The organism is Streptomyces qinglanensis (genome assembly GCF_900111245.1).
Taxonomy (GTDB): Bacteria; Actinomycetota; Actinomycetes; order Streptomycetales; family Streptomycetaceae; genus Streptomyces; species Streptomyces qinglanensis.
Genome location: NZ_FOGO01000005.1, coordinates 226,469 through 283,455 on the forward strand (window position 1 = coordinate 226,469; position 56,987 = coordinate 283,455).

Sequence of the window (56,987 nt, forward strand, 5' to 3'; positions counted from 1 at the left end):
CCTGCAGCGCAACGGACGGACGGCGAACGTCGATCTCGCCGAAGCCGTGCGCCTCTCCCCCTCGTCCTGCCTGCGGCGCACCAGGACGCTGGAGGCCGACGGCATCATCTCCGGCTACCGCGCCGAACTGGACCGCGAACGCGTCGGCTTGGGCCTGACGGCGTTCGTGGCGCTCACAGTCGAGCAGCACTCCCGGGCGACTTCCCGCTTGATCGAGGAGGCGCTGATCGCGATTCCCGCGGTCGTCGCCTGCCATGTGGTCTCGGGAGAGGCCGACTTCCTCGTCGAGGTGGCCGTCCCGGACCTGGCCGCCTACGAGTTGGTGCTGCTCGACGAGATCCTCGCGATCGGTCCGGTTCGCGACGCCCGGAGCACCTTCGCCATTCGCACGGTGGTCAACCGCGGCCCCCTGCCAGTGGACCACTGGCCGTCCCGACGTTGAACTGTCCCTCGGAGGTCGAGCCGTCCGGAGACCGACCGGGCGGCTGGAATCCGCCCGCTCAGTCGGCGCCGATGCGATTCCAGAACTGGTGTGTGAGCCCGCTTGCCGAGGTCGCCGATTCGACGGTGAAGCGGTCCTCGACTCCGGCGAGCCCGTCCCACATCGAGACCCCGGCGCCGAGGACGACGGGCACGGTGACCAGGTGCAGGAAGTCGATGAGATCGGCTGCCAGGAACTGCCGGACGGTGGTGGGGCCGCCGCCGATCCGGATGTCCCGGTCGCCGGCAAGGTCCTGGGCGCAGGCGAGGGCGTCCTCGGGCGTGGCGTCGAGAAAGTGGAAACTCGTCCCGTTCTCGAAGGAGATGGGGGCACGCCGGTGGTGGGTGAGCACCACCACGGGTGTACGGAAGGGGGGTGCGTCGCCCCACCAGCCTCGCCAGTCCTCGTCGGCCCACTCGCCGGTCTGCGGGCCGAACTTGCCCCGGCCCATGATCTCCGCCCCGATCCCCTGGCCCCAGGTGCTCGTGAGAGCGCGGTCGAGGGTGATCGGGGCGTCCACGGCGTCCACACCGTGGATGAACCGCCCGTCGAAGCGCGCGAACAGTGCTCCGGCCTCCCCGATGGGCTTGTCGAGCGTGATCGTCTCACCTGCACTGTAGCCGTCGAGCGAGACGTTGAAGTTGTGCACGCGGACCCTGGCCATGCGACCCCCCGAAAGGTGCTTGCGAAATGCAATCGGACGAGGGGAGCCTATGATGAAGGGGTTGCATATCGCAATCACTCAGGAGGTGCATGTTGCGCGAGAAGCCGCGTTCGGGGTGCGCGATCAACGCCGCGCTGGAGGTCCTGGGAGACCCCTGGACACTGATCGTGCTGCGTGACGTGATCTTCGGTGGACGCCGGCACTTCCGGGATCTGCAACTCCGGAACGAGGAGGGGATCGCGTCCAACATCCTCGCCGGCCGCCTGCGCAAGCTCGTCGAGACGGGACTGCTCACCCGTGACGACGCCACGCGTGGCCAGAAAGCGGCCTACACCCTCACCGAAGCCGGCATCCAGACCCTCCCGGTGATGGCCGCGCTCGGCGCATGGGGGGTACAGCACCGGCCCACGACCCCGGAGCTCGCGGTGCGCGCCCGCATTCTCGCGGAAGGTTCCCCGGAACTCGTGGACGACCTCATGGACGAACTGCGCGAGACCCACCTCGGCATCGCCCGTGAGAACCCGAAGAGCCCCAGCGTCTCCGAACGGATGCGACAGGCGTACGAAGCCGTGCGGTCACGGGAGTCACAGGCCGGCTGACCGCCCCCGCAGATCTCTCGAACCGACTCACCACTGTAGACACCTGATGCACTCTGCGTAGGCAGGTTCGCGCCGAGAGGGGGTGACGGGGACGCTCCGCAACGCTGTGATGAGAAGCCGCAGGGGCGCGGCGGGTGACCGCTGGCCTACGGGCGCCAATGGGTTCACGCTGGAGATGAAGGGAGGCTGTCATGTCGGCAACTCCGCACGTCGACGACCAGCTCGTCAGGGAATTGATCGGCGACGCGGTCGCCGCCCCCTCCATGCACAATGCCCAGCCATGGCGCTTCGTCTACCACCGCAGCACGCGTGTGGTCGAGCTCTTCGCGGACAGGCTGCGGGCCATGCCGACGGCGGATCCGCAGGGCAGGGCACTGCACATCGGATGCGGTGCGGCGCTGCTCAACCTCCGGGTCTCCGCATGGCACGCGGGGCTGCGGCCGGTGGCGACCGTGCACAGCGCGGCCGACACCGCCGAGCCGCTGGCCACGGTGCGCCTGGAACGGGCCGCCCCGCACGAGATCGACTACGACCTGGCCGGACTCCACGGCGCCGTCTCCACGCGTCACACCAGCCGCTACCCCTATGCCGAGACGCCTCTCCCCGGCCCGCTGCGACAGCGCCTGGCCGACCAGGCGAGGAGCGAGGGCGCGATGCTGAGTTTCCCCTCCGGCTGGCATCTGGAACTGGTACTCGACGTGATCGAGGACGCCGAGTCGGAGTCGGGCTTCACCGGTGACCCCGACGAGCAGAAGTGGGTGCGCACCGGCGCCGACGCCTCGGACACCACGCGGGACGGGATCCCGGAGTACAGCCTCGGCGCACGCAAGCGAGAGGGCAGGGCGCCGGTCCGGGACTTCGCGCGCGGCCACGCCGAGACCGACCGAGGGTCGGCGGCCTTCGAGCGGATGCCGCAGCTCGCGGTCGTCTCCACCCGGGAGGACAGGCCGCTGGACTGGGTGGCCGCCGGGCAGGCCATGGAGCGGGTGCTGCTGCTGGCCACGCGGGAAGGCGTGGCCAGTTCGTTCGCCACCCAGGCCCTGGAGCGGCAGGAACTGCGCTGGCTGCTGCGGGATCCGGTCGCGGGTGCGGGGCCGGTCCAGATGATCATGCGGCTGGGGTACGGGCCGATGGGTGCGCACACTCCCCGGCGTTCCGTCCAGGATGTCCTGGACACGGCTCCCTGAGTGATCCGAGGGAGGTGGCCATGAGCACCATGAGGACCCCGGTCGATCCGGCTGCGCGTTCCGGGCGCACGGCGCAGCAGCCTGCGCCGCGCACCGTCGGTGACGTGATGACGCACACGGTCGTCGCCGTGGGAAGCACTGCGGGCTTCAAGCAGATCGTCAGGACACTGCGCGAGTGGCGGGTCGGTGCCGTGCCCGTGCTCGAAGGCGACGGCCGGGTCATCGGCGTGGTCTCCGAAGGTGACCTGCTTCCCGCACCTGACGACGCGGCAGGCGTCCGTCCGGCTCGGGGAGCGGACGCCGCGGTGCACGGCGAGGCGGACCGGCAACACGGTTCGGCGGCGGATCTGATGACGAGCCCGGCGGTGACCGTGCGGAGCGGTACCCGGGTGCGCGAGGCCGCCCGCACCATGGCGGCCAAGAAGCTGAAGAGTCTCCCGGTGATCGACGGGGACGGCCGGTTGATCGGGATTGTGAGCCGCGCGGACGTGCTCAGCGTCTACCTCCGTTCCGACGAACAGCTCGCGCACGCGGTGCGCGAGGAGATCCTCACGCCGCTGTCCGGTGCCGTCGGCGAGCTGCGGGCCGAGGTGCACGACGGCGTCGTGACCCTGTCAGGTCGGGCGTCGGATCCCGAACTGGTTCCGCTGGTGGTCCGCACGGTGCTGGCCCTCGAAGGGGTCGTGGACGTGCGGGTCGGCGGTGTCTGAGTCCCGGGCCCCGGTGGCGTGGTGCAAGACCGCGGACGGCCGGGGTTCCTGCCCGCGACGCGGACCGGGTTCCCGCCCCCGGTCCCGGTACGGCGCACCGGTGATCGCCGTGCCCCGGTGACCACGCCCGGTGAGAGCAAGGAGGCCGGAGCAGATGAGGCACAGGACAGTACGCGATCTGATGACCCGCCCCGCGGTGTGCGTCAGCCCCGCTACCGGGCTGAAGGAGACCGCCCGGCTGTTGGCCGAGCACGACATCAGCGCGGTGCCCGTCGTCGACGAGGACGAGAACCCGGTCGGGATGGTCTCGGAGGGCGATCTGGTGCGGGCCCAGGCCGAACTCCCGGAACCGGCCGAGCTGCTTCCCGTCCGGCACGTGCCGCCCGGACGGCGGCGGACCGGAGCGACCGGAGAGGCGGCGGGCGGGAGCGGGGAGCGGCCCGGCACGGCGGGGGCCCTGATGTCGAGCCCGGTCGTTCCCGGGAGACCGGAGTGGTCGCTGGTGGAGGCCGCCCGGACCATGCGCAGCCACGAGGTGAAGCGGCTGCCCGTCGTCGGGGAGACCGGCAGGGTGATCGGCATCATCAGCCGCGCCGATCTGATGGCGGTGTTCCTGCGGAAGGACGACGCCATCGCGGACGAGATCGCCGACGACGTACTGCGCGGGGCGCTCGGGCTCTCGGCCACCCAGATCTCGGTCGCGGTGTCGGAGGGTGTCGTACGGGTGCGGGGGCGGATCGGCGCACACGACTCGCCGGAACTCCTGGAGCGGCTGTGCCGGGCCGTCGACGGGGTGGTCGACGTACGGCTCGAACTCGACGGGCCGGGGCAGGCATCTGCGGCGGCCTGACCGGTGACCGTTCCGGTCCCGGGCGAAGCGGCCTGCCGGACCCCGGGCGCCCCCGCCCGACGGACCGGCGCCGCCCCGTCCCGGCCCGGGGTGACCAGCCCGGGGTGACCAGCCCGGGGTGACCGGCCCGGCGGCCCGCGCCCGGACCACGGACCGGCCTGACCGGCCTGACCGGCCTGACCAACCGGCATCCCTCGTGCGGACCCACGGTCCGCTGCGCCCCGGTCAGGTCCCCGCCCCGGCCATGCCCCTTCCCCATCAGGTCCCCGTCCCGGTCGGGCCCGCCCTCGGGGCCGCCGTCTGCCGCCCTCGCTTCCGGGCGCCGGACTTCGGGGGGAGGCAGACCGCTCACCGATCCGCGGCTCCGCACGGGAAGTCCGGCCCGGCACGCACGGTGCCGTCGTCGGCGACCGTGAGGAGGGCGTAGCCGGGGTGCGCGCGGATCCACCCATGGGCCGCCGCCGGGCCGAGGACCACCGACGCCGTCGCGAACACGTCGGCCCACACCGCGTCGGGCCCGGTCACGGTGGCGGACAGCAGTCCGGCGGCGGGCTCCCCCGTGCGCGGGTCGGTGATGTGCCGGCCGCGCTCGCCGGGGCCGGACGTGGCGACGGCGCAGTCGGCGCCTTCGACGACCGCCAGCAACCGGTCCGGGCGGCGCGGGTCGACGATCCCGGTACGCCGGACCGCACCGGGACGGGCCGCGGGGCCCAGGCGCACGTCGCCGCCGCCGTTCACGCAGGAGCGGGGTGCTCCGGCCCGGCGCAGTGTCCGGTACGCCTCCTCGACGGCCCACCCCTTCACCACGCCGCAGGGGTCGAGGCGGCCGGTGGCCCAGGCGTCGAAGGCACCGCGGGTGGCGCTGTGCGCGCGGTCCGCGAGTTCCAGCATCCGTACGGCCTCGCGCGGCGCCCGGGCCCGGCCGATTTCGCCCCGGTTCATCCTGCTCACGACGCTGTCCGGGCGGAACGGCGAGTAGAGCCGGTCCAGGTGGTGCAGCAGCGCCACCGCCTCGTCGAGGGCGCGGCGGACGCGGGGCCCGGGCGGATGGTCGAGGACGAAGGAGAAGACGGTGCCCATGACCGGCTCGCTGTGCCGGAACGGAGCGGCGGGGCCGATGGGAGCGGAGGGAACGGCCGGCGCTGCGGAAACGGTCCGGGCTGCGGGGTCAGCCATGCGACCGGTCCAGGGCGCTCTGCAGGGACTGGATGTATCCGTCGCTGGTGTAGGTCGCGCCGGACACCGCGTCGATCCGGGCGCTCTGCGCGGCGAGCGCCTCGCGGGTGAGCTGCGGAACGGCCGACGCGGCGATCTCCCGGTCGCGGGCGTTGCCGTCGGGCAGCCGTACGGCCTCGACCCGGGTCAGACGGCCCTTGGCGAGCGTGATCCGCAGTTGCACGGGCCCGTACTCGGTCGGGACGACGTCCCCGGTGAAGACGCCGGTGCGGCCGGCGGCCGGGGCGGTGCCGCCCCCCGAGGGGCGGGCGCGGGGACCGTCCGGCGGCCGGTGGGGCTTGGCGGCCAGCACCGTGACGAGGGCGATGAGGGTGACGGCGGAGGTGATGACGACGCGTCGCACGGTGGTTCCTTTCCCTTTGCAGAGTGACGGCTTGCAAGTGACGGCTTGCAGAGTGACGGCTTGCAAGTGACGGCTCCTGCCGCAGGATGAGAGCTCTGCCTCACAGGGCGAAGGCTTCCTGATGGATACGGCGGGAGGGGACCCCGGCGGCCACGAGAGCGGTCCGGGCGGCCTGGGCCATCCCGGGCGGCCCGCAGACGAAGCAGTCCCGCTCGGCGACGTCCGGCACCAGCGCACGCAGCGCACCCGGTTCCATGGGCAGACGCAGGCCGGGGGGTTCGCTGACCGAGTAGTGCACCCGGGCTCCGCGCACCGCGGCGATGGCGTCGAGTTCCTCGCGCAGCACCAGGTCGTCCGCGGTGCGGGCCCGGAAGAGCAGTACGGGATCGCCCGGCAGCGTCTCGAACAGGGCACGCAGCGGGGCGATTCCGACTCCGCCCGCCAGCAGCAGGCTCTTCCGGGAGCGGGCGCGCGCCGCGGTCATCGCCCCGTAGGGGCCCTCGGCCCACACCCGGGTACCGGGCCGCAGCCGGGCGAGGGCGGCGCTGTGCCCGCCCGCCGCCTTGACCGTGATCCGCATCCCATGCGGTCCGACGGGGGCGGACAGCGAGTAGGGGGTCGAGGTCCACCACAGGCGCCGGTCGAGGAACCGCCAGCGGAAGAACTGCCCCTCCCGCGCCGCCATCTCCCCCAGTCGGCGTCCCGTGAGCCGGACGGAGACGACACCGGGGCCCTCGGGGCGCACCTCGGCGACCCGGAGCCGGTGCCGCAGGCCGAACCGCAGGGGTGCCAGCAGCCGGAACACCACCAGCAGCCCCGCGGCCGTCGCGTAGAGCACGTACCAGGCGGCCTGCGCGGCCGGGTTGCCGGTGAATTCGGCGCCGTTGCTCAACTGGTGGCCGAACGCGAGGAAGATCGCCGCGTAGGTGAGCAGGTGCAGGAAGTACCACGTCTCGTAGCTGAGCCTGCGCCGGGCCGCTCGGGCCGAGAGGACGGCGGTGGCCAGGAACAGCCCGCAGGCGGCGGTGGCCTTGAGCATGTCCGGGTAGTCCAGGACCAGATGGGCGGTCTGCCGCAGTGGCCCGGTTCCTCCGGTGAGCGCGTACCCCTCGGTGATCAGCACGGCGTGCGCCAGGATCAGGGAGATCGTGTAGCGGCCCGCCGCGGCGTGCCAGCGGGCGAGCCGGTCGGTGCCCAGGGTGCGGTCGAGCACGGGTACCCGCGCCATCAGGACGACCAGGACCGCGCACAGGTATCCCGCCAGCAGCCCGGTCAGCCGCCCGGCACCGGTCAGCCAGCCCGCCGCGCCGACCACGGACCCGGTGTCGGCCCACCACAGGGCCACCACACCGGCGGCCCCCAGCCAGCCCGCGACGGACGCGAGGAGAGCGGCCAAGGTGTCGCGGCCGGGCAGGGACAGCCCGGTCCGACCGCGACGCGGCGGGGTGGAGCGCGCAGCGTGGGCTGCCATGCGGGGCCTCCTTGCGGCCGGGACGGCGCACCGGCGGTGCGCGGCGACGGGCCCCACGGTGGCCCCGCTTCTTCAGAGAAGCCTCTGAGGAGGCGTCCCGCTGTGCGGCTCAGAGGGAATTCATAGGCGAGGCGGCCCCACACCGGCGGACGGATCGGCGATCCTGGACACACCATGGACGACTCCGCCTGCACCCCGACCGGACCGCTGCGGCCGGACGGCAGCCCGGCCCGCGTCCTCGTCGTGGACGACGAGGAGGACCTGACGGAGGTCCTGGCCGTCGCCCTGCGCGAGGAGGGCTGGCGGGTGCGGACGGCCCGGACCGGGGCCGCCGCGGTCAGCCGCGCGTCCGAGTTCGAGCCCGACGCCGTCGTGCTGGACTGGATGCTGCCCGACCAGGACGGGCTGGCCGTGCTGCGCACGCTGCGGGCCGCCCGGCCGGAGGTGTGCGTGCTGTTCCTCACGGCGCGGGACGCCGTCGAGGACCGGGTGGCGGGGATCACGGCGGGCGGGGACGACTACGTCACCAAGCCGTTCAGCCTGGAGGAGGTGCTGGCGCGGCTGCGGGGGCTGCTGCGCAGGGCCGGGCCGGCCGCCTCCGCGGAGCCGACCGGCCCCCGGCTGATCGTGGCCGACCTGGTGCTGGACGAGGAGGCGCGCGAGGTGACGCGCGGTGGCACCCCTGTGGACCTCTCCCGCACCGAGTTCGAGCTGCTGCGCTATCTGATGAGCAATCCCCGCCGGGTGCTGTCGAAGGCGCAGATCCTGGACCATGTCTGGTCCTACGACTTCGGCGGGCGCTCGCATGTGGTGGAGCTGTACATCAGCTATCTGCGCAAGAAGATCGACGCGGGCCGGCCGCCGCTGATCCACACGGTGCGCGGTGTCGGCTACGTGCTGCGGCCCGAGGCGAACTGAGGTGCGCCGCCCACGCGCGCCCCGCTCGCTGCGCGGCCGCCTCATCCTCGGCCTGGTGGTGCTGCTGGCGGTGGTCTGCACCTCCGTGGGGGCGGCCACCGTGCTGGCGCTGCGGGGCTTCCTCACGGACCGGCTGGACGAGCAGCTCACCGCCGGGCGCGGCCGGTTCGCCGCCAGCCTGGAGCACGAGCACGCACCCGACGCCGACAACGACGGGGACACCCGGGGGCAGGCGGAGGACACGCTGGGGGCGCGGATCGTCGGCGACCGGGTCGTCGGAGCCGCCGTGGTCAAGGACACCGACGACGACCGCGTCGAGTTGACCCCGGCGGACAGGCGCGCCCTCGTCGCCGTGCCCCGGGACGGCCGGGGGCACACGGTCTCGTTGACGGAGATCGGTGACTACCGCGTGGCGGCCTGGTCCGGGGACGAGCACGACACCCTGCTGACCGGTCTGCCCCTGCACCCGGTCGAGGAGACCCTGCACCGCCTGGAAGCCGTGGAAGCCGGCGTGTTCGGGCTCGCCCTGGCGGCCACCGGCACCGTCGGCGCACTCTGGGTGCGCAGGTCGCTGCTGCCGCTGGAGCGGGTGGCGGACACGGCGGACCGGGTCGCCGAACTGCCGCTGGCGTCCGGGCAGGTGGCCATGCCGCCTCCCGTGCCCCGGGCGGATCCGGCGACCGAGGTGGGGCGGGTGGCGACGGCGATCAACCGGATGCTCGGGCACGTGGGGGACGCGCTGGACCGGCGGCACGCCGTCGAGGAGCGGCTGCGGACCTTCGCCGCCGACGCGGGCCACGAGTTGCGGACCCCGGTGGCGAACGTGCGGGCGCGCGCCGAGCTCGCGCTGCGGCACCCCGGTCCGCTGCCCGGCGACGTCCGCCGTGCGCTGGAGCGGGTGGCTGCCGAGTCCCGCCGGATGAGCGTCCTGGTGGACGAACTGCTGCTGCTGGCGCGGCTGGACGCGGGACGCTCGCTGGAGCGGGAGCCGGTCGACCTGACGCGGCTGCTGCTGGACGCGGCGGAGGACTGCCGGACGCTGTATCCGGAGCACCGTTGGACCCTCGACCTGCCCGCGGCACCGGTCGTCGTGGCCGGTGACGGATTCCGCCTGCAGCAGGTGGTGAGCAATCTGCTCACCAACGCCGGCCGGCACACTCCGCCCGGTACCCGGGTGGCGGTGGTCCTCGGCCGCGAGGCGCAGCAGGCCGTACTGACCGTGACCGACGACGGGCCGGGGATCCCGCGTGAACTCCTCGACCAGGTCTTCCACCGGTTCACCCGGGGCGAGGCGGGGCGCTCGCGGGAACAGGGGTCCACCGGCCTGGGGCTCGCCATCGTCGATGCCGTCGTCTCCGCGCACGGCGGCAGCACCGGCGTGGAGAGCCGTCCGGGGCACACCTGCTTCCGCATCACGCTGCCCGCGGAGTCCCCGGGCCGGCCGGTCGAAGACGACTGACCGCCGGACGCGGAGCTCGTCGGCCGGGACAGGACGACCTGGTCGTACCGGGCCGTCCCGATACCGGGCACCGGCGACTGCGCGCGGCACGGCGACCGGCGCCGCGCCGGGTACTGCCTTCCCGCGGAACGGCACCGGTGGACAGCGCCCGGACCGAGGGCGACGCTGACGCTATGCCCGATTCGCGGCACAGCGGGCACAACGGTCTCGGTGAAAGAGGGTGCGAGATGGGCCCGAGCTTCACGGTGGGCCTCGACGGCTCGCCCGAGAGCACGGCGGCTGCGCGGTGGGCAGCCGGTACCGCGCAGCGCTGGGAGTCGGCGCTGCGCCTGGTGGCGGTCCGGACGGGTCCGGAAGGCGCAAGTGCGGACCGGGAACCGGACGCACAAGCGGGGACAGCACGGGAGCCGGGCGGCCGGGCGGAGGCGGCACCGGAGCAGGACGGGCAGGCGGAGGCGTCGGATGTGCTGCCGACCGTCGCGGCCCAGCTGCGCGCCGAGCATCCGGCCGTGCCGATCAGCACCTCGGCGCTGGAGGGGGCCGCCGCACGGGTCCTGACGGAGCTGTCCGGCGACGCCGAGCTGCTGGTGCTCGGCTCGCGCGGGCTGGGCGCCGTCCACGGCTTCCTGGTCGGCTCGGTGGCCCTCCCCGTGGTCGCCCACACCCGGTGCCCCCTCGTCCTCGTGCGGGACTCCTCGCGTGCGGACGAGAGCGCCGCACGGCGGACCGCCGAGCCCGCGGAGCGGGTCGCCGCGCACCCGGCACCCGGCGTGGTCGCGGGCTTCGACGTGCGGGAGCCGGCCGCGGAACTGCTGGAGTTCGCCTTCGCGGCCGCTCGGAGGTGGGGCGCGCCGCTGACGGTCCTGCACGGGTGGGAGCCGCCGCCCGTCTACGGGGCGCGGCCGCTGCCGCTGGCCGCGACGGCGCTGGAGGACGTGCTGGGCGAACGCGCGGCGCTGCTGAAACAGGCGGTGGAGCCGTGGGCCGAGCGCTACCCCGAGGTGGCGGTGGACGCGCGCGCGGTCCTGGAGCAGCCGGCCGTGCTGCTGACGCGGGCCGCCGCCGAGGCCCGGCTGCTGGTCGTGGGGCGGCGCACCCGCACCGCCCGGCTGGGCACGCACATCGGCCCCGTGACACACGGGGTCATGCACCACGCGTCCGCACCGGTGGCCGTGGTACCGCACCCCTGAGACCGCTGTCCTCGACGTCCGCGGCGCCCGGCCGGAGGCGGTGCGGGGAGGCGGGAGCCGAGCGGTGCCCGCGCGTCAGGGCTCCCGGTCCGTGCCGGGGACCACGGCGACCGGGCAGGGGGCGTGCTGCAGCATCGCGCTGCTGACCGATCCCAGCCGCAGCCCGGGGAAGCCGCCTCTCCCCCGCGAGCCCACGACCAGGAGTCCCGCACCGGCGGCCGCGTCGAGCAGGGTCTGCCGGATGCGCCCGTTCACGCTCCGCCGCTCGACGGTCACCTCCGGACAGCGCTCGGTCCAGCCGGCCAGCGCCTCGGCGAGCAGCCGCTCCTCGCCGTCCCGCAGCTCTTCCACGACCTCCGCGACGGACCTGGTGGGGTCGGTGTGCGGGAGCGTGGGCACGCTCCACTCCGTCCACGCGTGCAGCGCGAGCAGGTCCGTCTCGTGCACGGCCGCCTCCTGGACGGCGAAGGCGGTCGCCGCTTCGGCGGCGGGAGACCCGTCCACCCCGAGCAGCACCGGACCGGCGGGAGCCCCCGGGGAGCGGGCCACCAGCACCGGGGTGCGGGCGACGGCGGTCAGGTGGCGGGTGACCGAGCCGAGCAGTCCGCTCGCGACCCGGCCGTGTCCGCGGCTCCCGACCACCGTCAGGAACGCCTCCGCTGCGAGCGCCGTCAGGTGGGAGCGGGCGTCGTCCGTCGAGAGCGCGGTCTCGATCGCGATGCCCGGTGCGAGGTCCTCGGCCCGGGTCCGCGCTTCGCGCAGGATGCTCTCGCCGCGCTCGCGCAGTGCGTGCGTACCGGTCTCGTGGAGCACCGCGGCCAGGCCCGGTGGCGGCGTCCGGTCCACGGCGTGGGCGATCACCAGCCGCCGGCCGTGCGCCGCGGCTTCCCCGGCGGCCAGTTCCAGCGCCGCTCCGGCCGGCTCGGAACCGTCCGTGCCGACGACGACCGGGGCGCCGTTCACCGCGACGCTCCGCGGCGCGTGTACGGGGTCCGACTGGTCATGCTGGCTCCCTGCTGTCGTGACGCCGGAGGTGCGGCCGGGACGCCGGACGTCCGGCCGGGACACCGGACGTGCGGCACGGAGAGCGGGCTCCCCTCACAGGTCCGGCCCCCCGGCGGCGGGGCCCGGGGAGCACGGCTGCCGCGCCGTACGCGCCGCACTCGGTGACGGCCCGGGTCCCGGGGCGCCGGGCTCCCGCCCGGGAGGGACCGGCACGGAACGCCCGGCTCCTGCACGAAACGCTCCCGTCCGGGCCGACCGGCGGCAACCGGACCGGTGCCTCACCCGCCCCGCCCTCACCCGTACGGGTCAACACCGCGCTGTCCGCCAGCACCCGGGGCGGGCGGTCCGCGCCTGCCGGAGGCCGGCTCCCCGCGTCTTCCCGCGCCGTCCCGCGTGCCGTCTCCGCGGGACGGGGCGACGATGGCGGGGCGGAGGGGAATCGCAGGAACCGCCACCCGCGCGCTTCACGGCGCCGGCCGTTCGTCGTCACGGAGGTCTCCGTGCCCGCAGAGTCCGCAGCCGGCCAGGCAGGCCCCACCACCGCACCCGCGCTCGGCGCCGCCGAGCTGGACGCGCTGGAGGCGCACTGGCGCGCCGCCTGCTATCTGTCCGCCGGACAGCTCTACCTGCGGGCCAATCCGCTGCTGCGCACGCCGCTCGAACCGGCCCACATCAAACCCCGGCTGCTCGGGCACTGGGGGACGTGCCCCGGTCTCAACCTGGTCCACACCCATCTCAACCGGATCATCAGTGCGTGGCGCCGGCCGACGGTCTGCATCTGGGGGCCGGGCCACGGTGCCCCCGCGGTACTGGCGAACTCCTGGCTGGAGGGCAGCTACAGCGAGCTCTATCCCGACGTCACCCGGGACGAGGCGGGCATGGACCGGCTGTTCGCGCAGTTCTCCTCCCCCGGCGGCGTACCCAGCCATGTGGCGCCGCAGACGCCGGGTTCCCTGCACGAAGGGGGCGAACTGGGCTACTCGCTGGCGCACGCCTACGGCGCCGCGCTGGACAACCCGGATCTGCTGGTGGCCTGCGTGATCGGGGACGGCGAGGCCGAGACCGGCCCGCTGGCGGCGTCCTGGCACGGCAACAAGTTCCTCGATCCGCTCCATGACGGCGCCGTGCTGCCGATCCTCCACCTGAACGGCTACAAGATCGCCAATCCGACGGTGTCCGCGCGGATGCCCCGGGAGGAGCTGGACCGACTGCTGCGCGGCTACGGGCACGACCCGCTGTACGTCCGCGGGACGGAACCACGCGACGTGCACGAGGCGATGGCCCGGGCCATGGACACCGCCATGGAGCGCATCGCCGGTATCCAGAACGCCGCGCGGGACGCCGGGCTCGGCGAGCGGCCCCGCTGGCCGGTCATCGTGCTGGAGACCCCCAAGGGCTGGACGGGGCCGGCCACTGTGGACGGCGTGCCGGTGGAGGGGACCTGGCGGTCGCACCAGATCCCCCTGGCGGGGGTGCGGGAGGATCCGGCGCGGCGGCGGGAACTCGCGGAGTGGCTGCTCTCCTACCGGCCCGAGGAACTGTTCGACGAGCGCGGCGCGCCCCGGGACCAGGTGCTGGCGTGCGTGCCGCACGGGGAGCTGCGGCTGGGCGCCTCGCCCTACGCCAACGGCGGTCTGCACACCCGCGAGCTGCCGCTGCCGCGCCTGGAGCGGTTCGCCGTCCCCGTGCCGGGCCCCGGCCGCAGCCGGCACAGTCCGACCGAGGTGCTCGCCGGGTTGCTCGCCGACCTCGTGGCGGCGACCGCCGAGCGCCGCGACTTCCGGGTGGTCGGACCGGACGAGACGGCGTCCAACCGGCTCCAGGAGCTCTACCGGGCGACGGGCAAGACCTGGCAGGAGGCGGTCCTTCCGGTGGACGAGCATCTGGACCGGCACGGGCGGGTGATGGAGGTCCTCTCCGAGCACCTGTGCCAGGGCTGGCTGGAGGGCTACGTCCTGACGGGGCGCCACGGGGTGTTCTCCTGCTACGAGGCCTTCGTCCACATCGTCGACTCCATGGCGGCGCAGCACATCAAGTGGCTGAAGACCGCCGCCGCGCTGCCCTGGCGGCGCCCCGTCCCTTCCCTCAACTACCTGCTCACGTCGCATGTGTGGCGGCAGGACCACAACGGCTTCTCGCACCAGGACCCCGGGTTCGTCGACCACATCCTCAACAAGAGCCCCGATGTGGTGCGGGTCTACCTGCCGCCGGACGCGAACACGCTGCTGTCCGTCTGCGACCACGTGCTGCGCAGCCGCGACTACGTGAACGTCGTCGTGGCCGGGAAGCACCCCTGCTTCGACTGGCTGTCCCTGGAGGAGGCCCGCGCCCACTGCGCCCGCGGCGCGGGCATCTGGAGCTGGGCCGGGTCCGGGGAGACCGGCCGGGAGCCCGACGTGGTGCTGGCCTGCGCGGGCGACGTGCCGACCAGGGAGATCCTGGCCGCCGCCGCGCTGCTGCGGGAGCAGTTGCCCGAACTGGCGGTCCGGGTCGTCAACGTCGTCGACATGACCCGTCTGCTGCCCCGCGAGGAACACCCGCACGGGATGCCGGACCACGAGTTCGACGCGCTCTTCACCCGGGACCGGCCCGTCGTCTTCGCCTACCACGGCTACCCCTGGCTGGTGCACCGGGTGGCCTACCGGCGGGCGGTCCACGACCAGTTGCACGTGCGCGGCTACAAGGAGATGGGCAGCACGACCACGCCCTTCGACATGGTCGTCCGCAACGACATGGACCGCTTCCGGCTCGTCATGGACGTCGTCGACCGCGTTCCGGGGCTGGCGCCCCGGGCCGCCGCGGTGCGCCAGCGGATGGCGGACGCGCGCAGCCGCCACCACGACTGGATCCGGGAGCACGGCGAGGACCTGCCGGAGATCGCCGACTGGGAGTGGCAGCCGTCGTCTCCGGGACCGTCCGGGGAGTCCGGACGGCAGCGGACCGATGCGGCGGGAGGCTCCGCATGAACGAGGTCGTGGTCGGGGTGGACGGCTCGGAGGAGAGCACGCGGGCCGCCCGGTGGGCGGGGCGCGAGGCCGCGGCGCGCGGGGCGGTGCTGCGCATCGTGGCGGCAGCCGGGCCCTGGGCGGCGCCGGCGCCCGAGAGCGGGCCGGCGCCGGGTTCGCCGTGGCCGCGGGAGAACACCCGCGCGGCGGCGCAGGCGGCGCAGGACGCGGCCGACGGGCTCGCCGTCCAGGAAGAGGTGGTCGGTGAGCGGCCGGTGAAGGCGCTGCTGACCGCCGCCCGGGAGGCGGACATGCTGGTCCTCGGCTCCCGGGCACTGGGGCCCGTGACCGGGTTCGTCCTGGGGTCGGTCGGGCTGTCGGTGGTGGCCCACGCGACGCTGCCGGTGGTGGCGGTCCGCGACGGCGGGGCCGGCGCCCCGGCCCCGGTGCTGGTCGGGGTGGATGTCACCCACGACTGCGACCCGGTGCTCGGCTTCGCCTACGAGACGGCCCGGCAGCACGGTGTGGGGATCCGGGTGCTGCACGCCTGGAGCATCCAGCACCAGTACGCCTATCCGTCGGCGCTGCCGGACCCGGCCGCTGTCGACCGGGCCGAAGCGCAGGCGGGGCGGGCGGTGGAGGAGGTGCTGGAGCCGTGGCGGCAGCGGTACCAGGACGTCGAGACGCGTGCCGTCCTGGCCCTCGGCGCTGCGGCGCCGTTCCTGCTGGACGAGAGCAGCAGCGCCGCGCTCCTGGTGACCGGACGGCGGACCCGGGGGCACCCGTTCCCCACCCGGATCGGGCCCGTCACGCATGCGGCCCTGCACCACGCGGCCTGCCCGGTGGCAGTCGTACCGCACCGCTGACCCCGCCCGCACCCGCACCGCTGATCCCGCCGGTGGCCGCCTCCCGGCCGCTCTGTTTACCTGGAACCGGGCCGGGCCGCCCGTCCGGCCCGGTGGCAGGATCCCGCGGCGCCGGACGGAGGGTGGGACCATGCCGGGGAACGAACCTCCGCACGACGAGTGGACCTGGAGCTACGAGGGGTACTCGCCTGAGCAGGAGCGGCTCAGAGAAGCCCTGTGCACCCTGGGCAACGGCCACTTCGCCACCCGGGGAGCCGCGCCCGAGGCCGAGGCCGACGCGCACCACTACCCGGGGACGTACGCCGCCGGCTGCTACGACCGGCTCACCTCGCACATCGGGGGCAGGCAGGTCGAGAACGAGGACATGGTCAACCTGCCCAACTGGCTGCCGCTCCGCTTCCGCCCGTGCCCGGACGGCGACGGCGGGAAGCCGCCCTGGTGGGCGCCGGACCAGCCCGGGCTCCTGGAGTACCGGCAGTACCTCGACCTGCGGGGCGGAGTCCTCTCCAGGCGGCTGCGGTACCAGGATCCGGCGTCCGGACACCGGCTGCGGGTGGTGCAGGAGCGCATCGTCCACATGGGGGACCCGCACCGGGCGGCGCTGCGGACGACGTTCACCGCGGAGAACTGGTCCGGAGAGCTGGAGGTGGAGGCCGGTCTGGACGCGACCGTGACCAACAGCGGCGTCGAGCGGTACCGGGACCTCTCCGGTGCGCATCTGACCGCGGCGGAGGCGGGCTCCGCCGGGGAGCACACGCTCTGGGTGCACTGCCGCACCCGTACCTCCCACCACACGATCGCCCTCGCCGCGCGCCTGGGGTGCTCGGCCGGGGACGGCCGCATCCGGGTGACCGCGCTGGAGGGCGGCCGCGCACTGCAGCGGCTCGTCCTGACCCTGCGTCCGGGCGAGAGCGTGCACGTCGACAAGACGGCGGCCCTCTACCGCAGCGGGGACCGGGGGATCAGCGCTCCCCTCACCGCGGCGCTCGAAGCGGTCGAACGCGCCCCCGCCTTCCCCGCACTGCTGGAGTCGCACCGGCTCGCCTGGCGGCACCTGTGGGAGCGGGCGCATCTGGAGGTGCCCGGGGAGACCGGGCGCATCCTGCGGCTGCACCACTTCCACGTGCTGCAGACCCTCTCCCCGCACACCGCCGGTCTGGATGTGGGGGTGCCCGCCCGCGGGCTGCACGGTGAGGCGTATCGCGGGCACGTCTTCTGGGACGAGCTGTTCGTGCTCCCGTATCTCGATCTGCACTTCCCCGAGGTCTCCCGCGCCCTGCTCGCCTACCGGCACCGCCGGCTGCCCGCGGCCTGCCGGAACGCCGCGGCCGCCGGGTACGCGGGGGCGATGTATCCGTGGCAGAGCGGCAGCGACGGACGCGAGGAGGCCCAGACCCTGCACCTCAACCCGGAGTCCCGGCGCTGGCTGCCGGACCACTCGCGGCTGCAGCGCCACGTGGGAGCGGCCGTCGCCTACAACGTCTGGCGCTACGCGGAGGTCACCGGCGACCGGGAGTTCCTGCACACGCAGGGCGCCGAGATCCTGCTGCAGATCGCACGCTTCTGGTCCAGCGCCGCCGCGTACGAGGCAGCCGACGGGCGCTACCACATCCGGGGCGTGCTGGGGCCGGACGAGTACCACGACGCGTACCCCGGCAGCGGACGGCCGGGCATCGACGACAACGCCTACACCAACGCGGCCGCCTCCTGGGTCCTCACCCGGGCGCTGGAGCTCGTCCGCGGCCTCCCCCACCCCCGGCGGGACCATCTGCTGGCCGAACTGGGGCTCACGGCGGCGGAGCTGGACCGCTGGGAGGAGGTCTCGCGGCGGCTGTGCATCCCCTTCCACGGCGGGGTGATCGACCAGTTCGACGGCTACCACGCGCTGGCGGAGCTCGACTGGCAGCGCTACCGCGACCGGTACGGCGACATCCGCCGACTCGACCGCATCCTGGAGGCGGAGGGGGACTCCGTCAACCGCTACCAGGCGTCCAAGCAGGCCGACCTCCTGATGCTCGGTTACCTGTTCCCACCGCGGGAACTGGCCGCCCTCTTCCAGCACCTGGGGTACCGCGTCGACGAGGAGACCTGGGACCGCAGCGTCGACCACTACCTCTCCCGCACCAGCCACGGCTCCACCCTCAGCGGACTGGTCCACGGCCGGCTGCTGTCCAGGGAGCAGCGGCCCGAGGCGTGGCGCTACATGCAGGAGGCCCTGCGGGGCGACGTGTGCGACCTCCAGGGCGGCACCACTCCGGAGGGCATCCACCTCGGCGCCATGGCGGGCACCCTGGACCTGGTCCAGCGCGGCCTGACCGGGCTGGAGGCACGGGACGGCACGCTCCACCTGGCGCCCGCCTCCGTCCCCGAACTGTGCAGCTACGGCTTCACCATCCGCTTCGGCGAGCACTGGGGAGTCCGCATCCGGCTGCGCAGGGACTTCCTGGAGGTGAGCCTCCCGTCGGCGGAGCGGTCGGCGCTGCGGGTCGCCCTCGGCGGGCACACCGTCCTCGTCGCCCCCGGCGAGAGCCGGACCATCAGCCTGACGGAACCCCCACGCCCCTGAGCGGCGTGCCGTCCGGGGCCGGCGGGTGCGGGGGCGCGGGGTGCCGGGTCGTGGGTGTCAGTCCCGGTAGTCGGGGGCGATGCGCTCGACCAGCCGGAGCAGCGCGGACCAGGCGAGGGCGTACCCCTGCTCGTCCTGGAGGTCGGACTCGTCGTCCTGTCCGGAGAGTTGGCGCGCGGTGCGTTCGCAGACGTCGGAGGGCGGCAGGGTGAGCCCGGCTCCGCCGGACTGGGCCGAGAGCTGGATCTCGCACGCCTTGTCCAGGTAGTACATGCGCAGAAACGCCTGGGCGGGGGTTTCGCCGACGGTCAGCAGGCCGTGGTTGCGCAGGATCATGGCCGGGTGGCCGCCGAGGTCGGCCACCAGGCGCTGCTGCTCGGCGAGGTTGAGGGCGACGCCTTCGTAGTCGTGGTAGCCGATCCTGCCGTGGAACTCCATGGAGATCTGGTTCACCGGGAGCAGGCCCTGCTCCTGGGCGGCGACGGCGCACCCGGCCCGGGTGTGGGTGTGCAGCACGCAGTGCGCGTCCGGGCGGGCGGCGTGCACGGCGCTGTGGATGACGAAACCCGCCGGGTTGACCGGGTGGGGACTCTCCTCGACGGCACGGCCGGAGAGGTCGATCTTGACGAGGTTCGAGGCGGTGATCTCCTCGAAGAGCAGGCCGTAGGGGTTGATCAGGAAGTGCTGCTCGGGTCCGGGGAGGCGCGCCGATATGTGCGTGAAGATCAGATCGGTCATTCGGAAGTGCGCCACCAGCCGGTAGACGGCGGCGAGTTCGCGGCGCAGCCGCAGCTCCTCGTCCGAGTCGGTCCGAACGGCCTGGTCGGCGCGGGCTGTCGGGGCGGTCACAGGGTGCCTCCTTCGGGGGCGGGGGTGGTGGCGGGTGTGACGACGGGGGTGTGGGGCCGCCCGGTGCGGTGCCAGGCGACGACGTTCTCGGCGGGCTGCTCGACGTAGGCGCGGCGTGCGGCGTCGGAGAGGAAGGCCATGTGCGGGGAGAGCAGCAGCCGGGGGTGGGTGCGCAGCGGGTCGTCCGGGGCGGGGGGTTCGGTGGGGAGGACGTCGAGGGCGGCTCCGGCGAGTCGTCCGCCGTCCAGGGCGGCCAGCAGTGCGGCATGGTCGAGCAGGCCACCGCGTGCGACGTTGACCAGGAAGCTGCCGTCCGGCATGCGGTCGAGTTCGGCGCTGCCGATCAGGCCGCGAGTGGCGTCGGTGAGCGGGGCGTGCAGGGAGAGCACGTCGCTGGAGGCCAGCAGGGTGTCCAGGTCGGTCCGCCGGAAGGCGGCGGGTCCGCGCGCCGGGCGGTCCAGCGGATCGTGGGCGAGGACGCGGCCGAAGAGCGGCCCGGCCAGTTCGGCCAGGCGGGTGGCGATGCGGCCGGTGCCCACCAGGCCGAGGGTCAGCTCGCCGGACCGGCGGGGCAGCCGCGGCAGGTCGCCGGTCCAGCCGCCGCGCCGCACCGCCGCGTCGGCCTGCGGGAGTTCCCGGATCAGGGACAGGGCGGCGGCGAGTGCGTGGACGGCCACCTCCTCGGTGGCCGCGCCGGGCAGGTTGCACACCCACACGCCGCGCGCGCGTGCCGCCTCGGTGTCGACCATGTCGTAGCCGGCCGAGCAGGTGGCCACGATGCGCAGGGCCGGGAGCCGGTCGAGGAGGTCGGCGTCGATGCGGGCGTATCCGACGAGCAGGGCGACCGCGTCCGCCGCCGCCCGGACGACGGCGTCCGGGGTCGGGCTGTCGGCGATCCGCACCTCGAACCCCGCCTCGGTCAGCTTCGCCACCCCGGGGGCCGGGTCCAGATCGTCGGGGTCGGTGAAGACGGCGAGCGGCGGGCCGGTCATGTCGTGCTCCTGGTCGGTGTGTCGGTCGGGGGCGGGTGGTCGGTCGGCCGAGGCGGTCGGCCGGCCGGTCGCGGCCGGTCGCCGACGCGGGCGGGGTGGCGCGGTCTCAGACTCTGGCGGTCGCCGGGTCGCCGGCGGTCGCCGGACTGTCGGCGGCGGGGCCGTCCGCGGTCGCCGGGCCGTCCGCGTGCTCGCCCGCCAGGCGGCGGCGCCACGCCTCGACGACGGCTTCCTCGGTCGGCCTGGTGGCCAGGCTGACGACCACATAGGCGACGAAGCCCGCGAGCAGACCGTAGTAGATCGGCTCATTGGCGAGGAGCCCGTCGGTCACCATGAAGGTGATCACCGTGGTGCCGCCCGCGACCATCGAGGCGAGGGCGCCCTGGAGGTTGCCGCGCCGCCAGACCAGGCCGCCGAGCACGGGTATCAGCAGGCCGCCGACGAGCAGGTCGTAGGCCACGGTGAGGGCCGCGATGACGTCGCCGAGCAGGCAGGCGAGGGCCATGGACACCACGCCGAGGACGGCGACGGCGACCCGGTCTGAGGCGACACCACCGGACTCCTGCGGTGCGGGGGCGCCGCTCCGGCGGCGGGCGAGGCGGCGCAGCCGGACCCAGACGTCGTTGTGCGCGACCGTGGCGGAGGCGAGCAGCGCACCGCTGGCCGTGGACATCATCGCGGAGAGGGCGGCGGCCAGGACCAGTCCCTTGACCCCGGCAGGCAGGGCGTGCTGGACGATGGCGGCGAACGCCTGGTCGGCGTCGGCGAGCCGCGGGTGGAGCGTCCTGGTGGCCATGCCGATGACGGCGCCGGCCACGGCGTAGACGAGGCAGTAGGCGCCCGCGGCGGTGCCTCCCCAGGCGGCGACCCGGTCGCTGCGCGCGGTGAAGACCCGCTGCCAGATGTCCTGGCCGATGAGCATACCGAAGCTGTAGATCAGCACGTAGGTGAGGATGGTCTGCCCGCCGATGGAGGTCGGGGAGAGATAGCCGTGCGGCAGCCGGTCGGCCATGGCGGCGAAGCCGCCGGCCTTGACGACGGCGATGGGCAGCAGCAGAAGGAGCACCCCCACGCTCTGGACGACGAACTGCACCATGTCGGTGAGCGTGATGGACCACATGCCGCCGAGGACGGAGTAGCCGACGACGATCGTGCCGCCGATGACGACCGCGCCCCACCGCGGTACGTCGAACAGCACGTCGAAGACGCTGGCGTAGGCGATGGTCGAGGTCACGACCAGCATGAGCGTGTACATCCACATCACCACGCCCGAGATGACGCTGGCGGCGTCCCCGTACCGCAGCGAGAGCATCTCGGCGACGGTGTACACGCGCAGCCGGGCGATCCGGGCGGAGAAGAAGATGCTCAGCGCCAGCAGCCCCAGCCCGATGGCCAGGACCATGGCGGCGCCGGAGATGCCGTAGCGGTAGCCCAGGGCCACCCCGCCGACGGTGGAGGCGCCGCCGAGGACGATGGCGGCCATCGTGCCCGTGTACATCAGCGGCCCGAGCCGCCGCCCGGCCACCAGGAACTCGCTCTTGGAGGCCGCGCGCCTCCGGCCCCACCAGCCGGCGCCGACCAGGCCCAGCAGGTATGCGGTCATGACGAGGTAGTCGACGGCCATCAGGTCCTCCGATTCGCTGCGGCGCACGCCGGGGAGCGGCGCCGAGTGGCGGCTGTGCGGGGGCAGCGGCTGCGCGCCGGGCCACGGAGCGGGCGGACACGGCAGTGCTGAGGGGGATGCCGGGGCGGGGGTGGTGCCCTGCTGGTGGGAGAACCTATCGACGGTCCGCACGGCGCTGAAGTGTAGGATCTGTACAAGATGAGCTCGCCCATTGGAGGAATCCCGCACTGTCGGGCGGGGCTGCGGGGTTGGGAGGATCACTGCTCATGGCCGGGACCGAGCAGTTCGCCGTTCCTCTCAGCATGCTGCTCGGCGACCCCGCGCTGGGCCTGACCCGGGTCGCCGGTCCGGCCGAGGACCGCCTCGTCAGCACGGTCGGCACCACCGAGGTCGAGGACCCGGTGCCCTACCTCGTCGGCGGTGAGCTCCTGCTCACCGCGGGGGTGCGCCTGCCGTCCGGTGCGGACGGCATCGAGGACTACGTGTCCCGCGTCGCCGCCGCCGGGGTCGCCGCACTGGGCTTCGGCGTGGCACCGGTGCACCAGGAGGTCCCCGCCGCGCTCGCCGCCGCCTGCGACCGCCACGGGCTGCCGCTGCTGCGGCTGCCGCCCCGCACCCCCTTCGTGGCCGTCGGCCAGGCCGTGTACGACGCCATCGCCGAGGTACGCAACAGCACCCTGCGGCGGATCTCCACGGCGCAGTCGGCGCTCGCTTCGGCCGCCGCCCGCCCGGACGCCCTCCGCGCCGTGCTGCAGCAGCTCAGCGCACACACGGAGGCCGCTTCGGTGCTCTTCGACGCCCAAGGGAGCGAGTTGTTCACCGCGGGCCGTCGCCCGCCCGACCCCGGCCCGCGGCTGCTGCGCGAGCTCGCCGTGCGCACTCTCGCCCGTTCCGCGGGCACGTCGCCGCAGGGCAGGCCGGCGCCCCCCGCCGCGGCGGCCCACCACCACGAGGGCGTCCATCTCACCGTGCACACCCTGCCCGGCGCGGACGGCGCCGCCCCGCTGGCGCTCGGCCAGGCGTCCGGCACGGCCCCCACCCTGGTGCACCGCCAGGTGACCGGCACGGCCACCGTGCTGCTGTCCCTGCTCACCAGCCCCAGCCACGCCCTCGGCGCCGACACCCGCGGCGTCGGCGCCCTGGTGCGGCTCATGCTCGGGGCCGCACCGGCCGAGGTCGCGCACGCGCTGCTCCCCGACGACGGGCCGGGCGCAGCCGACCACTGGATCGTCGTCCACGGCCGGCTGCTGCGGCCCCGGCCGGGTCCCGCCGACCGGTCGCACACCGACCCGGCCCGACTCGCCGCGCTGGGCACCGCACTCGGTACTCCCTATGTGCACCTCGACCGGGCGGGGCTGCGGGCCCTGGTCCCGAGTGCGCGGGATGCCCGGCCGAGTCCTCCGGCGCAGGCCGCCGCCCTCGGATGGACCCTCGGCTTCAGCGCACCGGTACCGGCGGCCGAGCTGCCCGGCGCCGACGCCCAAGCCGAGCGGGCGCTGGAGCGGGCCGTCGCCAGCGAGGCCCCCGCGGTGGTGCACAGCGCGGAGCACACCCTCCATTCCCTGGTGTCGGCGCCCGAGGCGCGCGAGCACGCCCGGGCCCGGTTCGCGCCGCTCTCCCGGGCTCCGGCGCCCGGCGCCGCCGTCCTCCTCGGCACCCTGCGCACCTGGCTGTCCTTCCACGGCACCTGGGACCGCACCGCGGCCGAGCTGCGGGTCCACCGCAACACCGTGCGGCACCGGCTGGCGCGTGTCGCCGAACTCCTCGACGTCGACCTGCAGGATCCGGAGGTCCGGATGGAGCTCTGGTTCGCGCTGCGCTGGCTGCCGGACGACCCGGCCGCGGGTCCGCAGGGTTCCGGCTGACGCGGACCGGTCCGGAGCCGGACGGGACGGACCGGAGCGGAGCGGGGCGGGGCGGGACGGGGCGGGGCGGACCGGACCGGAGCGCTGCGGGGCGGGAAGCGGTCGGCCGGCAGCGCCGGATACGGTTCAACCGTGGGCCACATATCCGATCTGATGACCCGACTGCTGTCCCGGCGTCGGCGTCCCCTTCCCGAGTGCGTCCTGCTTCCCGGGCAGGAGCCCCGGGTGCGCGACGGCCACGATTCCGGGGCCTTCGTGGAGTTGGGCTCCCTGACCAAGGTGCTCACCGGAACCGCGCTGGTCCGGATGGCCGGGGCCGGACTGCTGGAGGTGGACGCACCGGTGGAGCGGGTGCTGCCGCAGGCACCCGCTTCCGGCATCAGTCTCCGGCACCTGATGGAACACACCTCGGGTCTGCCTCGCCTGCCCCCGGGGCTCTCGGGCCCGCGCAGCGACCCGTACCGCGACTTCACCCCGGCCGCTCTCGACCAACTGCTCGAACGCCTCGACCGGCTCGGCGGGCGGCAGCCGGGGCAGGAGGAGTACTCGAACTTCGGGTACGCCGTACTGGGAGCCGCCCTGGCCGCGGCCGCCGGGACGCCGTACCCGGAGCTGGTACGGGAGCACGTCCTCGAACCGCTGGGCCTGGCCGACGAGGTGACCGCCGCCCCGCCGGCCGGGCGCACCCTGCGGGCCAGGACCCGGACCGGGGCCGAGCGGACCCCGTGGACCATGGACGGGGCGATCCTGCCCGCAGGCGGCATGTGGGGAACCCCTCGGGCGCTGGCCACGCTGGTCAGGGCCCTGCTGGTGGAACAGGTGCTCGGGGACCCCGCACCGTCCTGGCAGACGGCCGGGCGACTGCGCTGGCACAACGGCGCCACCCGGGACGCCTCCGCGTTCGCGGGCGCGTTCCCCGACACCGGGGAGTGGGTGGTGGTCCACCGGCTCGGTGGCGCGCCGGCCGACACCGACCGGCGGGGAGTCGGGCTGCTCTCCGCGGCCGGGCAGCCGGCCGCCGGCTAGGGTCCGCACCGGACCGCGACGCCCCGGGACCGCACGCGCCGCTCGGACTCATTCCGCGGGTTTGCGCCCCCAGATGCGGACGGTGTCGCCGACCCGCATCCAGTTCCAGAGGCGCTCGGCGTCGTCGTGGCGGAGGTTGACGCAGCCGTGCGAACCGGGCGAACTGTAGATGTTCTTGCGGGTGCCGTGCAGGGCCTGGCCCCCGCTGAAGTACTGGCTGAACGGCATCGGCTGGTGGTAGAGGGTCGAATAGTCGTCCCGCACCCGCCGCTGGATGGAGAACCGCCCGGTGCGCGTCTCGTACCCCGGTGCGCCGCTGCGCAGCGGCACCGCCTGGACGACGACCTTGTGGCCCTTGAGCAGCCACATCACCTGATGGGTCAGGTCTAGGCAGGCGACGCGCCCGCGTTCGGACGGGCAGTGGCCGTCGGCCAGCATCCGCTCGGGGTGCCCGGCCGCCCAGCGCGCGTACAGGGCGCGATAGGTGGCGGGTGAGGCACGGCCGTCCGCGGGGAGCACGCCCTCCCGCTCCTGGAAGTCCCGGATCGCGGCGCAGTCCTCTGGCGACTGCGTACCGTCCACCGGGAGTCCCAGATATCCCTCCACCTCGCGCTGCCGCGGACCGGTTCCGGTGGTGCACTCGCGCTGCGGTTCGGTCTCCGGCTCGGTCTCCGGCGGTTCGGTCTCCTGGGGTCCGGTCTCCGGCGCAGCGGACCCCTGCGGAGCGGACTCCGGCGGTGCGGACCCCCGAGGAGCGGACTCCGGCGGTGCGGACCCCCGAGGACCGGTCTCCTGCCCGGCGGGGCCGCCCGCCTCGGAGAGCGGATGCCCGGCAGCAGTGTTGCCCGGGGACGGGACGAGCGCCTGCGCCGGCGCGGCTTCGGCGAGGCCGAGCAGCAACAGCAGCGCGAGGGCGGGAGTGTGTGCTTTTCGTACGGATCGCGGGAATGTGTTCGCTGGCATGCACGGGGCTGTGCCCTGCCGACCGGGCAGGCAGCACGGAAGTCCGCCGAATCACCTGACCGCCGCACACCGTTTCCCCGCCGCCGCCCGGTCGCCTCCACCGGCCGGTCCCGGTCCCGGTCAGGTCCGCGCTCCGGTGCCGGTCCGGTCCCGTCCGCACTCCGGCCCGGTCCGCACTCCGGTCCGGTCCGCGCTCCGGCCCGGGTGGAGCACCGGGCCGGGTGCGCGGACGGGGGAACGCGGCTGTCAGTCGGTCAGAGTGGCCGGGTCGCTGACGCCCGCCTCGCCGGTCTCGACATGCCCGGCGAGCCGGCGCTCCCAGTCGGGGTCGGCCTCGCAGGTGACCGTGAGGTCGTACCAGCGCTTGCTCTCCCGCAACGGCACCCTGTGCACGATCTTGCCGCCCGCGCGTACCGTGTGCGTCTGCTCGGCACCGCCGTAGGCGTTGCTCACGGTCAGCGTGCGGTCGGTGTCCGCCGCGTTGGTGAGGGTCAGTTCGATGTCGCCGCTCTTGGCGAGGTGGCGCGCGCTCACCTCGCAGCCCGCCTGCTTGTCGGGGCCCTTGAAGGTGCGCAGGAAACCGTTCGGACCGTGCGCCGTCAGGTCGTAGCTGCCGCCGGAGTAGGCGCTGTTCCAGGTGTCGGACAGCTCCTTGCCCGCCTCGGTGCTGTAGGTCCAGGGGCCGTCGGTGCGGTTCGCGGAGGTGACGAGGAAGAAGGCGCCCGCCGACTTCCCGCCGCTGAAGGTGAGGGTGAACTTGCCCTCGGAGGTGCGGGCCGTGCCGTCCACCAGCGGTGCGTACGGCAGCGGGCGCGTGTGCCGCGAGCCGGCCTCCTGGCGGGGCAGCACCGGCTTGGCCGGCGGCTTGGGCACGTAGCTGTCGTGCCGTTCCCGGTCCGGCGGCTCGTAGGCGTCGGTGCTCGGCAGCTCAGCGGGGTCGGTGTCCTTGAGGGTGAAGTCGAACGCCGAGGTCAGGTCGCCGCACAGGGACCGGCGCCAGGGCGAGACGTGCGGCTCGTGCACCCCGAAGCGGCGCTCCATGAAGCGCAGGATGGAGGTGTGGTCGAACAGTTCGGAGCACACGTAGCCGCCGGTGCTCCAGGGCGAGACGACGAGCATCGGCACCCGCTGGCCGAAGCCGTAGGGGCCGGGGGCGTATCCGGAGAGGCCGCCGGTGTACTGGTCGAGGGCGGTGTCCGCGGTGGCGCGGCCCTGCGCCGCGGAGGCCGGCGGGTAGGGCGGCACGACGTGGTCGAAGTAGCCGTCGTTCTCGTCGTAGGTGATGAACAGCGCCGTCTTCGCCCAGACCTCCGGATTGGCGGTCAGCGCGTCCAGCACCTGGGAGATGTACCAGGCTCCGTAGTTGGCGGGGAAGTTGGGGTGCTCGGTGAACGCCTCGGGCGCGGCGATCCAGGAGATCTTCGGGAGCTTGCCCGCCTTGACGTCGGCCTTGAGGTGGTCGAAGAAGCCGTCGCCCTGCGTGGCGTCGGTACCGGTGCGGGCCTTGTCGTGGAGCGGGTCGCCGGGCCGGGCGTTGCGGTACGCGTCGAAGTAGAGCAGCGAGTTGTCACCGTAGTTGCCGCGGTAGGCGTCCTCGATCCAGCCCCAGTGGCCGTCCGCGTCGAGGCCGTCGCCGATGTCCTGGTAGATCTTCCAGGAGATGCCGGCCTCCTCCAGGCGTTCGGGGTAGGTGGTCCAGCCGTAGCCGGCCTCCTCGTTGCCCAGGACGGGGCCGCCTCCCTTGCCGTCGTTTCCGGCGTGCCCGCTCCACATGTAGTAGCGGTTGGGGTCGGTGGCGCCGATCATCGAGCAGTGGTAGGCGTCGCAGACGGTGAAAGCGTCGGCGAGCGCGTAGTGGAAGGGGATGTCCTTCCGGGTCAGATACGCCATGGTGCCGGTGCCCTTGGCGGGGATCCACTGGTCGTACCGGCCCTCGTTCCACGCCTGGTGGCCGCCCGCCCAGTCGTGGTTGAGGCCCGCGATGAACTGCATGCCGAGGTTCTCGGCGTCGGGGTGGTAGGGCAGTACGTCCTTGTGTCCGTCGGACTGCTGCCAGACCGTCCGCTTCCCGGTCGGTGCCGCCGGGCGCGGGTCGCCGAAGCCGCGCACCCCGCTCAGGGTGCCGAAGTAGTGGTCGAAGGACCTGTTCTCCTGCATCAGCACGACGATGTGCTCGACGTCGTCGATGGTGCCGGAACGGCGGGCTGCGGGGATGGCGGCGGCGCGCTCGATGCTGCCGGAGAGGGCCGAGAAGCCCGCGGTCGCGCCGGCTATCTGGAGGAACCGGCGCCGGTTGAGTTCTGGCATGGGTCTGCTGACCTCACAGGGCGAATCGGAATCGTCGGACCGGCAGAGTCTGTCAACAACGACGGCACCATGGAAGGCCACCTGTATGAACAAGTTGGCAACATCTGGAGATGCGGCGCGCAGTGACACCCCCTACCACCAGCAAAGACATGCGATAGCGGCGGGTCGACAACCGCAGCGCTGCGTTCCATTACCGTCGGAAGCCGCCGTCGTGACCACCGCCACACGCCGTCGGCCGGAATCCGGGGCACCCCGACACCCGCACGACAGGACGGGCCGGGCCCCGGTGCGGGACGCACCATGAGCCCTGGGGTGCGGGACGCACCATGAGCCCTGGGGTGCGGGACGCACCATGAGCCCTGGGGTGCGGGACGCACCATGAGCCCTGGGGTGCGGGACGCGGGACGCGGGACGGAGAGGCGAAGGAGACCATTGATGGCCGAGGAGCGGGACGAGTCCCCGGAGGGCGGCCGCGCGGCGGCGGAGTCCGGCAGGTGGGCGCGCGCGAGGCAGTGGCTGGACCGGGCGAAGGGGTCGGCCGGGTATGAACGGCAGACCCTGGAACTCATCGGCAAGAGCGCCCTGGCGGCCACCGCCGCCTGGTACGTCGCGCACAACCTGCTGGCCGCGCAGAGCCCCGCCTTCGCGCCCTTCTCCGCGGTCCTCATCATGCAGGTGACCATCTATCAGTCGCTGGTGCAGGCGCTGCGGTACGTCGCCGCGGTCTCCGCCGGAGTGATGGTGCAGGCGGCGCTGGGCTATCTGGCCGGGCCCGATCTGCTGACCTTCGTGCTGGTCGCGCTCATCGCCATGACCATCGGCCGGTGGCGGCGGCTGGGTTCCCAGGGCTCCCAGGTGGCGACGGCCGCGTTCTTCGCCTTCTCCACCTACGCCGCCGCCTCCGGAAACCTCGAACGCATCGAGGAGCTGGGCCAGATCCTGATGCTCGTCGGCATCGGCTGCGGAATCGGCGTGCTGATCAACGTCACCGTCGTGCCGCCGATGCGCTACCGGAGTGCCGAGTACGGGATCCGCGTCCTCGCCCACTCGCTGTGCGACCTGATGAGCGACATCGGCCCCGCGCTGCGCGAGGGCGAGCTGGACGACGAGCGCACCGGCCACTGGCGGCAGCGCGCCGCGACCCTGGGGCCGCTGGTGACACAGGCGCGCTCGGCGCTCGACACCGCCGTGGAGAGCAAGTACTACAACCCCCGGCAACTGCTGCCCGGACACCGGACGCAGCACGACTTCTCCGGCTATCAGGAACTGGTCGACGCACTGGAGCGGGTCACCCATCAGCTCACCTCGCTGACCCGGGCCCTGCACCAGTGGCCGGACGACGAGGACGGCCAGGACTGCCGCGGGTTCCTGGCGGACTACGCGGGGCTGCTGGAGGCGCTCTCCCGGATCACCCGCCAGTTCAGCGAGATCGACGAGCAGCACCTGCCGCGGCAGGCGAAGGAGCTGTGCCGGGCGGCGGAGGCGGCGCAGGAGAAGCGGACGGCGCTGGTCGAGGGGGTCCGGGAGTCCGCACTGCCGGCCGACGACCCGTCCCGCCCCTACGGCATCCTCCTCGCGGAGGCGACCCGGCTGATGGAGGAGGCCCAGCACTCCTGCGACATACTCCAGCACGCCGTCGACGAGGCGTCGCAGACCGGCGAACTCCGGGAGCGCGCGGAGCGGTGACCCGCGCCGGGACCGGGCCCCGGGTCCGGCGCGCCCCTCCCCCGGCGGCACGGCGGCGCCGGCTCCGCGCGTGACCGTCCCTGCGCCCGCGCCCCGGGGATCACGTTCCGAACCGCGTCCCGCAGCGCATCCGGCCGCTGCCCGGGACTGCATCCGGGTGGCGGCCTCCCGGCTCCGCCGACGCGGCGTACCGGCCCGGCGTCCCGGGACCCGCAGACTGAGCGCGACCGAAGGAGCCGGAAGCGGACGGACGACGGAACCTGGTGGAGTACGAGACGGATGTCGCCATCGTCGGTGCGGGCGCCGCGGGGCTGTCGCTGGCCTGGCGGCTGGCGGCCCGCCCGGCAGCGGGCGGCGGCCCCCGCGTCGTCCTCCTGGACGCGCCTCCCGGTCCCGTCCGGCCCCCCGAACGCACCTGGTGCTACTGGGAGGGGCCGGTGGGCGAGTACGACGGTGCGCTGGCGGCCCGCTGGGACCGGCTGCGGGTGCACGGCCCGGACGGTGAGGTGGTGGCGGGCAGCACCGCGCCGCTCTGCTACAAGATGCTGCGCTCCGGCTCCTTCGAGGAGTTCGTACGCGGCCGACTGGACTCCGCAGCCGGGGTGCGCCGGGCGGAGGCGCTGGTGCACGACGTGGTGGACGTACCGGGCGGCGCCGAGGTGCGCGGAGTCGCGGCGGACGGCGGAGCGCTCACCGTCCGGGCGCGCTGGGCCTTCGACTCCCGGCCCCCGCAGCGGCTGCCGCCCGCCCGGACGACGCTGCTGCAGCACTTCCGCGGCTGGCTGGTGCGCACCCGGCGGCCCGTCTTCGACCCGGTGGCGGCCGAACTGATGGACTTCCGCACTCCGCAGCCGACCCGCGGCCTCTCCTTCGGCTATGTGCTGCCCCTCGACCCGCACCGGGCGCTGGTGGAGTACACCGAGTTCTCCCCCGCCGTGCTGGACGACGCCGGGTACGAACGGGCGCTGCGCGGCTACACCGACCGGGTGCTCGGGCTGGGGGACTTCGAGGTGACCGGCGCCGAGCAGGGCGTCATCCCCATGACCGACGGACGGTTCGCGCGGCGGGCGGGCGCCTCGGTGTTCCGTGTCGGGACCGCGGGCGGCGCGACCCGGCCCGCGACCGGCTACACCTTCGCGGCGATCCAGCGCCAGACCCGGCGGATCGCCGCAGCACTGCGCGCGGGCCGCACCCCGCTGCCGCCGCGCGCCTACCCGCGCCGCGCCCTGGCGATGGACGCGGTGCTGCTGCGGGCGCTGGAGCGCGGCAGGGTGGACGGCGCCGCCTTCTTCACCGGGCTGTTCCGGCAGCTTCCCCCCGGCAGTCTGCTCCGCTTCCTGGACGGGGCGAGCGGCCCCGTCCAGGCGCTCGCCGTCGGACTCCGCACGCCGGTGGGGCCGATGCTGCGTACCGCGGCGGAGTTGCCCCGGCTGTCCCGTACCGCCCCTCCGGCGCCCGGCTTCCCGCCGGTTGCCCCCGTTCCGCCGCGAAAGCCGCCCCTGCGAGGTACCCCATGACGCTGCTGCGCACCACCGCGCTGCCCACCGCGTGCGACACGGGGGGACGGTCCGGCCGTCCGACGGCGGGTCAGAGACCGACCGGCACCCGGCTGCTGCCGGTGCCGGGCCGGGCGACCGGTGCGGTGCGCGCCTCCCTCGCCTGCACCGGACCTGTTGCGGCCGCGCCCCGCCATGGGGCCGCACGGTGAGCGCGGTGGCACAGCAGGGGCGCGACCGCAGGGCCCGGGTGCTGCCGGCCGCGCCGGGCCGGCCCGCGTTCGACCGGGCCGGGCCGGGCGGCACCGCCGCTCCGCGGGTCGCGGTGGTCGGCGGCGGAATCGCCGGACTCGCCGCCGCGACCGGACTGGCCGAACGGGGCGTGCGGGTCACGGTGTACGAACGCGAGCCGCAGCTCGGCGGACGGCTGGCCGGCTGGCCGGTGCGGCTGCGGGACGGTTCCCCGGCGACGATGAGCCGCGGCTTCCACGCCTTCTTCCGTCAGTACTACAACCTGCGCGGGCTGCTGCGGCGTATCGACCCGCTGCTCACCGGGCTGCGCGGGCTGCCCGACTACCCGCTCCAGCACAGCGGCGGCGCGCGCGACAGCTTCGCACACGTGCCCCGCACCCCTCCGTTCAGCGCCCTGGGGTTCGCCGCACTCAGCCCCACCTTCGGGCTGCGGGACCTGGCGGGCATGGCGCCGCGGGCCGCGCTGCCGCTGCTGGACGTGCGGGTCCCGGAGGTGTACGAGCGGTGGGACGGCACCGCGGCGCAGGAGCTGCTGACCGCGATCCGGTTCCCCGAGGCGGCGCGCGACCTGGCCTTCGAGGTGTTCTCGCGGAGCTTCTTCGCCGACCCCGGCGCACTGTCGGCCGCCGAGATGGCGCTGATGTTCCACATCTACTTCCTCGGTTCGAGCGAAGGGCTGCTCTTCGACGTCCCCGCCGAGCCGTATCCGCGGGCGCTGTGGGAGCCGCTGGGCGACTACCTGGAGAAGCTCGGTGTCCGGCTGCGCACCGGGGAGCCCGTGCTCGGGATCCGGCCGGAGGGCGGGGCGCGGATCGTGTCCACGGCCGCCGGCGAAGAGCACTGCGCGGCAGTCGTACTGGCGCTGGACACCGCCGGCCTGCGCACCGTGGTCGGCGCCTCCCCGCAACTGGCCGACACGGCATGGCGGGAGCGGGTGGCCCGGCTGCGCACCGCTCCGCCGTTCCTGGTCTCCCGGCTGTGGCTGGACCGCCCGGTGGCCCGGCGGCGGCCCGGGTTCCTGGGGACGAGCGGCTACGGGCCGCTGGACAACGTGAGCGTGCTGGAGCGCTGGGAGACGGAGGCGGCGCGCTGGGCGGCCCGCTCCGGTGGCTCGGTCGTCGAACTGCACGCCTATGCCGTGGACCCCGCGGCGGCGCGGCAGCCGCGGACGCGGGAGCAGGTGCAGGAGCGGCTGCGCGGCGAACTGGCCCGGGTCTACCCGGAGACGGCCGCGGCCCGGGTCCTGGACGCCTGTCACGAATGGCGCGCCGACTGCCCGCTCTTCCCGGTCGGCGGCTACCGCGACCGGCCGGCGGTGCGCACGCCCGACCCCCGCCTGATGGTGGCCGGGGACCTGGTCCGCACCGGGCTGCCGGTCGCCCTCATGGAGCGTGCGGCCACCAGCGGGCTCCTCGCCGCGAACGTCCTGCTGGCCCGCTGGGGGGTGCGGGGGCACCCGCTGCGGACGGTGCCGGACCGGGGCAGGTCGGCGCTGCTGCGGTCGTTGGCCCGGCTGGGCTGAGGCGGGAACCGTCAGCCGGGGAAGTGCCGGGTGCTGCGCAGTTGCCAGCGGCGCTCGGCGTAGGCGAGGTCGTCCCGCCACAGCCGGTCGGCACCGGCCCGCAGCAGCGCCCGGACCAGCGGTGCCCCGGCGCGCGCGAGGGCGAATCCGGGCCGCGGCGAGTGCGCCACGATCGCCTCGGTCACCAGAGTGCGGGGCTCGCCCGCGGTGTCGGCGGCCAGCGGGGTGGCGTGGGTCTCCACCACGGAGCCGCGCCCCTCCCCCTCGGTGAGGTGCATGACGACGGTGCGCGGTTCGGGTGCGGTGAAGACGGCGCGTACCGGCACCACGACGCGGCCGGCGACCTTGAAGGAGACGTCGACCACGAAGCCGTCCGCCGCCCCGCTGTGCGCCGCGGTCTCGTCCGCGACCGCTTCCGGGGCGCTCACCACCGTCAGGTCCACGAAGGAGTAGGGGTGGTACCAGGCGCCGTGCCACGGGTCGAGGCGGTTGGCGACGACGTCGTCGGGGGCGCAGCGTCCGACGGCGGTGAAGACGGCGTCCACCGAGCGGGCGGGGCGCGGCCGGGTCGGCACGACGGGCCGCTCGGTGGGCTCCTCGCCGCCGACCTCGTCGAGCCGGACCCATGCCAGCACCCCGTCGTCGTACGCCGGGTAGGGCGTCCAGCCCGCCGTCGGCCCGCCGTCGAAGGCCATCCCGTGCCAGTGGCAGACCAGCCGTCCGCACCGCACCCGGCTGTCCTTGAGCGGCGCGCCAAGATGCGGGCAGGCGCCCGCGCCCGCGCGGATCCGCCCCTGCGCGTCGTACCAGGCCACCACCTCGACTCCGGCGACGGTGCGGCCCAGCGGGCGTCCCCGGGTCAGGTCCCGGGCCGCGCCGAGCACGTACCAGTTGCCGGAGGGCCGCTTCTGGGCGCGCCGCAGCGCGTCCTCGATGAGACCGGGACGCGCTGCGCGCCAGGTGGGTCGCTGCCGCTCCCAGGGGACGGCGCGGCGGCGCAGGGCGAGGGGGAGGCGGCCGCGTGGGGACGCACCCTCGGTCATGACAACTCCCTCTGTCGGGGCCGGGACGTACGCAGGCGGGCGGCGGAGCTCCGGGCCAGCCCGTCGAGTGCCAGGGCCGCCCGGTGGCGGCGCGGGACGACGGCGCGGCGGTGCAGCACGTCGAATCCGCTGTCGACGACGGCCTCCAGGATGGCGCTGTAGAGCACGAAGGCGGTGCGGATGCAGGGCCGGGCGCGGGGATCGAGCATGGCGAGTCCGGGCCGGGCCTCGCGGTAGACCTGGCGGGTGAGGTCGAGGGCCGCGCGCAGCGCCGCTGTGATGCGGGGGTCGCGCTGCCCGGTGGCTCGGCTCCAGCGCAGCAGTTCGCGGTCGACGCCGTGTGCCGCCAGCAGGTCCTCCGGCAGGTAGACGCGGCCGCGGTCGAGGTCCTCGCCGACGTCGCGCACGAAGTTGGTCAACTGGAAGGCGACGCCCAGCGCCGCCGCGTGCGGCGCCGCCTCCGCCGGGGGGACGACGGTGCCGAGCACCGGGAGCATCTGCAGCCCGATGACGGCGGCGGAGCCGTGCATGTAGCGGCGCAGGTCGGCGTAGGTCGGATAGCCCGTGACCACCAGGTCGCTGCGCATGGAGGCCATGAAGTCGGTGAAGTGGCCGGGGCTGATGCGGTAGGTGGCGGCGGTGTGGGCGAGGGCGCGGACGACCGGCTGGCTGCTCTCACCCGTGCGCAGCGCACCGAGCAGCCGGGTCTCCAGTGCGTCGAGCACCGCGGCGCGTTCGGCGGGGGTGGCGTCGCTGCCCTGGTCGTCCACGATGTCGTCGGCCCAGCGGGCGAAGCCGTAGAGCGCGTGCACCGCGGGGCGCCGCTCCGGGGGCAGCAGCCGGGTGGCGAGGAAGTAGGTCTTGCCGTGCCGGGCGTTGAGCCGGCGGGAGAGCCGGTATGCCTCCCGGAGGCCGGGGTCGCGGATGGCCGCGGCGTCGAGTTCACGTTCCGTCATGTGCGGGTGTCCTTCGCAGGGGTCCGGCGCGGGAGAGCGGGAGCCGGGCGGGGGTTGCGTGCCGGGCGCGGCACCGGTCCGGTGAGGCGGGCGGCGGCCAGCTTTCCGGACAGCAGCACGGTCGGTACGCCGACGCCCGGGGTGGTGCCGCAGCCGGCCAGCACGGCGTTCCGGGTGCCGCGCACGAGGTTGCGGGGCCGGAAGGGGCCGGTCTGGGCCGCGGTGTGGGCGGCCGAGAAGGGTGTACCGGCGGCGAGCCCCTGCGCACTCCAGTCGGCGGGCGTGACCAGCACCTCTTCCTCCACTGCGGCGGCGATGCCGGTCAGGCCGCGCCGTTCCAGGTGGTCCAGCAGCGTGTCGCGGTACCGGGGCGCCAGGTCGCGCCACCGGCGGGCGTCGGGGCCGATGTCGGTGTTGGGGCAGGGCGCCAGCACGTAGTGCACATGCCGGCCGGGCGGTGCCAGCTCCGGGTCCGTGGCGGTCGGCCGCGTGACGAGCAGCGAGGGGTCGGTCATCAGGACGCCGTCCCGGGTGAGTTCGCGGAAGGTGCGCCGCCACGCGCTGCCGAACGAGAGCGTGTGGTGCCCCAGCCCGGACCAGGTGCGGTCGGTGCCCACGTGCAGGACGACCGCGGACGGCGCGTGCCGCAGCCGCAGTGGACGGCGCGGCCGGTGGCCGAGCAGCGCGTAGGACAGCGGCAGGTCGGGCGTGAGGACGACGGCGTCGCAGGGGATGCGCTCGGTCGCGGTGACGACGGCGGTGACGCGTTCGCCCGCGCGCTCCAGCCGGGTGACCGGCTGCCCGTAGCGCAGTTCGGCCCCCGCGTCGCGGGCCGCGGCCGCCATGGCGCCGGGCAGCGCGTGCATACCGCCGCGGGGGAACCAGACCCCCGCCACCGTGTCCATGTAGGCGATCACGGCGTACGCGGCCAGTGCGCGCTCGGGCGGCACGCCCGCGTACAGGGACTGGAAGGAGAAGACCCGGCGCAGCCGTTCGTCCGGCAGGTACCGCGCGATCCGCGCGTCCAGCCTGCCGAACCCGCCCAGCGCGGCGAGCCGGGCGAGGTCGGGGTGCAGGAGCTGGCGGGGCGAGTCGAAGTTGACGTCGATGAACCGCCGCATCTGCAGCCGGTAGAGCTCTCCCAGCCAGGCACGCAGCCGCCGGTAGCCGCGGGCGGCCCCGGCTCCGGCGAAGCGCTCCACCTCGGCCTCCATCGCCTCGGCGTCGCTGTGCACGTCCAGGTGGCTGCCGTCGGCGAACCGCGCCCGGTAGGCGGGGTGCAGCGGCACCAGCTCCAGCCGGTCGCGGAGCGAGTCGCCCACCGCGGCGAACGCCTCCTCGACCAGGTCGGGCATGGTCAGCACGGTGGGCCCGGTGTCGAACCGGTAGCCGGACCGCTCCACCCGGCCGGCGCGACCGCCCGGCTGGAGGCCGCTCTCCACCACGGTCACCCGGCGCCCCGCACCGAGCAGATGGAGCGCCGCGGACAGCCCGGCCAGCCCGGCGCCGACCACGACCACGTGGTCGGCGTGCCCTCGTGCGGCCGCGATCGTCACAGGACGCCCGGGAAGCGGAGGGCGGCCGCGGGCAGCGGTGCGGCACCGGGGTGCGCGAGGGGGTGAGGCCGGGTCACGGGGTCCTCCCTGGCTGTTCGTCGGCGGGCCCGGAAGCCGGCCGGGCGCCCGGCGGAACGCGGGACCGCGCCACCGCGGTGCCACGGGTGCGCGACCGGTGCCGTCAGCTCAGTCGAGCACGGCACCCGCACGGCGCCCGTGCGACCGCGCCGCGCTCCGCTCCGCCGCGGTGCGGGATCACCCGGGCAGCGGCGGCCGGAGCGGGCGGCGCGCGGAACGGTCGCGGGGCGGAGGGCGAGGGCGGCCCCGGGGGCGGCGGTGCGGCGGTGCCGCCTCGGGTCTCGTTCGGTGGCGCCGCACCTGCCGGCCCCGGAGGCGGCGCGGCGCGGGCCGCCGGGGGTCGCCGGGAGGGCACGGCAGGGCGGGGCGCCGCTGTCCGCCGCGCGGTGAGGCAGGCCGCGAGAGGTCAGGCCACGCGGGGTGGCGGTCGCCGCGCCCGGGACGCGCGCTAGAAGAAGGCTTTGTCGCCGCCGATCCGCACCCCGGCGTAGTAGGTGTCGGCCGCGCGCCGGCAGTTGCGCCGGCGTCCCGCGGTCGAGTACCGGTCGTCGCAGATGCGCCGCATCTCGGTGCGGAACCGGCTGTCGATCCAGTTCTTCGTGGCGCGGGTGGGGTCCAGCTTCAGTGCGTGGTTGCCGCCGTAGTTGCGGTACCCGAAGTCGTGCTGGACGCAGGCGGGGCGGAAGACCTCGCTGTAGGGGAGCAAGCCGGTCGGCACGGAGCAGCCGTCGGTGGTCCAGTCGAACGGCGGTGTGTGGCGAGCCACCGCGAACTGCCGGTAGGTCAGCTCCATCAGCCGGTCGGCCTCGGCCCGTACTGCGGGGTCGGCCGGGGGCGTCCGGGTCGCCGGGCCGGTCGGACGGACCGCGTGCAGGGGTGCGGGGAGGACGGCCGCCGGTGCCCCGCTCGGCGACCGGACCGCCGAACTGCCGGTGGCGGACCGTGCGGGAGCGGCGGCCGCGGCGGTACCCGGCGCGACGAGGGCGCCCAGCAGCACGGACACCGTGAGCACTCCGGTCGGGACGGCGGACAGCATCCTTGCGCGCATCGTGACTCCCGGTCTCGGCTCTCGGCGCTCCGTCCTGGAAACGAGCGGGCCGGGGACCGGTGCGCCTGCCTCCCTCCCGCGAGTGACGGCGGGCCGCCGTTCGCCTGCGGGCCGGGCCGTCCGGCGCGGTCCTTCGGCGGAGGCGGCGGGCTGCGGGCAGCGGGCAGCGGGCAGCGGGCAGCGGGCAGCGGGCAGCGGGCAGCGGCGTACGACGACCTCGGGCCGCAGTCCCCTGCCCCGGCGGATGCTCCGCGGGCCTCGCCTGACGGCGGACCAGAAGCAGCGTCCCGGCACGGCCGGACCGCCCGACCCCGCGGGGTCGGGCGGTCCGGTGCGGGGCAGGCGTCAGAGGATGCCGAGCAGTCCGAGCCCCAGGAGGCCCTCGCGGTCGCCGAGCTTCACCAGCCGGGGGCCTTCCTGACCGCGGCGGGCGTCGTGGCGCTCGGCGTGCGAAGCCGGGGCGGCCGCGGTGGTTCCGCGGTCGGCGGCCGGTGCCGCCTGGGCGACCCCGCACAGCGGGACCAAGGCGGTCACCGTGAGCGCTGCGAGGGTGGTCGCGGTGCGGGGCAGGCGGGGAAAGCGGTGCATGGGGACTCCTTCTGTTCGGCCGAGCCGTGTCCGGCGCTTCGGGGCGCAGGCGGTCTTCGGGGGGACGGTCTTCGCTCTCCTGCTCCCGGCCGGAGGTTCCCCGGGTCCGCATGTCCGGCGGATCACCGCCGCGGCGCGTGCGCGGACCGGGGCACCACCCGGCCGGGAGCCGGGAGCACTTCGGCGGCCGAGACCAGGGCGCCGGGTCGGGCTCGGGGGACGGCCTGGCAGCGGTCGCTGACTCCCACGCTGCACCGGACGGCCGCACCGTGCGCGCGGTGTTGAGCCGGACAGGGCACGAGGGGACCTTCCCGGACCACGCACCCGCCGGCGGCCGCACCGGATCCCGGTCGGCCCCCGGAGCGGGGGCACGCGCCCGCGCCGGTTCAGTCGGCGGGACCGGAGGGGAAGCGCGGAACGTCTCCGGGCGCGGTGTCGCGGAGCAGTCGGCGGACCTGCACCGGGTGGCGCCAGCGGCCCTCGTCGAAGGCCACGTCCGCCTCGAACTCGACGACCGCTTCGGGGACCACGCAGCGGTGCGCGAGCAGGTCCCGGGTGCCCCAACCGGACCGGAACCGGGCGTGCTCCCAGGGATGGCCGGGGCCGGCCGGGTCGAGCAGCCGGCCGATCTCCCGGCGCAGCGCGGAGGTGACGGGGGTGCTCTGCGCCACCATCCGCAGCACTCCGTCCGCGTCGTAGCGGCCCAGCAGCAGCACATCGGGCGAGGTCTCGGGGCCGGTGACGGCGCCGACCACGGCCTCGGTGGTGGCACGGGCCCGCAGCTTGCGCCAGCCGCGCTCGCCCGGGCGGTAGGGCTGCCCCAGCCCCTTGACGACCATGCCCTCGACGCCGACCGCGCCCCAGGCCGGGTCGAGCCACTCGCGGGCCCGGTCCGGGTCGGTGGTCATCGGGCACAACGCCCAGGGCGGCTGCAGGTCGCGGCGGGTGAAGATCTCCTCCAGCAGGGCGCGGCGCTCCCGGTAGGGGCGGCCCATGGTCACCTCGTCGCCGAGCTGCAGCAGGTCGAAGGCGATGAAGTGGGCCGGGTGCGCCGCGGCCGCGGCCTCGGCACGCGGTCCGGTGCGTCGGGCCCGGGACTGGAGCACGGCGAAGTCGACCGCGCCGTCCTCGATCACCACCAGTTCCCCGTCCAGGACCGCCTCCTCGCCGAGGTCGGCGGCGGCCCGCAGGATGTCGGGGAATCCGGGGCCGAGGTCGTTCCCGCGGCGGGACTGGAGGCGGGGGGCCTCGGCGCGGGCGAAGAGCAGCACCCGGTAGCCGTCCCACTTGGCCTCGTAGGCGAGGCCCCCGGCGCGGGGCACCGCCGCCACCGTGCGGGCCGTCATCGGGGCCAGGGGCGGGACGAGGCGCATGTCACCGGAGGCGCGGCAGGCGGCGCGCGGGGTTGTCGGCCATGAGCCACGTATAACCCGGGCGTCCGCGCCCCGCGACCGCGCGCGGGCCGGGGCGAGCGGCCTCCGGGATCCCCCGGGCGGCCCGGGGGCGGAGCGGTGCGGGCCGCCGGAGCGGGGTGTGAAGGGAAGCTGCGGGTGCGGTTAAGAAATCCTCGATGGACCCGGGGGCCGCCGTACGGCACATTCGTCCCGGCGGTGCGTGCGCAGCGGCACCGCTTTCCACCCCCGCTCCAGGGCACAGGGCCGGTCGGCCCTGCTTCGCCCTGCCGTGGCGCGAGACGACAGGAGCCGTGGCGTGAAGGCGCTGGTCAAGGAGAAGGCCGAACCGGGACTGTGGCTGGCCGACGTGCCGGAGCCGGAGACCGGGCCCGGCGAGGTGCTGATCCAGGTGGAGCGCACCGGGATCTGCGGCACCGATCTGCACATCCGCGCCTGGGACGGCTGGGCCCAGCAGGCGGTGTCCGCGCCGCTGGTGGTGGGGCACGAGTTCACGGGTGAGGTCGTGGAGACCGGCCGGGACGTGACCGGCATCAAGCCCGGCGACCGGGTGAGCGGGGAGGGGCATCTGGTCTGCGGCACCTGCCGCAACTGCCTGGCCGGCCGGCGGCACCTGTGCCGGGCCACGGTCGGGCTCGGGGTGGGCCGCGACGGCGCCTTCGCCCAGTATGTGGCGCTGCCCGCGGAGAACGTGTGGGTGCACCGCACGCCGGTGGACCCGGACATCGCCGCGATCTTCGACCCGTTCGGCAACGCCGTGCACACCGCGCTCTCCTTCCCGCTGGTCGGCGAGGACGTGCTGATCACGGGTGCGGGGCCGATCGGTCTGATGGCGGTGGCCGTCGCCCGGCACGCGGGGGCGCGGAACGTCGTGGTCACCGACGTCAGCGAGGAGCGCCTGGAGCTGGCCCGCACCGTGGGTGCCTCGCTGGCGCTGAACGTCTCCGGCGCGAGCATCGCCGACGGCCAGCGGGCGCTGGGGCTGCGCGAGGGCTTCGACGTCGGCCTGGAGATGTCGGGCAACCCGGTGGCACTGCGCGACATGCTGGCCAACATGACCCACGGCGGGAAGATCGCGATGCTCGGTCTGCCCGCCGAGGAGTTCGCGGTGGACTGGGCCCGGATCGTCACCTCCATGATCACGCTGAAGGGCATCTACGGCCGGGAGATGTTCGAGACCTGGTACGCGATGTCGGTGCTGCTGGAGGGCGGTCTCGACCTCGCTCCGGTGATCACCGGCCGGTACGGCTACCGCGACCACGAGGCCGCCTTCGCCGACGCGGCCCGGGGGCGCGGCGGCAAGGTCATCCTCGACTGGACGGCCTGAGTCACCGCCTTCCCCTCCGGTCCGCGTCCGCCCGTCCCGTCTGTCCCTCCCGCCTCCCGGGCCTTGTAGCCCTCGTCCTTCCCCGTCCCGCGGTCCTGTGCCGGGCGCCGGGCGCCACGGCGCAACCGTGCACCGTCCCCCGGCACCGCCGCACCGCCGACCCTTGGAGAACTCGCATGTTCGACTCCGTACGCGACCAGTTGCGCGCCACCCTCGAAGAGATCACCGCCGCCGGACTGCACAAGCCGGAGCGGGTCATCGGCACGCCCCAGTCGGCCGGCGTCCGGGTCACCGGCGGCGGCGCCCCGGAGCAGCAGGGGGAGGCGGTCCTCAACTTCTGCGCCAACAACTACCTGGGCCTGGCCGACCATCCCGAGGTGATCGCCGCCGCGCACGCGGCGCTGGACCGGTGGGGCTACGGGATGGCCTCGGTCCGCTTCATCTGCGGCACCCAGGAGGTGCACAAGGAGCTGGAGGAGCGGCTCTCGGCCTTCCTGGGCCAGGAGGACACGATCCTCTACTCGTCCTGCTTCGACGCGAACGGCGGCGTGTTCGAGACGCTGCTCGGCGCGGAGGACGCCGTCATCTCCGACGCCCTCAACCACGCCTCCATCATCGACGGCATCCGGCTCTCCAAGGCACGCCGCTTCCGCTACGCGAACCGCGACATGGCGGATCTGGAGCAGCAGCTCAAGCAGGCGCAGGACGCGCGGCGGCGGCTGATCGTCACCGACGGCGTCTTCTCGATGGACGGCTATCTGGCGCCGCTGCCGGAGATCTGCGATCTGGCCGAGCGCTACGACGCGATGGTGATGGTCGACGACTCGCACGCGGTCGGGTTCGTCGGGGCCGGGGGACGCGGCACGCCCGAGCTGCACGGTGTCATGGACCGGGTGGACATCATCACCGGCACTCTCGGCAAGGCGCTGGGAGGCGCTTCGGGCGGCTATGTGGCGGCTCACGCGGAGATCGTCGCGCTGCTGCGCCAGCGTTCGCGCCCCTATCTGTTCTCCAACAGCCTGGCCCCGGTGATCGCGGCGGCCTCGCTGAAGGTCCTCGACCTGCTGGAGTCCGCCGGTGACCTGCGAGAGAAGCTGGACGCCAACACGGAGCTGTTCCGCCGCGGGATGACCGAGCAGGGCTTCGAGATCCTCCCGGGCTCGCACGCGATCGTGCCCGTCATGATCGGTGACGCGGCCGAGGCAGCCCGCATGGCCGAGCTGCTGCTGGAGCGCGGCGTGTACGTGATCGGCTTCTCCTATCCGGTGGTGCCCCAGGGGCAGGCCCGGATCCGGGTGCAGCTCTCGGCGGCGCACTCCACCGAGGACGTCGAGCGGGCGGTTGCCGCGTTTGCCGCATCCCGGGCAGAGCTCGCGGGGGCTGCTGGGGGACAATCACTCACGTGATCGAAGCGCGGCGGCTGCACATCCTCCGTGCGGTGGCCGACCACCGCACGGTGACCGCTGCTGCCGCCGCGCTCTATCTGACCCCCTCCGCGGTGTCCCAGCAGCTCAGCGCACTGGAGCAGGAGACCGGCCACCGGCTGGTCGAGCGCGGCACCAAGGGGGTGCGGCTCACCCCGGCCGGAGAGATCCTGCTCTCGCACACCCATCGGGTGCTGGCCCAGCTGGAGCGCGCCGAGGCGGAGCTGGCCGCCTACGGGTCGGGGGCGGCGGGCCGGGTGGACCTGGCCTCCTTCGCCACCGGTATCGGGCTGGTCGTGGCGCCCGCGCTGGCCCGGCTGGCTCGCACGGCGCCCGGCATCCGGGTGCGGGTCCAGGACGCGGAGGGGGACGCCAGCCTGCCCATGGTGCTGGACCGGGAGACCGACGTGGCGGTGGCCGTCGAGTACCGGGGCGCGCCGAGCGCGGACGACCCCCGGCTGACCCGGGTGCCGCTGTACGCGGAACCCTTCGACGCCGTCGTACCGCGCGGGCACCGGCTGGCCGGCGCCGACCGGGTGCCGCTGGGCGAACTGGCCAAGGACACCTGGATCGGCCCGTTCCCCGGCAACCCGTGCCACGACGTGGTCGTGCTCGCCTGCGAGAACGCGGGCTTCGAGCCCGCCATGGAGCACTACTCCGACGACTTCAGCGCCGTCGTGGCGCTCGCCTCAGCGGGGGCCGGGGTGGCCCTGGTGCCGCGGTCGGCACTGCTGGGCACCCCGGCGGGCGGAGTCGCGGTGCATCCGGTGGACGGCAGCGCCCCCACCCGGCGGGTGTTCGCGGCCGTACGCCGGGGCGCGGAGGAGCACCCGCTGATCAGCCCGGTGCTGGCGGCACTGACCGAAGCGGCGGGGTAGCCCGCACCGCCCCCTCCGCCGCCGGGTCCGGCCCGCCGGCCGGTCCGGCCCGTCCCCGCGCACGGTCCGCTCAGGAGGACTGCTTCACGCCCCTGCGGGCGAGGGCCGGGTCGTCAACAGGTGCAGGTGGACTCCGCCGGATACCGCTCGACACCTCCAGGTGCGGACGCACCCGCGCCGGGACGCCGCCGGCCTCGCGAGGCACCGGAGAACCGGAGGGGGGTCAGAGTTCGAACTGCTCCAGGTGGCGGGGGGACAGGACGCGGATACCGGAGCCTGCGGCCCTGCGGAGCCGGTCGACCGCGGCCCGGTCGACGGTCCCGTGCACCGCGGGGTCGTCCAGCGGCGTGACCAGGTCGTCGTGGTGGCTGGGGACGACGGTGCGGGGCCTGCCGAGCGTTGCGACAGCGCGCTCGAAGTAGTCGTGCACGGCGGCGTGCCCACTGGCGCCGAGCACCAGCACGTCCGGCCGGGCGCCGGAGACCTCGCGGGCCGCGAAGTTGGCCGTGCCGCTCAGGAACATGACGGTCAGCCGGTTGCCGACGGTCACCTGGTAGCCGAGCGTGCCGCCCTCCACCAGGTCGTCCAGGGTCCGGGGCCGGGCCGGGGGCGCGGTCAGGGTGCCGTAGGGGTCGAAGCCGTAGCCGCCGACCTGGCTGTGCAGACTGCGCACCACCTCGACGGTGCAGTCGGGGCGGGAACGCTTGCCGGACGGCTGCAGGGGGTGGCGCAAGACCTCGCCGCCGGAGACCACCGCGAGCCGGTGCTTGCGCCCCTTGCCCGGGACCCCCATGGCGGTGAGCAGGTGCAGATGGGTCTCCGAGCCGAGGACGGTGATCTCGGCGTCCCGCCAGGCCGGATGTTCCAGCAGGTAGGGGACGTCGGCCAGGTGGTCCCAGTGGCCGTGGGTGAGCAGCAGGAACTCGGGGGCCTCGGTGAGGTGTTCGCGCAGCACCCGGTCGATGATGCGGTGGTCCACCTCCAGTTTCCTGGTCATGTCGGGCTTGCCGTCGGCACCCGTGAACCCCTGGCGGGTCAGATAGGGATCGATCACCACCCGGTGCCCGTCGAAAGTCATCTCCCAGCCCGCGATGCCGAGCCAGCGCAGCCGCACCCCGCTGTTCCCGCGGCGGGCCGCGGGGCGGGCGGCGGACGCCTGGTCGCCGGAGAAGGATCCGGCCGCGGAGGCCGTGGCGATCCCCGTGGCGCCGACGGCTCCGGCGGCGAGGCCGGTGCGCAGCACACCCCGGCGGCTCGGGCGGTGCGGAGCGGCTGCGGGCTGCTGATCGGGCATGGATGGCTCCTCGGTCTGGGCGTCTGCGGGCTTCCCGCGCCGGGTGGCCGGACCGGGCTCGGGAGCAGGGAGTCAAACCCAGGGGTTCCGCCATGTCGAATACACTCTCGATCGCGAAACGATTCGCTCGGCATATCACTGCAGACCACGGGGGGCGCATGCTGACGGAGCGGCATCTGGAAATCTTCGTCGCGCTCGCCGAGGAGGAGCACTTCGGCGAGGCCGCGCAGCGCGTGGGCATCACCCAGCCGCCGCTTTCGCAGGCTCTGCGGCGGTTGGAGGCGCTGCTGGGAGTGCGGCTGTTCGACCGAGGGCGCGCGGTCTCCCTGACCCCGGAAGGCGTGCTGCTGCTCCCGCACGCGCGCCGTGCCCTGACCGCACTGGCCGAACTGCGGGAGACCGGGGCGCGGGAGCACGCGGAGGGGCAGCGCCTCCGGCTCGGTCTGCCGCCCGAACTGCCGCCCCCGCTCGGCGCCGCGCTCGCCGCGGCCCCGGTCCGGGCCGGTGTCAGCGGCCGGGTCTCGGTGCTGACCGCGCCGACTGCCGCGCTCTTGGCGGATGTCTCCGCGGGGCGGCTGGACCTCGCTGTGGTGCGCCACCCCGCCGTGCTGCACGGGCTGACCGCGGGACCGGTGACGCTGCTGCCGACCTGGCTGCTGGCCCCCTGCGGTGCCGACGGCGCGGCGGCCGCCGGACGGCTGCCCTATGCCGTCCGTCCGCGGGCCGAAGCGCCCGCTGCCCACGACCTGTTCCTGGACACCCTCGCGGGGCGGGGACGGCGGGTGGAGACGGTGGTCGTCTCGGACGAGCGCGCCGGACTAGCCCTGGCCGCCGCCGGGCAGGCCGTGCTGGTCACCGCGGACTCGGAACTGCGGGCCGACGGCGTCGCACGGCAGCCGACCACCGCTCCGGCGCTGCCGCTGCGGCTGCGTGTGGTGTGGGACGCCCGGCGGCTGGCCGCTGCCGGTGCCGACGAGGCGGCCGAGGTGCTCGCGGCGGCGTTGGCCACCGGCCGTGCGGACGGGGAGGGCGAGCGATGAGTGCGGTGTCGGGCAGGGGCGTGGAGCGCACGCTGCGGGGGATGTTCGACGACGCGGGGGTGCGCGGCTGGCTGCACGTGGCCGAACTCCACCGCCCCTCGGCCCGGGTGACGGTCGACGCCGACGGTCTCGCCCTGATGGGGTCGGTCTACAAGGTGCCGCTGATGGTGGCCTACTGCCGGCAGGTGGACGCGGGCGCTCTCGACCCGCGGCAGCGCCTCACGCTGTCCGCCGGGGACCGGCTTCCCGGGCCGACCGGTCTCTCGCTGCTGCGGGACGAGGTGTCGATGTCCCTGCGCGATCTGGTCGTCATGATGATGAGCATCTCGGACAACGCGGCGGCCGACGCCGTACTGCGGCAGGTCGGTACCGCGGCGGTCGAGGAGACCTGCGCGGCGCTCGGCCTCTCCCGCACCCGGTTGGACGGCGGCGCCGCCGGATCCCTGGCGCGGCTGCTCGCGGAGACCGGCGCGGAGTCGGTGGAGGCGGCCCTGTCCCGGATCGCCGACAACGACCGGGCGGTGCCGCCGGGCGTCTACGACCCCGCGTGGGCGGCCGCGACCACCCCGGCGGAGATGGCGGCGCTGCTGCGCGCCGTCTGGCGGGACGAGGCCGCCTCCCCCGGCAGTTGCGCCTTCATGCGTGCCACGATGGGACTCCAGCCCTGGCAGCACCGACTCGCGGCGGGCTTCCCCTCCGACGAGGTGGCGGTGTACGGCAAGACGGGGACGTTCGGCGCCATGCGGCACGAGGCCGGAGTCGTCGAACTCGCCGACGGGCGCGGATACACGGCCGTCGTCTTCACCCAGGCCGCCCGTGCCGACCGGCGGCTGCCCCGCGCGGACGCGGTCGTCGGTGCCGCGGCCCGCACCGCTGTCGAGCACCTGCGGAGCGGCGAGTAGCGCTGGGCCCGGGGTGGGCCGGGTCCGCTCCCGGAGCACCGGTCGGACCGGCGGCGGGTGCCGCACCTACCGGGTCAGCGGCAGTTCGCGCAGCGCATGGGAGCGGAAGGAGGTCTGCCGGCGCAGCTCCGCGGGCTCGACGGCCGGTCGGAGCGCGGGGAAGCGGTCGAGCAGGACCTCCAGGGCCAGCCCGATCTCCATCCGGGCGAGCGGGGCGCCCAGGCAGTAGTGCGTGCCCTGCCCGAAGGCCAGGTGCGCGGGGTCGCGGCGGCGGATGTCCAGCCGCTCGGGCGCCGGGTGGCGGGCCGGATCACGGTTGGCCGAGGACAGGCACAGCAGCACCGTGTCACCGGCCGGGACGGGCACACCGCCGTACTCCACCGGCTCGGTGGGGAACCGGCGGATGGCCGTCAGGTTCGCGTGCGCGTAGCGGGCCAGTTCCTCGACGGCGCCGGGGAGCAGCGCGGAGTCCGCGCGCAGGGCGGCGAGTTCGTCCGGATGGCGCAGCAGCTCCAGGAGGCCGCCGCTCACCAGGTGCTGCACGTTCTCGATGCCCGCGCCCAGGACGAGGAAGGCCAGGGAGCACAGTTCGTCCTCGGAGAGCCTGTCCCCCTCGTCGCGGGCCCGGACGAGGTCGGAGAGCAGGTCGTCGCCGGGTGCGCTGCGGCGCGCGGCGACCAGTCGGCGCAGGAAGTCGTGCATCCGGTTGATCGCCTCGCCCACCTGCTGGGGGCTCTCCATCGCCAGCATCGTGCGCACCCAGGAGGCGAACGGCCGCCGGTCCGCCTCGGGCACCGCGAACATGTCGCAGACCACGGTCATCGGCAGCGGTTCGGCGAACTCCCGCACCAGGTCGGCCGCGCCCTCGGCGTCCATGCGTGCGGCCAGCCGGTCGGCGAGCCGCTCGGCGACCTCCCGGATGCCGGCCCGCATCGCCTCGGCCCGGCGCGGGGTGAATCCCTGGGCGACCAGGCGGCGCAGCCGTATGTGGTCGCCGTGGTCGAGGTTGAGGAGGTTGGCGTCCAGTGCGGGCGGCAGCGAGAAACCCCGGTAACCACCGTTCGAGTGAGCCTTGTTGACGGAGAGCCGGGTGTCGGCCAGACCGGCCCGTACGTCCTCGTCGCGCAGCACGAGCCACACCGCGGTCCCGTCCGGCAGGGCCACACGGTGCACGGGCCCCTGTTCCCGCAGTGCACTGTAGGCGGCGTTCGGCCGGGCGTGGAACGATGCGTCGAAAGGCTGCGGCAGTGCCGTCATTCTCGCTCTCTCCGTCGGTCACCGGATCGGTGTGCCGACTGCTCACGTCGGCACGGACGTCTGCCGGACAGGCTAGAGCCCGCCTCCCGGGTCCCGGAGGCGGGGGAGCACGGCGGAGGCGCGGCGGGCCCTCAGGCGGCGGCGCGCGGCGGGTGGGTGCTGCTGTCCTCGTCCTCCCGCTCCTCGATCTCCTCGCGTACCCGGCGGCAGGCCGCCGCGAGGAGCCGGGAGACGTGCATCTGCGAGACGCCGAGCCGGCGGGCGATCTGCGACTGCGTGAGCTCGCGGAAGAAGCGCAGGTACAGCAGGCGCTGCTCGCGCTCGGGCAGGCGGCACAGGCAGGAGCGGACCGCTTCGCGGTCGACGACGTGGTCGTAGCCGCCCTCGTCCGAGCTGAGGGTGTCCATCAGGCAGATCGCTCCGTCTCCGCCGTCGCCGCCGCCGGACTCGGCGGCGACCGGTGCGTCCAGGGAGAGCGAGTTGAAGCACTGGAGGGCTTCCATCCCGGTGAGGGTGTCCTCCTCGGAGAGGCCGCTGTGGGCCGCCAGCTCGGCGACGGTGGGGGATCGTCCGGACGAGGTCAGCTCCAGCTCCCGCAGGCTCGCGCGGACGCGGTTGCGCAGGTCCTGGACGCGGCGCGGGACGTGGATCTCCCACATGTTGTCCCGGAAGTGGCGCTTGAGCTCGCCGTAGATGGTGGGGATGGCGAAGGTCTCGAAGGCGTTGCCGCGGGCGGGGTCGTAGCGCTCGACGGACTTGACCAGCGCGAGCGCGGCCACCTGTTCCAGGTCCTCGAGCGACTCGCCGCGGTTGCGGAACTTGCGGGCCAGCCGGTGCGCCATCGGCAGCCACGCCGTGACCACGCAGTCCTGGAGCCGGCGGCGCTCGGGGCAGTCCTCGGGCAGTTCCGCCAGCGCGGCGAAGTCGGCGGCGGTGTCGGGCGCGTCGTGGTGGGTACGACGGAGGGTGCGGGACGCGGCGGACGGGTCGCCCTCGTCCGCGGCGGCTCCGTCCGCAGCAGAGCGGGAGGCCGCGGCGTCCGCGGCGCAGGAGGGTTCGCCGCCGCCCTCGTCCGGGGCCGCGGAGGCGCTGCCGTCCTCGGTGGTGCGGATCTGCGTGGTCTTCATGGACTGCTCACTCCCACGTCTCACATGGGTGCTGTGCAAGACCGGCGGGAAGCGACCCCCAGTCCGCTCCCGGGCAGGATCTGTGCCGGTGCCGCCGGGTTCCCAGCGGCCCGATTTCACCGTGACACACACCACGCCGCACGGCATCTTCGCAGGTCACACCCGAATGCGCGGGGTGGGAACCGGTCGACGCACAGTGGCCGCGCCGTCGGCTCCGGGCGCGGGGTGCCGTCGGCTCCGGGCGCGGGCTCTCGGCTCCACGCGTGGGGAGCCCCGGGCGGAGGGAGCAGGGCTACTGCAGCTCGATCAGATAGCCCACGAAGAAGAGCAGCACGGCGACGACGACGAGGGTGATGAGCACGACCGGCACGACGCTCCAGCCGGTGGCCGGGTTGTGCTTCTCGAAGGGACCGGACTCCGATGTGCTGCCCTCCGCGGGCGGTGTCTCGCCGGGCGGCACCTCGCCACCGGCCTCCAGGCCGGTGGTGGTGTCCGGATCGGGGTCAGGGTTGGCGTAGCTCATGGCTCCCGAGTGGACCGGCGCAGCCCCTCGTACACCTCCCCCGCGCCCGCTAGGATGTTCGGAGAGGCGATCGCTCTTCGATATATCGAACAGGAGGAGCCATGGGACGGCTCGTGCCCGCGGTGACCAGGGCGCTGGACATTCTGGAGCTGTTCCTGGAGCGGGACGGTCCGCTCTCGGCACCCGACATCGTGCGCGGGCTGGGCCTGCCCCGCACGACCGTGCACGAGCTGGTGGGCACGCTGACAGCGCGCTCCTATCTGGCGCCCGTGCCGGGCCGGGCGGGCCACTACCGGCTGGGCGTGCGCGCCTACCAGCTCGGCAGCCGGTACGCCGAGCAGCTCGACCTCGCGGCCGAGGGGCAGCAGGTGGCCCGCTCGGTGGCAGAGAGCTGCCAGGAGACGGTGCACGTGGCGATCCTGGAGGACACCGACGTCATCTACGTCGCGAAGGTGGACTCCACCCAGGCCGTGCGGATGGTCTCGGCCGCGGGCCGCAGGCTGCCTGCGCACTGCACGGCGGTCGGCAAGATGCTGCTCGCCTCGCTGCCCGCCGAGGAGCTCGCCGCGCGGCTGCCCGACGGGGCCGAACTGCGGGCCATGACGCCCGACAGCGTCACCGACGTGGCGGCGCTGCGGAAGGAGCTGGCGGACGTCGCCGAGCGCGGGTTCGCCGTCGAGGAGAGCGAGTCGAACACCGATGTGAGCTGCGTGGCCGCGCCCGTCCGCGACCGCTCCGGCCGGGTGGTAGCGGCGCTGTCGGTCTCCGTGCCGCTGATCCGCTGGAACCGGGAGCGGCGGGACGAACTCGCGGAGCTGGCCCGGCGCGGCGCCGGACGGCTGTCGGAGCGGCTGGGGCACCCGAAGCGGTGAGCGGGATGCGCGCCGAGACCGCCGTGCCCGCGTCCGCCGTGCTCGGCGAGGGGCCGACCTGGGACGCGGCCGCCGGACGGCTGGTCTGGGTGGACATCCTCGCCTCCCGGGTGCACACCTTCGACCCCGCGACCGGCGCGCGCACCGTGCTGGCCACCGAGCAGCACGTGGGCGCGGCCAAGCCGCGCGCGAGCGGCGGGCTGGTCGTCAACCTGCGGGACGGGATCGGGCTGTACGACGCGGACGGCCGCTTCCGCTGGCTGCGTCACCAGGCGGTGCCCGGCCGCCGGGGCAACGACGCGGCCGTCGCCCCCGACGGCACGCTGTGGGCGGGCACCATGCGCTACGACGAGGCGCCGGGCGGCGGCACTCTGGAGCGGCTCGCGCCGGACGGCCGGGCCCGCACCGTGCTGGACGGAGTCACCGTCTCCAACGGAACCGGCTGGAGCCCCGACGGGCGGCGGCTGTACTACGTCGACAGCCCCACCCGGCGCCTCGACGTGTTCGACGTCCGGGCGGACGGGCTGCCCACCGGACGGCGCCCGCTGGCGGAGGTCGAGCCGGGCGCGGGCTACCCGGACGGGCTGACCGTGGACGCGGACGGATGCGTGTGGGTGGCGCTGTGGGACGGCGGCGCAGTGCGGCGCTACACGCCGGAGGGTGCGCTGGACCGGGCGCTGGAGCTGCCGGTGCGGCGGCCCACCGCCTGCGCCTTCGGCGGCGCGGGGCTCCGCGACCTGTACATCACCACGGCCCGCGCCGGGCTCACCGCGCCCCGGCAGCCGGCCGGTTCGCTGCTGGTCCTCCGCGACGCGGGGCGCGGACTGTGCGGGCCGCCCTTCGCCGGGTGAGGCCCCCCGGGCGGGCCGTCGCCGGACCGGGGGCTGCCGTCGCCGCGCGCGGACGCACGGCTGGCGGCAGCCCCGGCCGCGGGGCGGGCGGAGCGGACGTCCGGGCCGGCGGTGCCGGGCGTCCGGTCCGGTTCCGCCGCCGCTCTCAGCGCCCGGCCCGGCGCTTGTTCCAGACGTCGAATCCGACCGCGGCCAGCAGCACCAGCCCCTTGATGACCTGCTGGTAGTCGGTGCCGATCCCGACCAGGGACATGCCGTTGTTGAGCACGCCGAGGACGAGTCCGCCGATGACCGCCCCCACCACGGTGCCGACGCCGCCGCTCATCGAGGCGCCGCCGATGAAGGACGCGGCGATGGCCTCCAGTTCGAAGTTGAGCCCCGCCTGCGGGGTGCCGGAGTTGAGGCGGGCGGCGTAGACGCAGCCGGCCAGCGCGGCGAGGACGCCCATGTTGACGAAGACGAGGAAGGTGACGCGCTGGTCCTTGACGCCGGAGAGCTTGGCGGCGGCCTTGTTGCCGCCGAGCGCGTAGACGTGCCGGCCGACGACGGCGTTGCGCATCACGTAGCCGAGCCCGATCAGCAGCGCGCACATCACCAGCATCACCACGGGCACCCCGTGGAAGCTGGCGAGCGTCAGCGTGAAGGCGAGCACGGCGGCGACCAGGGCCACGCACTTGGCGACCCACAGCGTGGTGGGCAGCACCTCCAGTTCGTACCGCAGTTGCCGCCTGCGGTCGCGCCGCTCGCGCAGCAGCAGGAGGACGACGGCGACCAGCCCGATCACCAGCGTGGGGTTGTGGTACTGCGTGTAGGGGCCCATCTCCGGGATGAAGCCCTTGGCGAGGTTCTGGAAGCCGGTGGGGAAGGGCGAGAGGGACTGGCCGCCCAGCACGATCTGGGTCAGTCCGCGGAAGAGCAGCATCCCGGCGAGTGTCACGATGAAGGAGGGGATGCCGACATAGGCGATGAAGAAGCCCTGCCACGCTCCGGCGACGGCACCGATCAGCAGCGACAGGATCAGCGCCGGGACCCACGGCATGCCGTGCTCGACCATCATCACCGCGGCCATGGCGCCGACGAAGGCCACCAGCGAGCCGACGGAGAGGTCGATGTGGCCGGCGATGATGACGATCATCATGCCCATGGCCAGGATGAGGATGTAGCCGTTCTGCTGGATCAGGTTGGAGACGTTGTTCGGCAGCAGCAGCGTGCCGTCCGTCCATATCTGGAACAGCACGATGATGAAGACGAGCGCCGTGAGCATGCCGTACTGCCGCATGTGGCCGCGGACGTTCTCCAGCAGCAGGGAAGCCGCCGACCGGGCGGCCCCCTGCGCGGCGGGCGGGGCGTCGGTGGGATCGGTCGTGGTGGTCATGGCGGGCCTCAGCTTCTGTTCCGGGTCATGTGGCGCATCAGGACCTCCTGGGTGGCGTCCGCACGGGCGACCTCGGCCGTGAGCCGGCCCTCGGCCATGGTGTAGACGCGGTCGCACATCCCCAGCAGTTCGGGCAGTTCGGAGGAGATGAAGAGCACGGCCTTGCCCTGTGCGGCGAGTTCGTCGATGACGGTGTAGATCTCGTACTTGGCGCCCACGTCGATCCCCCGGGTCGGCTCGTCGAGGATCAGCACCTCGGGGTCGGCGTGGATCCACTTGCCGAGCACGACCTTCTGCTGGTTGCCGCCGGAGAGCCGGCCGACCTGCTCGTGCACGGTGGGCGCCTTGATGTTCATGGAGGTGCGGTAGCGCTCGGCGACGGAGCTCTCCCGGTGCTCGTCGACCACGCCGTGCCGGGCCAGCCCGCTCAGCGAGGCCAGCGAGATGTTGCGGTTGATGGTGTCGATGAGGTTGAGGCCGTACTGCTTGCGGTCCTCGGTGACATAGGCCAGGCCCGCACCGATCGCGGCGGGGACGGTCCTGGTGCGCACCTCGCGGCCGTCGATCCGCACCGTGCCGGACTCGTAGCGCCCGTAGGAGCGGCCGAAGACGGACATCGCCAGCTCGGTGCGGCCCGCGCCCATCAGCCCGGCCAGCCCGACGATCTCACCGCGGCGCACCGTCAGGGACACGTCGTCGACGACCTTGCGCTGCTGGTCGACGGGGTGCCGTACGGTCCACCCGGACACCTCCAGCGCGGTGCTGTGCTCACCGCCGTACCGGGTGCGCTCCGGGAAGCGGTGGTCGAGATCGCGGCCGACCATGCCCCGGATGATGCGGTCCTCGGACAGTTCGGGGGCGTCGTCCGGGTGCGCGCGGACCGGGAGCGTCTCGATCGTGCGGCCGTCACGCAGGATGGTGACGGAGTCGGCGATCCGGCGGATCTCGGCCAGCTTGTGCGAGATGACGATGCTGGCGATGCCCTGTTCGCGCAGTTCCCGGATGAGGGCGAGCAGGGTGGCGCTGTCCTCGTCATTGAGCGCGGCGGTGGGCTCGTCCAGGATGAGCAGCTCCACCTCCTTGGACAGCGCCTTGGCGATCTCCACCAGTTGCTGCTTGCCGACGCCGAGGTCGGCGACGGGCGTCTGCGGGTTCTCCCGCAGACCCACCCTCCGCAGCAGCCCGGCCGCCTGCCGCATGGTGGCGCCCCAGTCCACGAACCCGCGCCCGGCGCGCTGCTCGTTGCCGAGGAAGATGTTCTCGGCGATGGACAGGAAGGGCACCAGCGCCAGCTCCTGGTGGATGATGACGATGCCGCACTGCTCGCTGGCGCGGACGTCCTTGAAGCCGACCTGCTCGCCCCGGAAGCTGATCCGGCCCTGGTAGCTGCCGTGCGGGTGCACCCCGCTGAGCACCTTCATCAGCGTCGACTTGCCCGCGCCGTTCTCCCCGCAGACGGCGTGGATCTCCCCGGGGCGCACGGTCAGGTTCACCTCGCTGAGTGCCGTGACGCCGGGGAAGGTCTTGGTGATGCCCCGCATCTCCAGGACGGGGCCGTCCTGCCGCATGCCGCCGCCGGCCGCGCTCACTTGAGCTGCCCCGCGGTGAAGTAGCCCTCGTCGACCAGGAGCCCCGTGTTCGACTTGTCGACGGAGACCGGTTTGAGCAGGTAGGCGGGCACGACCTTCTTGCCGTTGTCGTAGTCGGTGGTGTTGTTGACCTCGACCTTCTTGTCGTCGAGCAGCGCGTCGCCCATCCGCACGGCCTGCTTGGCCAGCTTGCGGGTGTCCTTGAAGACGGTCTGGGTCTGCTCCCCGGCCACGATGGACTTCACCGAGGCCAGCTCGGCGTCCTGGCCGGTGACCACGGGCAGCGGATGGCGTTTGCTGCCGTAGCCGGCGCTCTTGAGCGCGGAGATGATGCCGATGGAGATGCCGTCGTAGGGCGAGAGGACCGCGTCCACGTCGGTGCTGCCGTAGTTCTTGCTGATCAGGTCGTCCATCCGCTTCTGCGCCGTGCCGCCGTCCCAGCGCAGGGTGGTCGCCTGGTTCATCTTCGTCTGCTTGCTGCGCACCACCAGTTGTCCGGTCTTCAGGAAGGGCCGCAGTTTCTTCAGCGCGCCGTTCCAGAAGTACTTGGTGTTGTTGTCGTCCGGGGAGCCGGCGAACAGCTCGATGGTGTAGTGCTTGTCCGCGTCCTCGTCCGGTTTCTCCAGTCCGAGCCGGTCGAGGATGTACTGGCCCTGGAGTTCGCCGACGCGCTCGTTGTCGAAGGACGCGTAGTAGTCGACGTTCTTGGTGCCGAGGATGAGCCGGTCGTAGGAGATGACCGGGATGTGGGCGTCGGCGGCCCGTTTGAGGACGTTGGTGAGGGCCGAGCCGTCGATGGCGGCGACGACCAGCAGCCGGTGCCCCTTGGTGATCATGTTCTCGATCTGGGCGACCTGGTTCTCGACCTTGTCGTCCCCGTACTGCAGATCGGTCTTGTACCCGGCCTTGCGGAACTGCTCGGCCATGTTCCTGCCGTCGGCTATCCACCGCTCGGACGACTTGGTGGGCATGGCCAGGCCGATCGTGCCGCCCTTGCCCTTGTCCGGCTGGTAGCGGCTGCCGCCGCGTGCTTCCTGGCCGCAGGCGGCCAGGGCGGCGACGAGCGCGGTGGCCAGAACCGCGGAGACGGCGGTACGGCGTCTGCGGGTGCGCATCTTCAGTTCCCTTCGGACTCGGTGTGCTCGAAGCGGTGCAGCGGCCCCGGCAGCCGGGAGCCGAGCGGGGACATGCCGTCCGCGGCGCCGTGCCGGGCCAGCAGGTCCAGGGCGAGCCGGCCGCGGCGCACCCGCTCGCGGGCCGTGTCCAGCACAGCGGCGCGCAGTTGCCGCCCGGACGGGTAGACGCCGGGCGCCCTGGCCAGCCCGAACTTCAGGTAGAGCGGGGCGCCGCGCCGGATCAGCTCGGCCAGTTCGTACATCCGCACGGAGCCGCCCAGGTCGTCGGGGGCCTCGATGTACATGTCCATCGGCGCCGCGCTGACCCGCCGGATCTCGGTGAGGTGGTCGGGCGTCAGATCGCTGGGCACGTTCAGCGAGTCGGCGCCGAGCCGCTCGTAGACCGCGTACGAGGCGGGGTTGACCGGCCCGATCAGCGCCGAGACCTTCAGCGTGGTGCCCGCGGGCAGGATGCCGGCGGCGCGGGCCCGGTGCAGCGTCCACAGCACCCCCTCGTCGGCGACGAGCAGGCAGCGCACCCCCAGTCCGGTGGCGCGCACCGCGTCCTCCACGCATCCGGCGAGCGCACTGTGGCCGCGGGCCCGCAGCCCGGCGCCGCCGGAGTCGGTACGGGTGGCGGCTCCGGTGTCCCAGGTGCCGCGCGGACCGGTGAACAGGCACAGTTCGATGTCGCGTTCGGCGCACGCCTGGACCATCTCGGTGATCTCGGCGTCGGTGAGCATCCAGATGCCGCTGCCCTGGCTGATGCGGTGCAGCGGCACGTCGAGCCGGGCCGACTCGGCCAGGACGACGGCGAGCGCCTCGGGTCCCTCGCAGGAGGGCACCTCGGTGCGCCACCGGCCACCGTCGGGGAAGGCGTGCGAGGAGGTGTCGGCGGGTTCGGGCGGGGCGGGCGGCAGCTCCAGGGCGGTGAGCGCGGGTTCACCCGGCAGGCGGGGCGGGGTGCTGGTGGTCACGGGGCTCCTTCGGTACGGGGCGGGTGGCCGTGCGGGGAAGGCGTGCGGGGAGGGAGAGCGTCAGGGGTGCAGCAGCACCTTGCCGACCGCGGGATCGCCGTCGGCGACGAGAGCGACGGCCTGCTCGAACTCACCCACCGGCAGCCGGTGGGTGACCAGCGGCAGCGGATCCAGCAGTCCGCGGGCGAAGGCGCGCACCGCGTGCGCCCAGGCGGCGGGCGGGGCACCGAAGACGGTGTCCACCCGCAGCGCGCCCAGGACGAGCGCGGCGGGGTCGAGCTCCGCGGCCCCGGCGGGCGGGATCCCGGTGAGCACCAGCCGTCCGCCGCGGCGCAGCAGCCCGGCCGCCTGCCGCGCCGCACCCGGCACCCCCGCCGCCTCGACCACGATGTCGTGGCCGCCGAGCCCGGCGGTCTCCCGGTGGTGCCGGTAGCCGGTGGCGCCGAACCCGGCGGCGAGCTCCGCGCGTCCGGGGCGGGCACCGGTCAGCAGCAGCTCGGCGGGCGAGCCCGCGGCCAGCAGCCGGACCGCGAGCAGTCCCAGGGTGCCGTCGCCGACGACGGCCACCCGGTCCCCGGCGCGGACGCCGGCACGCAGCGCGGCGGCCGCGGCGCAGGCGGCGGGCTCCAGCAGGGCCGCGGCCGTCAGATCGGCGTCGTCCGGCAGAGTGTGCAGCAGCCGGG

48 protein-coding genes (2 of these 48 running past the window's edge) are annotated in these 56,987 nt (G+C 74.3%); 23 read left to right on the forward strand and 25 right to left on the reverse strand.

Going from position 1 to position 56,987, the window contains the following annotated elements; genetic code table 11:
* A protein-coding gene (locus BMX65_RS13510) for an Lrp/AsnC family transcriptional regulator (RefSeq protein ID WP_075000645.1) crosses the window boundary here: on the forward strand, nt 1-442 show its 3' portion. 47 nt of this gene lie to the left of the window's left edge; 442 of the gene's 489 nt are visible here — the last part of the coding sequence; the start codon falls outside the window, past its left edge; it ends in the stop codon at nt 440-442.
* A 58-nt stretch (nt 443-500) separates the two neighbouring features.
* Here BMX65_RS13510 and BMX65_RS13515 read toward each other — a convergent pair whose 3' ends face one another.
* Nucleotides 501-1,145: a dihydrofolate reductase family protein gene (locus tag BMX65_RS13515; protein ID WP_075000487.1), complete on the reverse strand. Its 645-nt coding sequence runs from the start codon at nt 1,143-1,145 to the stop codon at nt 501-503.
* 92 nt (nt 1,146-1,237) lie between these two features.
* On the opposite strand from BMX65_RS13515, the gene BMX65_RS13520 reads away from it, so the two are divergent.
* The 4 genes from BMX65_RS13520 to BMX65_RS13535 all read left to right on the forward strand — a co-directional run bounded on the left by BMX65_RS13520 (nt 1,238) and on the right by BMX65_RS13535 (nt 4,491).
* Entirely contained in the window at nt 1,238-1,744 is a 507-nt protein-coding gene (locus BMX65_RS13520) for a winged helix-turn-helix transcriptional regulator (RefSeq protein WP_075000646.1), read from the forward strand.
* A 191-nt stretch (nt 1,745-1,935) separates the two neighbouring features.
* Nucleotides 1,936-2,931: an Acg family FMN-binding oxidoreductase gene (locus BMX65_RS13525; RefSeq protein ID WP_075000488.1), complete on the forward strand. Its 996-nt coding sequence runs from the start codon at nt 1,936-1,938 to the stop codon at nt 2,929-2,931.
* A gap of 20 nt (nt 2,932-2,951) precedes the next feature.
* Nucleotides 2,952-3,641, forward strand: coding sequence for a CBS domain-containing protein (locus BMX65_RS13530; RefSeq protein ID WP_338068929.1), 690 nt, complete (start codon nt 2,952-2,954; stop codon nt 3,639-3,641).
* Nucleotides 3,642-3,795: 154 nt separating this feature from the next.
* The gene (locus tag BMX65_RS13535; protein ID WP_075000489.1) at nt 3,796-4,491 is read left to right on the forward strand and encodes a CBS domain-containing protein; all 696 of its coding nucleotides are present in this window, start codon (nt 3,796-3,798) and stop codon (nt 4,489-4,491) included.
* Nucleotides 4,492-4,839: 348 nt separating this feature from the next.
* Here BMX65_RS13535 and BMX65_RS13540 read toward each other — a convergent pair whose 3' ends face one another.
* The 3 genes from BMX65_RS13540 to BMX65_RS13550 form a co-directional block, all read right to left on the reverse strand.
* Nucleotides 4,840-5,667 (reverse strand): FAD:protein FMN transferase, encoded by an 828-nt coding sequence (locus BMX65_RS13540; protein WP_075000490.1) that lies wholly within the window; start codon nt 5,665-5,667, stop codon nt 4,840-4,842.
* A complete protein-coding gene (locus tag BMX65_RS13545; protein ID WP_075000491.1) occupies nt 5,660-6,070 on the reverse strand; it encodes an FMN-binding protein in 411 nt (136 codons plus the stop codon). The genes BMX65_RS13540 and BMX65_RS13545 overlap by 8 nt, the downstream gene beginning before the upstream one ends.
* Nucleotides 6,071-6,170: 100 nt before the next feature.
* Nucleotides 6,171-7,541: a ferredoxin reductase family protein gene (locus BMX65_RS13550; RefSeq protein ID WP_075000492.1), complete on the reverse strand. Its 1,371-nt coding sequence runs from the start codon at nt 7,539-7,541 to the stop codon at nt 6,171-6,173.
* Between the two features lie 174 nt (nt 7,542-7,715).
* Here BMX65_RS13550 and BMX65_RS13555 point away from each other — a divergent pair, with 174 nt between their 5' ends.
* The 3 genes from BMX65_RS13555 to BMX65_RS13565 all read left to right on the forward strand — a co-directional run bounded on the left by BMX65_RS13555 (nt 7,716) and on the right by BMX65_RS13565 (nt 11,108).
* Nucleotides 7,716-8,459 (forward strand): response regulator transcription factor, encoded by a 744-nt coding sequence (locus tag BMX65_RS13555; RefSeq protein WP_075000493.1) that lies wholly within the window; start codon nt 7,716-7,718, stop codon nt 8,457-8,459.
* A 1-nt stretch (nt 8,460) separates the two neighbouring features.
* On the forward strand, nt 8,461-9,918 hold the full coding sequence (locus tag BMX65_RS13560) for a sensor histidine kinase (protein ID WP_075000494.1): 1,458 nt from the start codon (nt 8,461-8,463) through the stop codon (nt 9,916-9,918).
* Nucleotides 9,919-10,145: 227 nt separating this feature from the next.
* Nucleotides 10,146-11,108, forward strand: coding sequence for a universal stress protein (locus tag BMX65_RS13565; protein ID WP_075000495.1), 963 nt, complete (start codon nt 10,146-10,148; stop codon nt 11,106-11,108).
* A gap of 75 nt (nt 11,109-11,183) precedes the next feature.
* Here the strand turns inward: BMX65_RS13565 and BMX65_RS13570 are convergent, their stop codons facing one another.
* Nucleotides 11,184-12,071, reverse strand: coding sequence for a universal stress protein (locus BMX65_RS13570; protein ID WP_075000496.1), 888 nt, complete (start codon nt 12,069-12,071; stop codon nt 11,184-11,186).
* A gap of 542 nt (nt 12,072-12,613) precedes the next feature.
* On the opposite strand from BMX65_RS13570, the gene BMX65_RS13575 reads away from it, so the two are divergent.
* From BMX65_RS13575 to BMX65_RS13585, 3 genes are all read left to right on the forward strand, one after another.
* On the forward strand, nt 12,614-15,079 hold the full coding sequence (locus tag BMX65_RS13575) for a phosphoketolase family protein (protein ID WP_075000497.1): 2,466 nt from the start codon (nt 12,614-12,616) through the stop codon (nt 15,077-15,079).
* Complete coding sequence (locus tag BMX65_RS13580; protein WP_075000498.1) at nt 15,076-15,924, forward strand: universal stress protein; 849 nt, start codon at nt 15,076-15,078, stop codon at nt 15,922-15,924. The genes BMX65_RS13575 and BMX65_RS13580 overlap by 4 nt, the downstream gene beginning before the upstream one ends.
* A gap of 130 nt (nt 15,925-16,054) precedes the next feature.
* Complete coding sequence (locus tag BMX65_RS13585; RefSeq protein ID WP_075000499.1) at nt 16,055-18,490, forward strand: glycoside hydrolase family 65 protein; 2,436 nt, start codon at nt 16,055-16,057, stop codon at nt 18,488-18,490.
* Nucleotides 18,491-18,547: 57 nt separating this feature from the next.
* On the opposite strand, the gene BMX65_RS13590 is transcribed toward BMX65_RS13585, so the two are convergent.
* The 3 genes from BMX65_RS13590 to BMX65_RS13600 all read right to left on the reverse strand — a co-directional run bounded on the left by BMX65_RS13590 (nt 18,548) and on the right by BMX65_RS13600 (nt 21,955).
* On the reverse strand, nt 18,548-19,339 hold the full coding sequence (locus tag BMX65_RS13590) for a class II aldolase/adducin family protein (protein ID WP_075000500.1): 792 nt from the start codon (nt 19,337-19,339) through the stop codon (nt 18,548-18,550).
* Nucleotides 19,336-20,331, reverse strand: coding sequence for a C-terminal binding protein (locus BMX65_RS13595; protein WP_075000501.1), 996 nt, complete (start codon nt 20,329-20,331; stop codon nt 19,336-19,338). Before BMX65_RS13595 ends, BMX65_RS13590 begins: the two co-directional genes overlap by 4 nt.
* A 106-nt stretch (nt 20,332-20,437) precedes the next feature.
* A complete protein-coding gene (locus BMX65_RS13600; RefSeq protein WP_075000502.1) occupies nt 20,438-21,955 on the reverse strand; it encodes a sodium:solute symporter family protein in 1,518 nt (505 codons plus the stop codon).
* Nucleotides 21,956-22,221: 266 nt separating this feature from the next.
* Between BMX65_RS13600 and BMX65_RS13605 the strand changes: the two genes are divergently transcribed.
* Together BMX65_RS13605 and BMX65_RS13610 are read left to right on the forward strand one after the other, a co-directional pair.
* A complete protein-coding gene (locus BMX65_RS13605; protein ID WP_075000503.1) occupies nt 22,222-23,820 on the forward strand; it encodes a PucR family transcriptional regulator in 1,599 nt (532 codons plus the stop codon).
* A gap of 132 nt (nt 23,821-23,952) precedes the next feature.
* Entirely contained in the window at nt 23,953-24,846 is an 894-nt protein-coding gene (locus BMX65_RS13610; protein ID WP_239501865.1) for a serine hydrolase domain-containing protein, read from the forward strand.
* Nucleotides 24,847-24,894: 48 nt separating this feature from the next.
* On the opposite strand, the gene BMX65_RS13615 is transcribed toward BMX65_RS13610, so the two are convergent.
* Both BMX65_RS13615 and BMX65_RS13620 read right to left on the reverse strand, forming a co-directional pair.
* Nucleotides 24,895-25,809, reverse strand: a complete 915-nt coding sequence (locus tag BMX65_RS13615; RefSeq protein ID WP_079171871.1) for a L,D-transpeptidase family protein — start codon at nt 25,807-25,809, stop codon at nt 24,895-24,897.
* Nucleotides 25,810-26,055: 246 nt separating this feature from the next.
* Nucleotides 26,056-28,116 carry a phosphocholine-specific phospholipase C gene (locus tag BMX65_RS13620; RefSeq protein ID WP_075000505.1) on the reverse strand — a complete coding sequence of 687 codons (2,061 nt, stop codon included), beginning with the start codon at nt 28,114-28,116 and terminating at the stop codon, nt 26,056-26,058.
* Nucleotides 28,117-28,551: 435 nt separating this feature from the next.
* Here BMX65_RS13620 and BMX65_RS13625 point away from each other — a divergent pair, with 435 nt between their 5' ends.
* From BMX65_RS13625 to BMX65_RS13640, 3 genes are all read left to right on the forward strand, one after another.
* The gene (locus BMX65_RS13625) at nt 28,552-29,802 is read left to right on the forward strand and encodes an FUSC family protein (protein WP_075000506.1); all 1,251 of its coding nucleotides are present in this window, start codon (nt 28,552-28,554) and stop codon (nt 29,800-29,802) included.
* Nucleotides 29,803-30,065: 263 nt separating this feature from the next.
* Entirely contained in the window at nt 30,066-31,319 is a 1,254-nt protein-coding gene (locus BMX65_RS13630; protein ID WP_075000507.1) for a lycopene cyclase family protein, read from the forward strand.
* A 187-nt stretch (nt 31,320-31,506) separates the two neighbouring features.
* Nucleotides 31,507-33,072, forward strand: a complete 1,566-nt coding sequence (locus BMX65_RS13640; RefSeq protein WP_075000509.1) for an FAD-dependent oxidoreductase — start codon at nt 31,507-31,509, stop codon at nt 33,070-33,072.
* Between the two features lie 11 nt (nt 33,073-33,083).
* Here the strand turns inward: BMX65_RS13640 and BMX65_RS13645 are convergent, their stop codons facing one another.
* The 6 genes from BMX65_RS13645 to BMX65_RS13670 form a co-directional block, all read right to left on the reverse strand.
* Entirely contained in the window at nt 33,084-34,115 is a 1,032-nt protein-coding gene (locus tag BMX65_RS13645; protein WP_075000510.1) for a Rieske (2Fe-2S) protein, read from the reverse strand.
* Nucleotides 34,112-35,071, reverse strand: coding sequence for a phytoene/squalene synthase family protein (locus BMX65_RS13650; protein ID WP_075000511.1), 960 nt, complete (start codon nt 35,069-35,071; stop codon nt 34,112-34,114). The genes BMX65_RS13645 and BMX65_RS13650 overlap by 4 nt, the downstream gene beginning before the upstream one ends.
* Nucleotides 35,068-36,627 (reverse strand): phytoene desaturase family protein, encoded by a 1,560-nt coding sequence (gene crtI, locus BMX65_RS13655; RefSeq protein WP_177214264.1) that lies wholly within the window; start codon nt 36,625-36,627, stop codon nt 35,068-35,070. The genes BMX65_RS13650 and crtI overlap by 4 nt, the downstream gene beginning before the upstream one ends.
* Nucleotides 36,628-37,153: 526 nt before the next feature.
* Nucleotides 37,154-37,753, reverse strand: a complete 600-nt coding sequence (locus tag BMX65_RS13660; protein ID WP_239501864.1) for a phospholipase A2 — start codon at nt 37,751-37,753, stop codon at nt 37,154-37,156.
* Nucleotides 37,754-38,098: 345 nt separating this feature from the next.
* Nucleotides 38,099-38,341: a hypothetical protein gene (locus BMX65_RS13665; RefSeq protein ID WP_075000513.1), complete on the reverse strand. Its 243-nt coding sequence runs from the start codon at nt 38,339-38,341 to the stop codon at nt 38,099-38,101.
* Nucleotides 38,342-38,727: 386 nt separating this feature from the next.
* Nucleotides 38,728-39,687 (reverse strand): ATP-dependent DNA ligase, encoded by a 960-nt coding sequence (locus BMX65_RS13670; protein ID WP_239501863.1) that lies wholly within the window; start codon nt 39,685-39,687, stop codon nt 38,728-38,730.
* A gap of 364 nt (nt 39,688-40,051) precedes the next feature.
* Between BMX65_RS13670 and tdh the strand changes: the two genes are divergently transcribed.
* The 3 genes from tdh to BMX65_RS13685 all read left to right on the forward strand — a co-directional run bounded on the left by tdh (nt 40,052) and on the right by BMX65_RS13685 (nt 43,382).
* Nucleotides 40,052-41,080 (forward strand): L-threonine 3-dehydrogenase, encoded by a 1,029-nt coding sequence (tdh, locus tag BMX65_RS13675; protein WP_075000515.1) that lies wholly within the window; start codon nt 40,052-40,054, stop codon nt 41,078-41,080.
* Between the two features lie 176 nt (nt 41,081-41,256).
* Nucleotides 41,257-42,486: a glycine C-acetyltransferase gene (locus BMX65_RS13680; protein ID WP_075000516.1), complete on the forward strand. Its 1,230-nt coding sequence runs from the start codon at nt 41,257-41,259 to the stop codon at nt 42,484-42,486.
* On the forward strand, nt 42,483-43,382 hold the full coding sequence (locus BMX65_RS13685) for a LysR family transcriptional regulator (protein ID WP_075000517.1): 900 nt from the start codon (nt 42,483-42,485) through the stop codon (nt 43,380-43,382). The genes BMX65_RS13680 and BMX65_RS13685 overlap by 4 nt, the downstream gene beginning before the upstream one ends.
* 223 nt (nt 43,383-43,605) lie before the next feature.
* Here BMX65_RS13685 and BMX65_RS13690 read toward each other — a convergent pair whose 3' ends face one another.
* Nucleotides 43,606-44,676: an MBL fold metallo-hydrolase gene (locus BMX65_RS13690; protein WP_075000518.1), complete on the reverse strand. Its 1,071-nt coding sequence runs from the start codon at nt 44,674-44,676 to the stop codon at nt 43,606-43,608.
* 158 nt (nt 44,677-44,834) lie between these two features.
* On the opposite strand from BMX65_RS13690, the gene BMX65_RS13695 reads away from it, so the two are divergent.
* Together BMX65_RS13695 and BMX65_RS13700 are read left to right on the forward strand one after the other, a co-directional pair.
* Entirely contained in the window at nt 44,835-45,716 is an 882-nt protein-coding gene (locus tag BMX65_RS13695) for a LysR family transcriptional regulator (protein WP_075000519.1), read from the forward strand.
* Entirely contained in the window at nt 45,713-46,618 is a 906-nt protein-coding gene (locus BMX65_RS13700) for a serine hydrolase (RefSeq protein ID WP_075000520.1), read from the forward strand. The genes BMX65_RS13695 and BMX65_RS13700 overlap by 4 nt, the downstream gene beginning before the upstream one ends.
* Nucleotides 46,619-46,684: 66 nt before the next feature.
* Here BMX65_RS13700 and BMX65_RS13705 read toward each other — a convergent pair whose 3' ends face one another.
* The 3 genes from BMX65_RS13705 to BMX65_RS13715 all read right to left on the reverse strand — a co-directional run bounded on the left by BMX65_RS13705 (nt 46,685) and on the right by BMX65_RS13715 (nt 49,525).
* A complete protein-coding gene (locus tag BMX65_RS13705; protein ID WP_075000521.1) occupies nt 46,685-47,875 on the reverse strand; it encodes a cytochrome P450 family protein in 1,191 nt (396 codons plus the stop codon).
* A 131-nt stretch (nt 47,876-48,006) separates the two neighbouring features.
* Nucleotides 48,007-49,002, reverse strand: coding sequence for a SigB/SigF/SigG family RNA polymerase sigma factor (locus BMX65_RS13710; protein WP_075000522.1), 996 nt, complete (start codon nt 49,000-49,002; stop codon nt 48,007-48,009).
* A 292-nt stretch (nt 49,003-49,294) separates the two neighbouring features.
* A complete protein-coding gene (locus BMX65_RS13715) occupies nt 49,295-49,525 on the reverse strand; it encodes a DUF6480 family protein (protein ID WP_075000523.1) in 231 nt (76 codons plus the stop codon).
* 101 nt (nt 49,526-49,626) lie between these two features.
* Here BMX65_RS13715 and BMX65_RS13720 point away from each other — a divergent pair, with 101 nt between their 5' ends.
* Both BMX65_RS13720 and BMX65_RS13725 read left to right on the forward strand, forming a co-directional pair.
* Nucleotides 49,627-50,397 carry an IclR family transcriptional regulator gene (locus BMX65_RS13720; protein ID WP_075000524.1) on the forward strand — a complete coding sequence of 257 codons (771 nt, stop codon included), beginning with the start codon at nt 49,627-49,629 and terminating at the stop codon, nt 50,395-50,397.
* 5 nt (nt 50,398-50,402) lie between these two features.
* Entirely contained in the window at nt 50,403-51,248 is an 846-nt protein-coding gene (locus BMX65_RS13725) for an SMP-30/gluconolactonase/LRE family protein (protein WP_075000525.1), read from the forward strand.
* 145 nt (nt 51,249-51,393) lie between these two features.
* Here the strand turns inward: BMX65_RS13725 and mmsB are convergent, their stop codons facing one another.
* The 5 genes in view from mmsB to BMX65_RS13750 are tightly spaced (at most 60 nt apart) and all read right to left on the reverse strand, a layout consistent with a single transcriptional unit that may run on beyond the window.
* Nucleotides 51,394-52,623, reverse strand: a complete 1,230-nt coding sequence (gene mmsB / locus BMX65_RS13730) for a multiple monosaccharide ABC transporter permease (protein WP_075000526.1) — start codon at nt 52,621-52,623, stop codon at nt 51,394-51,396.
* 8 nt (nt 52,624-52,631) lie between these two features.
* Nucleotides 52,632-54,191 (reverse strand): multiple monosaccharide ABC transporter ATP-binding protein, encoded by a 1,560-nt coding sequence (gene mmsA / locus BMX65_RS13735; RefSeq protein ID WP_075000649.1) that lies wholly within the window; start codon nt 54,189-54,191, stop codon nt 52,632-52,634.
* A gap of 17 nt (nt 54,192-54,208) precedes the next feature.
* Nucleotides 54,209-55,327, reverse strand: coding sequence for a multiple monosaccharide ABC transporter substrate-binding protein (chvE, locus tag BMX65_RS13740; protein WP_075000527.1), 1,119 nt, complete (start codon nt 55,325-55,327; stop codon nt 54,209-54,211).
* 2 nt (nt 55,328-55,329) lie between these two features.
* A complete protein-coding gene (locus tag BMX65_RS13745; protein WP_075000528.1) occupies nt 55,330-56,304 on the reverse strand; it encodes a hypothetical protein in 975 nt (324 codons plus the stop codon).
* Nucleotides 56,305-56,364: 60 nt separating this feature from the next.
* Nucleotides 56,365-56,987 carry the 3' portion of a zinc-dependent alcohol dehydrogenase gene (locus tag BMX65_RS13750; RefSeq protein ID WP_075000650.1) on the reverse strand. The gene runs 412 nt beyond the window's last position, so 623 of the gene's 1,035 nt are visible here — the last part of the coding sequence; its start codon lies beyond the right edge, outside the window — the gene reads right to left on this strand; its stop codon occupies nt 56,365-56,367.

Coding starts and splice junctions, on each gene's coding strand:
- BMX65_RS13525 (WP_075000488.1), top strand. CDS start 1,936: ATGTCGGCAACTCCGCACGTCGACGACCAGCTCGTCAGGGAATTGATC.
- BMX65_RS13680 (WP_075000516.1), top strand. CDS start 41,257: ATGTTCGACTCCGTACGCGACCAGTTGCGCGCCACCCTCGAAGAGATC.
- BMX65_RS13710 (WP_075000522.1), bottom strand. CDS start 49,002: ATGAAGACCACGCAGATCCGCACCACCGAGGACGGCAGCGCCTCCGCG.
- chvE (WP_075000527.1), bottom strand. CDS start 55,327: ATGCGCACCCGCAGACGCCGTACCGCCGTCTCCGCGGTTCTGGCCACC.
- BMX65_RS13555 (WP_075000493.1), top strand. CDS start 7,716: ATGGACGACTCCGCCTGCACCCCGACCGGACCGCTGCGGCCGGACGGC.
- BMX65_RS13625 (WP_075000506.1), top strand. CDS start 28,552: ATGGCCGAGGAGCGGGACGAGTCCCCGGAGGGCGGCCGCGCGGCGGCG.
- BMX65_RS13565 (WP_075000495.1), top strand. CDS start 10,146: ATGGGCCCGAGCTTCACGGTGGGCCTCGACGGCTCGCCCGAGAGCACG.
- BMX65_RS13705 (WP_075000521.1), bottom strand. CDS start 47,875: ATGACGGCACTGCCGCAGCCTTTCGACGCATCGTTCCACGCCCGGCCG.
- BMX65_RS13665 (WP_075000513.1), bottom strand. CDS start 38,341: ATGCACCGCTTTCCCCGCCTGCCCCGCACCGCGACCACCCTCGCAGCG.
- BMX65_RS13540 (WP_075000490.1), bottom strand. CDS start 5,667: ATGGCTGACCCCGCAGCCCGGACCGTTTCCGCAGCGCCGGCCGTTCCC.
- BMX65_RS13530 (WP_338068929.1), top strand. CDS start 2,952: ATGAGCACCATGAGGACCCCGGTCGATCCGGCTGCGCGTTCCGGGCGC.
- BMX65_RS13690 (WP_075000518.1), bottom strand. CDS start 44,676: ATGCCCGATCAGCAGCCCGCAGCCGCTCCGCACCGCCCGAGCCGCCGG.
- BMX65_RS13535 (WP_075000489.1), top strand. CDS start 3,796: ATGAGGCACAGGACAGTACGCGATCTGATGACCCGCCCCGCGGTGTGC.
- BMX65_RS13585 (WP_075000499.1), top strand. CDS start 16,055: ATGCCGGGGAACGAACCTCCGCACGACGAGTGGACCTGGAGCTACGAG.
- BMX65_RS13660 (WP_239501864.1), bottom strand. CDS start 37,753: ATGCGCGCAAGGATGCTGTCCGCCGTCCCGACCGGAGTGCTCACGGTG.
- BMX65_RS13715 (WP_075000523.1), bottom strand. CDS start 49,525: ATGAGCTACGCCAACCCTGACCCCGATCCGGACACCACCACCGGCCTG.
- BMX65_RS13725 (WP_075000525.1), top strand. CDS start 50,403: ATGCGCGCCGAGACCGCCGTGCCCGCGTCCGCCGTGCTCGGCGAGGGG.
- BMX65_RS13515 (WP_075000487.1), bottom strand. CDS start 1,145: ATGGCCAGGGTCCGCGTGCACAACTTCAACGTCTCGCTCGACGGCTAC.
- mmsB (WP_075000526.1), bottom strand. CDS start 52,623: ATGACCACCACGACCGATCCCACCGACGCCCCGCCCGCCGCGCAGGGG.
- BMX65_RS13550 (WP_075000492.1), bottom strand. CDS start 7,541: ATGGCAGCCCACGCTGCGCGCTCCACCCCGCCGCGTCGCGGTCGGACC.
- BMX65_RS13595 (WP_075000501.1), bottom strand. CDS start 20,331: ATGACCGGCCCGCCGCTCGCCGTCTTCACCGACCCCGACGATCTGGAC.
- BMX65_RS13620 (WP_075000505.1), bottom strand. CDS start 28,116: ATGCCAGAACTCAACCGGCGCCGGTTCCTCCAGATAGCCGGCGCGACC.
- BMX65_RS13605 (WP_075000503.1), top strand. CDS start 22,222: ATGGCCGGGACCGAGCAGTTCGCCGTTCCTCTCAGCATGCTGCTCGGC.
- BMX65_RS13695 (WP_075000519.1), top strand. CDS start 44,835: ATGCTGACGGAGCGGCATCTGGAAATCTTCGTCGCGCTCGCCGAGGAG.
- BMX65_RS13600 (WP_075000502.1), bottom strand. CDS start 21,955: ATGGCCGTCGACTACCTCGTCATGACCGCATACCTGCTGGGCCTGGTC.
- BMX65_RS13720 (WP_075000524.1), top strand. CDS start 49,627: ATGGGACGGCTCGTGCCCGCGGTGACCAGGGCGCTGGACATTCTGGAG.
- BMX65_RS13700 (WP_075000520.1), top strand. CDS start 45,713: ATGAGTGCGGTGTCGGGCAGGGGCGTGGAGCGCACGCTGCGGGGGATG.
- BMX65_RS13670 (WP_239501863.1), bottom strand. CDS start 39,687: ATGACGGCCCGCACGGTGGCGGCGGTGCCCCGCGCCGGGGGCCTCGCC.
- BMX65_RS13645 (WP_075000510.1), bottom strand. CDS start 34,115: ATGACCGAGGGTGCGTCCCCACGCGGCCGCCTCCCCCTCGCCCTGCGC.
- BMX65_RS13650 (WP_075000511.1), bottom strand. CDS start 35,071: ATGACGGAACGTGAACTCGACGCCGCGGCCATCCGCGACCCCGGCCTC.
- mmsA (WP_075000649.1), bottom strand. CDS start 54,191: ATGCGGCAGGACGGCCCCGTCCTGGAGATGCGGGGCATCACCAAGACC.
- BMX65_RS13615 (WP_079171871.1), bottom strand. CDS start 25,809: ATGCCAGCGAACACATTCCCGCGATCCGTACGAAAAGCACACACTCCC.
- BMX65_RS13580 (WP_075000498.1), top strand. CDS start 15,076: ATGAACGAGGTCGTGGTCGGGGTGGACGGCTCGGAGGAGAGCACGCGG.